We start from the raw sequence: 55,919 nt of genomic DNA on the forward strand, positions 1-55,919 counted from the left end.
TGACCGGCGCTCTCCACTTCTTCACGACACCCTCCCCTACCCGGCATTTACCTTCCCCGCCGCACCCTAGTAGGAAAATTTCCTCTACGTTGCTGCCCGGTGCCCGCCGTGAAGTGACCCGGACCACCCCCTGTCGTAAAGGAAATTTTCCTACTAGGGTGCGGCGGGGAAGGTAAATGCCGGGTAGGGGAGGGTGTCGTGAAGAAGTGGAGAGCGCCGGTCACCGCCGTGGTGGCCTCGGCCGCGATGCTGCTCACCGCGTGTGGCGGCGGTGACGAGGCGGCCGACACCAGCAAGCTCACGGTCTGGATGATGGGCGAGGGCAGCGAGACGCAGACCGCGTTCCTCGCCGAGGTCGAGGCGGAGTTCCAGCGCAAGCACCCCGACACCGACGTGGTGGTGCAGTACATCCCGTGGCTGGAGGCGCCGAAGAAGTTCCAGGCCGCGCTCGCCGGCGGTGAGGGCCCGGACGTCACCGAACTCGGCAACACCGAGACGCAGGGCTGGGCGGCGCAGGAGGCGCTGGCCGACATCAGCGACCGGATGGCCGGCTGGACCGAGGGCAAGGACATCCTGCCCGACCTGGTGAAGAACGCCCAGCTCGACGGCAAGCAGTACGGCGTGCCGTGGTACGCCGGCGTCCGCGGCATCTACTACCGCACCGACTGGTTCGCCGAGGCCGGTGTCACCAAGCCGCCGACGACCTGGGAGGAGTTGATCGCCGCCGGCAAGGCGGTGCAGGCCAAGCGGCCCGACGCCTACGGCATCGCCCTGCCCGGCAATTCCGAGTTGCCCTTCTACTCGTTCCTGTGGGCCGCCGGCGGCGAGATCGCCACCGGCAGCGGCACCAACTGGAAGTCCGGCTACACCAGCCCGCAGGCGCAGTCCGCGGTGAAGTTCTGGACCGAGATGGTCACCGTCCACAAGATCGCCCCACCGGCCGCCGCCGGGTGGAACGAGGTCGACGCCCGTACCCAGTTCGCCACCGGGAAGGCGGCGATGGCGTTCGCCGGCAGTTGGCAGCAGGGTGCGATCAAGAAGGACAACCCCGACATCGAGAAGGTGTGGGGCACCTTCCCGATCCCCGGCCCGAACGGCCAGCCGGCACCGGCCTTCGCCGGCGGCTCGGACGTCGCGATCTGGGAGGACAGCAAGGTCAAGGACCTGGCCTGGGACTACACCACCATCCTGCTCAACAAGACCAACGCCCAGAAGTTCGCCGACAGCGTGGGCTTCTTCCCGGTCTACCAGGACCTCGTGGGCAGCGAGAAGTATGCCGGTGACAAGATCATGGCCGCCTTCGCGACCACGATGAAGAGCACCAAGCTGACCCCGATGACGCCCAAGTGGGTCGAGGTCAGCCGGAACCGGACGGTCACCCAGGCCATGAACAGCTCGATCATGAAGGGGCAGAAGACGGTCGAACAGGCCACCGCCGATGCCGCCGCCGAGATGGAAAGCATCCTCAACGCGCAGTGACGACGCTGACCAAGGCACCCGAGAGCGCCGCCGGGCGGGCGACCCCCGCCCGGCGGCGCCGCCGGCTGGACCACGTGCCGTACCTGCTGCTGCTGCCCTGCGCGCTGGTCATCGGCGTACTGCTGCTCTGGCCGCTCGGCCAGGTCGTGGTGATGTCGCTGTACGACCTGGACAGCGTCCGCCAGGTGCGCGGCGAGCGCGAGTGGCCGTGGGCCGGCCTGGGCAACTACGCCGAGATCCTCGGCGACCCGTTCTTCCGTACGGTGCTGCGCAACACCGTGCTCTTCGCGGCCGCGAACGTGGTCCTCACGATGATCCTGGGGACCCTGGTCGGCCTGCTGCTCAACCGGCTCGGCCGGCGGATGGCGACCTTCGTCGGCAGTTGCGTGATGCTGGCCTGGGCCACCCCGGCGCTGACCGGCGCGATCGTCTGGAAGTGGATCTTCGACGACACCAGTGGCCTGGTCACCTGGTTCTTCAACGCACTGCCCGACGGGCTGTCCGAGGCGCTCTTCGGCCGCGCCAACTGGACCGGTTACGGCTGGTTCAACGATCCGCTGCTCTTCTTCGCCATCCTGACCCTGGTCGTGGTCTGGCACTCGTTCCCGTTCATCGCGGTGAGCGTGCTGGCCGGCCTGAAGAGCGTGCCGAGTGAACTGCACGAGGCGGCCCGGGTCGACGGCGCCGGCCCCTGGAAGGTCTTCTGGTCGATCACCTTCCCGCTGCTGCGGCCGGTCTTCGGCATCCTGGTGGTGCTGTCGACCATCTGGGACTTCAAGGTCTTCACCCAGCAGTACGCGCTGGCCGGCGGCACCCAGGACCGGTCGACGTACATGCTGAGCATCTACTCGTACGCCACGGCCTTCTCGCCCCCGCCCAAGTACGGCCTGGGGTCGGCGGCCGCCGTCATCCTCACGCTGATCCTGCTGGTCGTCACCGGGTTCTACATCCGGGCCCTGCTCAAGCAGGAGGAGCTGTGAAGCGCGCCGCCCTGAACGCGACCGGTCTGCTGGTCGCGCTGTTCGCGGTCTTCCCGGTCTTCTGGATGATCTCGACGTCGTTCAAGCCCAACCGGGAGATCTTCTCGTCGACGCCGCAGCCGGTGCCGCGCGAGCCGACGCTGCAGCACTACCGGGAGATCCTCACCGGCAACCTGATCCCGGGCGTCACGTTCACCGACTTCTTCGTCAACAGCCTGCTGGTCGCGGTCGCGACCGTGCTCGTCAGCGGGCTGATCGCCCTGCTGGCCGCGACGGCGGTGGCGCGCTTCCGGTTCCGGCTCCGCACCTCGTTCCTGATCATGCTGCTGGTGGTGCAGATGATCCCGCTGGAGGCGCTGGTCATCCCGCTGTTCTTCATGATCCAGCGGCTCGGGCTCTACAACACCCTGCCGAGCCTGATCCTGACGTACATCGGGTTCTCGCTGCCGTTCGCGGTGTGGATGCTGCGCGGGTTCGTGGCCGCCGTACCGAAGGAACTGGAGGAGGCCGCCGCCATCGACGGGGCCAACCGGGCGCAGACGTTCTGGCGCATCCTGCTGCCGCTGGTCGCCCCCGGCCTGGTCGCGACCAGCATCTTCTCGTTCATCGTCGCGTGGAACGAGCTGATCTTCGCGTTGACCTTCATCAACGACCAGAACCGTTACACCCTGCCGGTGGCGATGACGTTCTTCTTCGGCCGCGACGACACCGCCTGGGGATCGGTCATGGCCGCCTCCACGCTGCTCACCCTGCCGGTGATGATCTTCTTCATCGCGGTGCAGCGGCGGATGGTCTCCGGCCTGGTGGCCGGCGCCGTCAAGGGCTGACCCGGCCGGGTCCGCCAAGGGCCGACCGGCCGGGGCCGCGCCCGCCCGAACGGCCGGTCGGGTCCGCGCCGGCCCTCACGGGACGAGCCGGGTGTCGACGCCGGCACGGGCGACGATCTCCTGCAGGGCCGCCACGTGCCCGGCGAAGGCGGCCCGTCCGGCCGGGGTGAGCCGTACGGTGGTCTGCGCCCGCTTGCCGACGAAGGCCTTGCGGATCTGCACGTAGCCCGCCTCCTCCAGGGTGGTCAGCTGCTTGGACAGCGCCGAGTCGGACAGGCCGACGCTGTCGCGGACGTATCTGAACTCGGCCCACTCGGTGGCGCCGAGCAGGCTGACGATGGACAGCCGGGTGGGGGCGTGGATCAGTTCGTCGAAGCGGGGCGCGGTCACCGCAGCCCGCCGACCGGCCGTGAACTCATCACCCGCCGCAGGTAGCGCATCAGCAGCGGACCGCCGATGACCATGGCCAGGGCGACGGCCGCCGCGCCGACCGTCCCCGGTAGCGGCACGCCCAGTGCGTGCACGCCGAACGCGACCCCGAGCCCGACGGCCACCAGGCCGAGCGTCAGGCCGGTGATGGCCAGTCCGCCGCGGGCGCCGATCAGGTTGTTGCGGATCTGGGGGCCGCCGCGCCGCAGGAGCGCGAAGATCAGCGTGGCGAGACCGACGGCGTAGACCACCGAGCCGGTGGCGACCAGCCAGGGGATCTCGCTCTCGATGCTGCCGATGAAGGCGACCAGCAGGACGCCGAGGGTGGCCCAGAACCAGTCGGGGACGACTTGGGTGCCCGCCACCTGGTCGCGTCGGTGGCGGACCTCCTGGAGGGCGCGGGCGGCCTCGCCGGCCGGGATCGGGTCGGGTTTCATGGCGGTCTCCCACTTCACCGTCGGGCTAGTGCTTTCCTGATAGGAAAGTAGCAGTCCACTTTCCCGGCGGGCAAGTCCTTTCCTCGGTGGCCGGGTACGCGGAGAGGCCCCCGCCGCGAACGCGGCGGGGGCCTCTCGACGTCGTACGGATCAGCGCAGCCAGGGGATGCTGCGGTCGAGCAGACCGCGCTCCTTCAGCTCCTTGCGCAGCGGGATCTCGTCGTCGACGTACCCGTTCCAGTTGATGCCCCAGTAGTTGGCGGTGTGGGTGCCCTCGCCGAGCAGCTGCCGCTGGACCGGGGTGCGGTTCTGGTACCACTCGCCGGCCAGGTCGGGGTGCAGTTCGTCGAGCGGCCGGATCCACCGGTAGGTGTAGCCGACGAAGAGCATCTTGCGGGTGATGTTCGACAGGTTCGTCGACCGCGAGTGCCACTGGCGGCGGTCGAAGATGAACGCGTCACCCGGGTTGGCGGTGATCTCCACGGTCCCCTCGGGGTCCGGGTTGTGCACCGTCAGGTCGGTCGGCCGGGGCAGCGAGTTCCACAGGTGGCTGCCCGGGATGACCTTGGTGGCGCCCCGGCCGTTCTCCGACAGGTCGGAGAGGACGTAGGCGACCTTGAGCGAGAACATGGGCCGCGGCAGGTTCGGGTCCATGGTCTCGGGGTCCGAGTTCTGCCGGTAGCCGTCCTGGTGCCAGCCCCAGTACGGCTTCTCCGGCTCCAGCGCCGGCGGCGTCACGTCGAGGTGGTTGTGGTGGGTGTAGATGTTCCACCCGGCCAGGCCCCACATGTACGGGAAGGCGATCGGGTGGGTGAGGAGCTGGCCGAAGAGTTCGTCGCGCTCCAGGAAGCCCAGCAGGTGCAGCGTGCCGTCCTTGGTGGTGTTGCCGGCCGCCTTCTCCTCCGCGTAGACACGGTCGACAGCCGCCTCGAGCGCGGCGCGGTGATCCTCCGTCAGCACGTTGCGCAGGAGCAGGAAACCCTGCTCGTGGAATTCCTTGCGGTCGACGTCACTGATCGGTTCGTAACCGGTCCGGCCACCGTAATCGAACACGGCGTTCATTCCCTCCGCCTAGCGAAGCCTTTCGGCACAGGCTGCCGATCGTAACCCCAGGGCCGAGCGCCGACATCGGGCCGAATGGCACTGTTTCGCCGACTCGGGCCAATCCCTTACGTGAAGAGAGCGTGCGATTACTTAGTGTCGCTGAGTGCTGTTGATGGTTCGGGATAAAGGACCATTTGCCGGATTGTGCGGTGACTGTAGGTCAGTAAGGCTCGCCTGTTTTGACCGGTCAGGAGTCGCCGAAGACCCTGGCGACGATTTTCGACCGGTCAGGAGTCGCCGAAGACCTCGGCGACGACCTCGCCCGCCCCGGTCGTTCCGTCGATGCGTGACCACTCGCCCTCGTTGGCCGTCCACTCCCGGTCACCGAAGCGCACCCGCTTCACCCCGTGGTCGCCCGCGTGCGACACCAGCCAGTGCGCGTAACGCCAACCGACCCGGCTGTCGGCGGCCGACACCGTCAACCCGAGAAGCTCCGCCGGGCTCGCCGTCTGCACCTCGCCCCAGTCCAGCACCAGGCCGTTGACCAGGCCCGCCGCCGCCGCGTTGCCGCGAACCACCGGCTCCCGGGCGACCGAGCAGGCCACCGCGCCCACGGTGTTGCCCACCAGGGCACTGGCCAGCAACTGCGACTCGTCCTTCCACTGCTCGTACAACTCCGGGAAGGCCGAACGCTGGACCGCCTGAGCGGCCTCGGTGACCCGCATCTCCTCCCAGCCGCGCACCTTCTTCAGCCCGGCGTAGAACTTCGTCGCCGCGTAACGAGGGTCACGGATCTGTTCCGGAGTGCCCCAACCCTGGCTCGGCCGCTGCTGGAACAGCCCGATGGAGTCGCGGTCGCCGCCGGCCAGGTTCTCCAGCTTCGACTCCTGGAACGCGGTCGCCAGCGCCACCACGACCGCCTCCTCCGACATGCCCATCGTCACGCCGACCGCCGAAATCGTGGCCGCGTTGGCCATCTGCTCCGGGTTGAGGGTCAGGTCGGTCGCCGCGCCGGCGGGCAACTGGTCGGCCGGCGCGGCGACGGTGCAACTGCGGGCCGGCCGGGGCAGCGGTATGTCGATACCGAAGTCGGTCCTGCCGAGGTACACGCCAAGCCCGGCGACCGCCGCCAGTGCCACGAAACCGCCCACCGCTGCCCGAGTACGCACCGTCACCCCCTGTTGAGTCGTCGCCAAGCGTACGTCCGGTTGTGCGATATACCGCGTTCGGTGAGCGGTATGGCGCTATCCGGGGAGTCCCGCCGAGCGGCCGGCTGGTGCCGCGCAACCCATTCAGGTCTGTGGAAGCCAGGAAGGCGGACGCTTTTCCCGGAAGGCGGCCACCCCCTCGCGCCCCTCTTCGGACAGGAAATAGCCGGTCGACAGTGCGGAAAGTTCCGCAACCTCATTACGGACGGTAGTCGCCTCGCGGCGCCGGAGCAGCTCTTTCGCACCGGCGAGGGCCCGGGGCGCACCGCGGACCAGGGCCGCGCAGTACTCGCCGACCACCTCGTCGAGGGTGTCCGCCGGCACCGCCGCGGTCACCAGCCCCACCTCGGCGGCCCGTCGCCCGTCGAAGGTCTCACCGGTCAGGTACAGCTCGGCGGCCGCGCGCGGCGCCAGCCGGGGCAGCACGGTCGCCGAGATCACCGCCGGGACCACCCCGATCCGCACCTCGGTGAACGCGAACGTCGCCGTGTCCGCGCAGACCGCGATGTCGGCCGCCGCCACCAGCCCCAGGCCGCCCGCCCGTGCCGCGCCGCCGACCCGGGCCACCACCGGCTTCGGGCACTCCCACAGCGCCGCCAGCACGTCACCCAGCATCCCGGCCGGGACCGTGCCGCTGGCGTACGCGGCGGCGGTCTCCTTCAGGTCGGCGCCGGAACAGAAGACCGGGCCGGTGTGCGAGAGCACCACCACCCGGACCGTGTCGTCGGCCACGGCCGCGTCGAGCGCCCGGAGCAGTTCGGTCATCAGCGGGGTGGACAGCGCGTTGCGGTTGGGCGGGCTGTCCAGCGTCAGCATCGTCACCCCGGCCCGGGTGGTGACCCGGACGAGGGCGTCGTCGGCAGTAGGCATGCGGGCACACTAGTCGCATGCCAGGCGAACTTCCCGATGGACAACCCGTGCCCGCCGACGGGTCGCTGCCGCCCGCCGCCCTCGCCGCGGTCGGCCGCCAGCGGTTCGGCGTGTACGTGCACGTCCCCTTCTGCGCCAGCCGGTGCGGCTACTGCGACTTCAACACGTACACGGCGCAGGAACTGGGCGGCGGGGTGCGCCGGGAGACGTACGCCGACAGCGTGCTGGCCGAGCTGGACCTCGCCGCCCGGGTGCTCGGCGACAACCCGCCGCCCCGGATCGACACCGTCTTCGTCGGCGGCGGCACCCCCACCCTGCTGCCCGCCGACGACCTGGCCCGGATCCTGGAGCGGATCGACGCCACCTGGGGCCTCGCGCCGGACGCCGAGGTCACCACCGAGGCCAACCCGGAGTCGGTGACCCCGGAGTCGCTCAAGACACTGCGGGCCGCCGGCTACACCCGGATCTCGCTGGGCATGCAGTCGGCCGCCCCCGGCGTGCTCGCGGTGCTCGACCGTCGGCACACCGCCGGCCGGGCCACCGCCGCCGCCGCCGAGGCCCGCGACGCCGGCTTCGACCACGTCAACCTCGACCTGATCTACGGCACGCCGGGGGAGAGCGCCGACGACTTCGCCGCGTCGCTGGCGGCCGTGGTGGCCGCCGGGGTCGACCACGTGAGCGCGTACGCGCTGATCGTGGAGGACGGCACCCGGCTGGCCGCCCGGATGGGGCGCGGCGAACTGCCGTACCCGTCGGACGACGTGGCGGCCGACCGCTACCTGGCCGCCGAGGCCGCCCTCGGCGCGGCCGGCTTCTCCTGGTACGAGGTGTCGAACTGGGCGACGTCGCCGGACGCCCGCTGCCGGCACAACCTGCTCTACTGGACCGGCGGCGACTGGTGGGGGCTCGGGCCGGGGGCGCACAGCCACGTCGGCGGGGTGCGCTGGTGGAACGTCAAGCACCCGTCGGCGTACGCGGCCCGGCTGGCCGACGGTGCCTCGCCCGGCCAGGGGCGCGAGATGCTCTCCGGCACCGACCGGCACACCGAGGACGTGATGCTGCGGCTCCGGCTGGCGACCGGCCTGCCGCTGCCGGTGCTCGACGACGCCGGGCGGGTCGCGGCGCGGCGGGCGCTCGCCGACGGGCTGCTCGACGGGGCCGCGTACGACGCCGGCCGGGCGGTGCTGACCCTGCGCGGCCGGTTGCTGGCCGACGCGGTCGTACGCGACCTTCTGCCCTGAGGGCGGCCGGTCCTGCCCTGAGGGCGGCCGGCCACCGGGCGGACGCGGAGGCCGACGGACCCGACCCGACCCGGGCCGGCCCGTCACCTTGCCGGTACGGCGGCGGGCCGGCACGACGACGGGCCCGGCACACGCGTGCCGGGCCCGTCGTGGGAGTGCGGGGTTACTTGATCCAGTTCGGCGACATCGGGTACTTGTAGAGCTGTCCCTCGTTGGCCTTCATGCCGCCCAGGATCCCGAAGATGATCTGGATCGCGAAGACGATCAGGCTCGGGATGAAGAGCAGGCACCAGCTCACGAAGAGCAGCAGGAAGGCGATCCCCGACCAGAGCACCTGGAAGTTGAGCGCGGCCAGCGCGTGCGCGCGCACCGTCGGCGACTGCTGGCCCTTGGCCAGGTAGGAGATCAGCGGGCCGACGAAGCCCAGCGGGCCCACGCTGATCAGCGCGCCGACCGCGCCGCCGAAGTGGGCGATCAGCGCCCACGTCTTCTCGTCGCTGTTGGCGTAGCCGGCCGGGGCCGGGCCGCCGCCGTAGTAGCCACCACCCTGCGGGGGGTAGCCGCCACCCTGGGGCGGATAGCCCCCGCCCTGGGGCGGGTAACCGCCACCGGGCGGCGGGTAGCCCTGGCCGGGGGGCGGGTAGCCGCCCGCACCGGAACTGGGCGGCGGGTAGCCGCCCGCGCCGGACGAGGGCGGCGGGTAGCCACCGGCTCCGGAACCCGGCGGCGGGTAGGCGCCGCCGCCGGAGGCGGGAGCGTCGTGCTGCGGGTTGTTCTGCTTCGAGAGGTCGGGCGCGCCGTACTGCTGGCCGCCGGCCGGCGGGAAGCCGGGGGAGGGCGCCTCGCCCGGCACTGAGTAGGACCCGGGCGTCAGAGGAGCCGTGGGGTCCGGCGGAACCGATCCGGGATTTCCGTCTCCCGGAGGGCGAGGTGGTTCAGTCATGAGGCCACGGTAGGGGGCGGCATCAACCAACGCCACACGACACCCGGGCCACTTCCCGCGGGCCGGGCGCCACTTTCCGGACCGGCTCGCCGTTGAGCTGTCGTCACGGCGTGGTGACCGGGTGGTGGACGGGCCGGCCGTCGAGCTGTGTCACGGCGTGATGACCGTGGTGGAATTCCGGCTGACTGTCTGGAATACGGCTTTCGTACCTGATATCGATCATCGCCTGGCCAGGGTTGGCGTCGTAGACTGGCACTCATCCCGGTCGAGTGCCAGCATGTCGAGGGTCGGCATGGCGGATGTCATGCGCGCGGCACGGCCCGGCGGTCACCCGCCACGCACCGGGGGCCGGCGCGATCGGGGGCAGGGAGGTGGAGATGGGACTCGACGACCGCAAGCTCGACGTCCTGCGGGCGATAGTCGAGGACTACGTCGCCACGCAGGAGCCGGTCGGCAGCAAGGCGCTGGTCGAGCGGCACCAGCTCGGCGTCTCGCCGGCGACCGTACGCAACGACATGGCGGTGCTGGAGGAAGAGGGCTACATCCGCCAGCCGCACACCAGTGCCGGCCGGGTCCCGACCGACCGGGGCTACCGGCTCTTCGTCGACCGCCTGTCCCGCGTGAAGCCACTGACCCCGGCCGAGCGGCGGGCCATCGAGCGGTTCCTGGTCGGCGCGGTCGACCTCGACGACGTCGTGCACCGGACCGTACGGCTGCTCGCCCAGCTCACCCGGCAGGTCGCCGTCGTGCAGTACCCGAGCCTGGCCCGTTCGTCGGTGCGCCACCTGGAACTGGTGCCGATCTCGACCACCCGGCTGATGCTGGTCATGATCGCCGACACCGGCCGGGTCGAGCAGCGGCTGGTCGAGCTGCCCGGGCCGGTGGCCGCCGACGACGTCACCGACCTGCGCCGCCGGGTCAACGAGAAGCTCTGCGGTGAGAAGCTCGCCGACACCCCGCCGCTGGTGCAGGCCCTGGTCGAAGAGGTGCCGCAGACCGTACGTCCGGCGATGACGACGCTGTCGACGGTGCTGCTGGAGACCCTGGTCGAGCGGCACGAGGAGCGCATCGCGCTCGCCGGCACCGCCAACCTGACGCGCGGCGGGCTGCTCGACTTCCAGGGGTCGCTGCGGCCGATCCTCGAGGCGCTTGAAGAGGAGGTCATCCTTCTCAAGCTCATCGGCGAGGTCGAACCCAGCACCCTGCGGGTCCGGATCGGCGACGAGAACGAGATCGACAACCTGCGGGCCGCCTCCGTGGTCAGCACCGGCTACGGCCCGGGAGCCACCATCGTCGGTGGGCTGGGCGTGCTCGGGCCGACCCGGATGGACTACCCCGGCACCATCGCCACGGTGCGCGCCGTGGCACGCTACGTAGGCGACCTGTTGGCGCAGAACTGAGACCGACGCACGGCGGCGGCGCAGACTCGGGCGGCGCGGCAGCACCAGCGATCAGGCCGGCAAACGCGAGACCGATATGAGGACACCAGACGCAGTGGCCAAGGACTACTACGGGATTCTCGGCGTCAGCCGGGAAGCCTCTGACGACGAGATCAAGCGGGCCTACCGGAAATTGGCCCGCCAATACCATCCGGACGTCAACCCGGACCCCGAAGCGCACGAGAAGTTCAAGGACATCAACGCGGCGTACGAGGTCCTCTCCGACGACCGGAAGCGGCAGATCGTCGACCTCGGTGGCGACCCGCTCGCCCCGGGCGGAGGCGGGGCTGGCGGTGGCGCCGGGGCCGGCCCGTTCGTGGGCTTCCAGGACATCATGGACGCCTTCTTCGGCGCGGCCGGCGGCACCCGCGGCCCGCGGCCGCGCACCCGGCCGGGTGCCGACGCCATCCTGCGGCTCGAACTCGACCTGGTGGAGACCGCCTTCGGCGTCGAGGCGCCGATCACCGTCGACACCGCCGTGCTCTGCACCACGTGCAGCGGCGCCGGCACGGCCGCCGGCACCCACCTCGCCACCTGCGAGGCGTGCGGCGGCCGGGGCGAGGTGCAGTCGGTGCAGCGGACCTTCCTCGGCCAGGTCGTCTCGGCCCGGCCCTGCACGGCCTGCCAGGGCTACGGCACCGTCATCCCGCACCCGTGCGGCACGTGTGCCGGCGAGGGCCGGGTCCGCACCCGCCGGTCGCTCACCGTCAAGATCCCGGCCGGGGTCGAGGACGGCATGCGGATCCGGCTGGCCCAGCAGGGCGAGGTCGGCCCCGGTGGCGGCACGCCCGGCGACCTCTACGTCGAGATCCACGAGCGGGTCCACGACGTCTACTCCCGCAAGGGCGACGACCTGCACTGCCGGGTCACCGTCCCGATGACGGCGGCGGCGCTGGGCACCCGGCTGACCATCAAGACGCTGGACAGCGAGGAGCCGGTCGACGTCAAGGCCGGCACCCAACCCGGTTCGACGATGCGGCTGCGGGCGCGGGGCGTACCGCACCTGCGGGGCACCGGTCGCGGCGATCTCTACGTGCATCTCGACGTACGAACCCCGACCAAGCTCGACGTCGAGCAGGAGCGGATGCTGCGCGACTTCGCCAAGACCCGGGGCGAGGAGGTGGCCGAACTCAGCAAGCAGGGCGGCTTCTTCTCCCGGATGCGCGACGCCTTCAACGGGCACGGCTGACGGTCGCCGGCCGGCCCGGTCCGGCTAGCCTGTCCCCGTGTCCGCGCCGCTGTTCCTCGTCGAGGCCCTGCCCACCACCGACCGGCACACCCTCGGCGGCCCCGAGGGGCACCACGCGGCGACCGTCCAGCGCCTGCGGGTCGGCGAGCCGCTGCTGCTCGCCGACGGCCGGGGCGGCACCGCGTCCGCCGAGGTCGTCGCCGTCGGCCGGGGCACCCTGGACGTGCGGGTCACCGACCGGAGCCACGTCGACCGCCCCGACCCCCGGCTCACCGTCGTGCAGGGCATCGCGAAGGGCGACCGGGGCGAACTCGCCGTACAGGCGATGACCGAGGTCGGCGTCGACACGATCGTGCCCTGGGCGGCGGCCCGCTCGGTGGTCCGGTGGCGCGACGGGCGTGGCGCCCGGGCCCGGGACCGCTGGGCCGCGACCGCCCGCGAGGCGGCCAAGCAGGCCCGCCGCCCGTGGTTGCCGGCGGTCGCCGGCGATCCCGACGAGTCCACCGCGGTGGTGGCCCGGCGGCTCGCGGCCGGCGCGGCGGCGTACGTGCTGCACGAGGAGGCCACCGAGCGCCTGTCGACCGTCGACCTGCCGGCAACGGGGGAGATCACGCTGGTGGTCGGCCCCGAGGGGGGTATCGACCGGGCCGAGGTCGACACGTTCACCGCCGCCGGGGCGGTGCCGGTACGCCTCGGCGAGGCGGTGCTGCGTACGTCGACGGCCGGTGTCGCCGCCCTCGCGGTCCTGGCCACCCGCCTCGGCCGCTGGTGACGCCGGCCTTTCGCGCGGTGGTGACGGCCGCGGCGCCCCGCGCTCCGGTGGCCGGCGATGCCGGGGTCAGAGCCGGGGAAACACGTGCACCGGCTGGTCGTCGGGGCGTAGGTCGAGCCCGGCCGGGCCGACGATCAGCGGGTCGGGGATGCCGACCGCTTCGGGGTCCTTGTCGGTGTAGTCGAACCGGGCCAGCACGTGCCGCATCGCCTCGAGCCGGGCGCGTTTCTTGTCGTTGCTCTTGACCACGGTCCACGGCGCGTCGGCGGTGTCGGTCCAGAAGAACATCGCCTCCTTCGCCTCGGTGTAGTCGTCCCACCTGTCCAGCGAGGCGAGGTCCATCGGCGACAGCTTCCACTGGCGGACCGGGTCGACCTGGCGGATCGCGAACCGGGTCCGCTGCTCGTTCTGCGACACCGAGAACCAGAACTTGACCAGCCGGAGGCCGGAGCGTACGAGCATCCGCTCGAACTCGGGCGCCTGCCGCAGGAACTCCAGGTATTCGCGGCGGGTGCAGAAGCCCATCACCCGCTCGACGCCGGCCCGGTTGTACCAGGAGCGGTCGAACAGCACGATCTCGCCGGCCGCCGGCAGGTGCCGGATCCAGCGTTGCAGGTACCACTGGCTGCTTTCCCGCTCGTTCGGCTTGTTGAGCGCGACGACCTGTGCCCCGCGGGGGTTGAGGTGTTCCATGAAGCGTTTGATCGTGCCGCCCTTGCCGGCCGCGTCCCGCCCCTCGAAGAGGATCACCAGTCGTTCGCCCGACTCCTTGATCCACTCCTGGAGTTTGAGCAGTTCGATCTGGAGCCGGCGTTTCGCCTGGTCGTACTCCTCCCGGCCGAGCCGGTGGTCGTACGGGTAGTCCTCGCGCCAGGTGTCGACCGGACGCCCGTCGGCCCGCAGCAGGACCGGGTCGTCGTCGTGGTCCTCCTCGACCCGGTAGTCGGCCAGCACGTCGAGCAGTTCGCCCGTCTCGTCACCCATGGGCTACGGATACCCATTGGCGGGCCGCCCCATCCGTGCCACGGGGCGCCAGTCGGTGCCCGGCGGCCGGGCGGCCGCGACGGCACCGCCGCGGCCGCCGGACCCGACCGGGCCCGAGGATCAGAAGTTGCTCAGCACCGAGATGAACACCTTATCGATGGTGTCCGGATCACGGGCGTCGTACGCGGCCGCGCGGGACGCCTTCGAGATCTTCTCCAGCACCCCGAGGTCGGACTTGTCGCCGAACGCGATCGAGAAGATCCGTACCGACTGCTCCCGGCCGGTCGCGTCGAGGTCGCGCAGCAACTGGTCGAGGTCGTTGTCGCGCGGGTATTCGTTGCGGCCGTCGGTGAGCACCACCACCGCGTTGATCCGGTCGGGGCTGAACCGCTCCAGCATGTGGTCGTGCGCGTCCCGGATGGTGCTGTAGAGCCCGGTGCCGCCCTCCGGGCGCAGCGCGCCGATCGCCGTGGTCAGCTTCGCCTTGCTGTCGCCGATGCGGGACAACGGCACCCGTTCGGTGTAGGGCTTCGTCGCGCCGCGCGCCGGTGTCGAGAACGTCCAGAGGGCGACCTCGTCCTCCGGATGCAGCAGGTCCAGCGCCTGGGTCGCGGCCTGCTTCGCCGCCTCCATCTTGGTCTTGCCGGAACCGGTGTGCTCCTCCATCGAGCCGGAGACGTCGAGCACCAGCATGACCTGCGCCTTCTTGCGCAGGGTGTCCCAGCCGTCGAGGATCTTCGCCAGGATCTCCGGCCCGGGGGAGCTGATCGTCGACGGGGCGGTGCCGGCGGGCGCGCCCACCGACCGGGCCCGGGCCTCGTCGAGGTGGCCGTCCTGGTCCCGGAAGCCCAGCTCGACGAAGCGGCGCTGCTGGTTCTCGTGCTGCAGGTACGACAGGAAGTCGGCGGCCGCCGCCCGCTGGTCGTCGCTGGCCGACGGCAGCGTCACGTACGGGTGGTCGAGCATCAGCATGCCGTCGGCGGGGTGCACCGCGACCAGCGGCACCTGCGGCTTGCGCCCCTTGCCGAACAGGGCCCGGTCGCCCAGCGGGTTGCCCTCGTTGTAGAGGTGGACCAGCTGCTCCTGGAGCACCACGGCGCTGACGTACGACATCGCCCGTCCCTGCGCGTCGACCTCGGCGAGGTTGGCGAGGAACTTCATCGACTCGTCGGCGTAGTGCAGCACGCCGCCCTCGACGCTGCGGACGAAGTCCATCACCTTCGGGTCGGTGATGTCGGCGGCGACCAGGTCGCTCGACCGTCCGGTGGCGGCGTAGTAGGTGGTGACGGTGGCGGCCAGGCCGGAGGTGGACAGGTGCGGGTTGTCCTTGCCGAAGGCGAACCGGCCCCACTCGGGGCGCCCCCGGGAACCCCATCCGTCCGGGTCGGAGGACAGGGCGAGGACGTCGGACCAGCCGATCTTCGCGTTGGGCCAGCCGAGCGCCTCGGCCATCGGCTTCGGCATCGCCAGCACCACCGGGCTCTGTGCCACCGGCGGCCGGTCGCCGTCGATGCGTACCGGGTTGTCGGTGGCCGCGCCACGCTGTTCGAGCAGGTCGAGCCAGAGCGACGAACTCGGGCTCCAGACCTGGGGGACCGGGGCGCCGTCGCGCTCCGGGTCCCAGCCGCTCGCGATCGCGTCCATCGCCGCGCCCGACGTGGTCTTGTGGACGCTGACGACCGCGCAGCGGCCGTCGAAGGTGCGCCCGGTGTCGTTGTAGCTGTCGGCCAACTCGGCCATCAGGTCGCCCTTTTCGAGCGACGCGTTGACCTCGATCGGGACGCAGTCCCCACGGGCCGCCCGGTCGCCGCCGGTGCCGGAGCCCTCCGTCCCGTCGGGGCGTAACACCAGGTAGGTGCCGACGACCGCGACCAGACCGACGACGATGGCGACGATCAGTGGAAGCCGGCGGTTGCCGCCGGCGGCGGGGTAGGTCATGGGTGGACCTCCAGGGGCAGGCGGCTGGTCCGGGAGCTGGTCGTGCGCGGCGCCCGGACGACCGATACGTGTTGCCGCCCGAGCTTATTAGGATCGTTCAACAATCCGGGTTCCAGGATATCGGCGACAGGCAATTGCTGGCCCCGGGAGGTGGCGTGGCGAAGCTGGTCGGGACACCGGCGACCGTCCGTATCGGAAGGGCGGACCGTACCGAATCCGAGCGTGCGGGCGCATCCGCGCGGGCTGCCGGCCGGCTGCGCGAGATGATCCGGGCCGGCCGGATACGCCCCGGCGATCGGTTGTCCGAAGAGGAGTGGGCGGGCGCACTGGAGGTCTCCCGCAACACGCTGCGCGAGGCGTTCCGCCTGCTCGGCCACGAGAAGCTGGTCGTGCACGAGTTGAACCGCGGGGTCTCGGTACGTCGCCTCGGGGTGGACGACGTGATCGACATCTACCGGGTGCGGCGGCTGGTCGAGTGCGCCGCCGTCGGTCGGGTGGCCACCGCCACCCCGGCCGACCTGGGGCGGCTGCGCGCCGCGGTGGCCGAGGGCGACCGCGCGGCGGCGTGCGGGGAGTGGCTCGACGTCGGCACCGCCAACATCCACTTCCATCAGGCGATCGCGGCCCTGCTCGGCAGCCCACGGGTCGACGAGACGATGGGGCAGATCCTCGCCGAGCTGCGGCTGGCCTTCCACGCCATGCCCGACGAGCGGGCGTTCCACCTGCCGTACGTCGGGTGGAACCGGCGGCTGTTCACCCTCATCGTCGACGGCGGGGCCGACGCGGCCGGGGCCGAGCTGGAGATCTACCTGGCGGCGGCGGAGCGCCAGCTCGTCGGCGCGTACCCGGCCGGCCGCTAGCGGTCACACGTTCTCGACGGCCCGGTAGCCGAAGCCGTCGCCGGGGGCGAGTCCGATGAGCCGGTCGAGGGTGGCCTGGGTCTTGGTCCCCCACATCTTCGACAGCACCCAGGTGCGGTCGCCGTCGTGCAGCGGATGGTCGAGGAACCAGCGCAGCGGTCGGTCCTCGGCGCCGGGATAGTGGGCGACGAACGCGTCGAGGAGTTCCGGCCCGGACATGGTGCCGGGCAGGTCCACGAAGCGGCCGCGGGGCAGGACGCCGGAGAGGGTGGCCCCGCTCACCCCGGCCCGATGCAGGCCGGTGACCATGGCCAGCAGCGCCCAGCGCTTCAGCAGCGGTTCGCTGGAGCCGGCCGGGGTCGTGACGACGTAGGAAGTCCGCTCCCGGCCGTCGGCCCGCGCGGCACGTGCCTCGGTCTGCCGGCGACGCAGTTGGACGGTCAGTTCGCCGGCCTCCGGCAGCGGGATGACGTGCTGCACGTCCAGCAGCAGGCGGTCGCCGACCCGGTACGGGGTCAACCGCACGCAGCGGATGTCGAGGCCGTACACGTCGGTGAGCCAGAGCACGGTCGTGGTGATCTCCCGGTCGAACCCGGCGGAGACCAGGACGACCCGGACCTCCCGGCTGAGGGTGGGCTCCTCACTGTCGTGGAGCCAGTCCGTCAACCGGTTGCGGGCGTCGTCGACCGCGTCGGGCTCGACCCGGCCGAGGTAGTGCTCGTAGTGCTCCACCAGGTCGCGGAAGGTCATGGCCGAGACCATGGCGGCGTATCGCAGGGCCTGCAGTTCCAGGTGTCCGCCGTCGGTGGTGCGCTTGAGTTCGATCACCACGAGCCGGCCCTCGCGGTCGATCCCCAACAGATCGATACGACGTTTGGCCTCGGTGAACGCGCCGAACTCCTCGGCGACGACCAGGATGTCGTCGGCGATCACCGCGATCTGGGCCCGCAGCAGCCGCTGCAGGTCACCACGCTCCAGCACCTGCTCGACCGCGAAGGTCGTCTTCGGTACGGCGACGATCGTGTCCGGCCGCATCTCGAACAACGGCACTCGGCTGTCCTCTCGGCTGGTCCGTTCCCACCCGGTCGACGGCCGGCGGCGGTCAGGCTGTGCGCCGCCCCGACGAGGTGGTCGCCGGGATCGTACGCCAGCCGCCGCCGCACACCTGGAACGTAAGTTCGGGCCGCGGCACGCCGCTCGCCCGGGGCGGCCCGGACCGTGGCGAAGCCAGCGGCCGGTCGCCGGACGGCTGCGCGGGCTCGACGTACACCTGCACCATCCCGCGGCCCGGCCCTCCGGCCGGGAAACCTGGTGGGCAGGACCTCGTCGGCCCTTCCCGCGTGACAGCGCCGCCCCGTCCGCGTTGGCGGGCGGGGCGGCGCCGGTGGGCGGCGACGCGGCCGGTCGTCGGCTGCGGGGGTCGACCGGCTATATGCTGGCCGCCGCCGAGGCGATCTGCGCCGCGAAGGTGCTGACCTCGGTGTAGACGCCGGGGTAGTTCGGGCGGGCGCAGCCCCGGCCGTAGCTGACGATGCCGACCTGGATCCAGGCGCCGGCCGCGTCCGGGCGGAACATCGGGCCGCCGGAGTCGCCCTGGCAGGTGTCGATGCCGCCGCCGGTGTAGCCGGCGCAGATCTCCTCGGCCAGGACCATGCTCGGGTACGACGTCCGGCACGTGCTGTCCGGCACGAACGGCACCTGGGCCTTCAGCAGGTAGCGCTGCTGCGGGCCACCCTCGTAGGGCGCGCCCCAGCCGGCGACGGTGAAGGTGCCGTTGTTGTAGGCGGTGGTGGTCGCGATCGGCAGCGTCGCCAGGCCGGTGACCGGGCTCTGCAGCTTGATCAGCGCCCAGTCCTTGCCGACGCCGTTGTAGCCGGGGGCCCGGTAGACGTACGACGACCGCCGGGTGATCCGGCTGGTCGACTGCAGGTCGACGACGCCGAGGGTGGCGGTGATGCTGGTGTTGGCCCCGGTCCGCCCCACACAGTGGGCGGCGGTCAGGACGATCTGCGGGGTGTAGAGCGACCCGCCGCAGCCCATCGACAGCCGCACCATGAAGGGGAACTCGCCCTGGGCGGCGCGGGTGCCGCCGACGACGAACGGGGTGACGTCACCGGCGGTGGCCGGTGCGGCGGAGGCGGGGACCGCGCCGGCGAAGGTGAACGCGGTCAGGGCGGCGGCGACGGCGCCGACGAGTCTGTGCCAACGAACCATGGAAGTCCTCCCGGCCATGGTGGCGGTGTGCCGGCGGCACCCCGCGGATCAGGTAACCGGGAGCCTACGAATACATATTGACGTTAAGCAATGCGTTGGTTCATCCCGGCTGACTCATAACGCCGGTGTGCCGTCACCCGCTCAGCTACGTAGGTAGGACGCGCCGTTGAGGTCGACGATCGTGCCCGACGCCCACTCCGCGCCCGGGGAGGCCAGCCAGAACACCGCCTCGGCGATCTCCTCCGGCCGGGCCACCCGGCCGAACGGGCTCTGCGCGCGGATCTCGTCGCCGCGCGGCGGCTTCAGGTGCTCGTTGGTCATGTCGGTCGCCACGAACCCGGGCGCCACCGTGGCGACCGCTATGCCGTACGGGGCGAGGGCCACCGCGAGCGACTGGCCGAGCGCGTTCAGCCCCGCCTTGCTGGCGCCGTACGCCGGCTGCCCCGGCTCGCCGCGGAACGCCCCGCGCGAGGAGACGTTGACGATCCGCCCGCCGCGTTCGCGCATGTGCCGCGCCGCGCACCAGATCGCGTTGGCGGCGCCGACCAGGTTGGTGTCCAGGGTCCGCCGCCACTCGTGCTGCCACTGCTCGTAGCTGGTGTCGAAGATGCCGTGTGGGGTGTAGACACCGGCGTTGTTGACCAGCACGTCGAGCCCGCCGAACTGTTCCGCCGCACCGTCGACGGCGGCGCGCACCTGCTCGGGGTCGGCCAGGTCGGCGCGTACGACGATGTGGCCGGCGCCGGGCAGCGACGCGACCAGCTCCCCGGCGAGGTCCGCGGAATCGCGGTGGTGCACGGCGACCCGGTCGCCGTGCTGCGCGAACAGCGCCGCGACCGCCCGTCCGATGCCCCTGGAAGCCCCGGTGACCAGCACCGCCCGTCCCGTCATGCCGAGCATCATGCCGTACGCCGTGCCGCGGCGGCGGGGGCGGCCCGGCGCGCCTACCATGCGGAACGTGAACAACGACTGCCTCTTCTGCCGCATCGTCGCTGGCGACATCCCCGCCACGGTCGTCCGCGAGACCGAACACACCCTCGCCTTCCGCGACATCAACCCGCAGGCGCCGGTACACGTGCTGGTGATCCCCAAGGAGCACTACAGCGACGTGGTCGCCCTCGCCGAGGGCGACCCCACCCTCGCCGCCGAGGTGCTGGCCACGGCCGCCGTCGTGGCCGAGACCGAGGGCCTGCTCACCGGCGGGTTCCGCACCATCTTCAACACCGGCGGGTACGGCGGCCAGGAGGTCTTCCACGTTCACGCGCACCTGCTCGGCGGCACACCGCTGGGCCCGATGGTGGCCCGGTAGGCGCGGGGTGGCGGGCGTGAACCAGCGGCTGGAACGGCTGGTCCGGCGTACCCAGGCGCAGGCGCGGGTGCCGGCGCTCTCGGTGGCGCTGCACCGTGCCGACCGTCCGTTGTGGACCTGCACGGTCGGTGGCACGGGCAACGAGAACCCGCTCGGCCCGGACACCGTCTTCCGGATCGGCTCGGTCACCAAGACGCTGACGGCGGTGCTGGTCATGCAGTGCCGCGACGACGGGCTGCTCGACCTCGACGACCCGATCGGCCGGCACCTCGACGTGCCCGCGCACGGCACGGCGACCGTACGCCGGCTGCTGTCGCACACCGCCGGCCTGCAACGCGAGCCGTACGGCGACATCTGGGACACGCTGCGCTCGCCCGACGTACCCGAGCTGCTGGCCGACCTGGCGCGGATCGACCGGGCGCTGCCCCCGGCCCGCCGGTTCCACTACTCCAACCTCGGCCTGGCGCTGCTCGGGCACGCCGTCGCCCGGCTGCGTGGCGGCACCTGGGCCGAGGTGCTCGCCGACCGGGTGCTGCGGCCGCTGGAGCTGTCGTCGACCACGGTGTATCCCGGCCCGGGGGCGGCGACCGGGTTCCTGGTCGACGCCTATTCCGACCACGCCCGACCGGAACCGCGCCTCGACCTCGGCGCGCTCGGCCCGGCCGCGCAGTTGTGGAGCACCGCGACGGACATGGCCCGCTGGGCGGCGTTCCTCGCCGACCCGGCCGTGGTCGACCCGTCCGGTGCGGTGTTGGCCCCGGCCACCCTCGACGAGATGCGCTGGCCGCTGACCACCACCGACGAGGCGTCCTGGCAGGCCGGCTTCGGACTCGGGCTGATCCTGCTTCCGCAGCGGCCGGCGGAGCCGGTGGCCGGCGAGCGGATCGTGCACGTCGGGCACGACGGGGCGATGCCCGGCTTCCTGTCGTCGGTCTACGGGCGGCGGGGCGGCGGCGCGACGCCGAAGGCGATGGGCTGCGCGGTGCTCGCCTCCTCGGGCACCTCCGACGAGATCAACGAACTGTCGCACCGGCTGCTGGCCGCGGCGGTCGAGGACGACCCCGCCGAGGTGACCGCCTGGGTGCCGGGGGAGGCGCCGCCGCCGGCCTACCGGTCGGTGCTGGGGCACTGGTGGGGCGAGGGGTTCCCGTTCGTGTTCTTCTGGCGCGACGGCGCGCTGCGGGCCCGGGCCGCCGACGCGCCGGCCGGTGCGCCGCCGGCGGTGTTCGCGCCGCTGCCGGACCGGCCGGACGTGCTGCGTACGGTGTCCGGGCGGGAGACCGGCGAGCTGTTGCGGCTGACCCGGGACGCGGCCGGGCGGGTGGTCCGGATGCACTGGGCGACCTACCGGTTCACCCGGACGCAGGAGACGTTCGACGGGGTCACGACGTACGAGCTCTGAGTGTTTCGTACTGTTTCGTCCGGTGGTGGTGGGTGACCGCCCACCACCACCGGCGGGTCGGCGGTACGGGCGAAAATGGCCCGGGTCATCCCGCCGCGGAACCGATACGATGGCAGGACGGTTCGTAAACACCGCAGGTGCGGTGCGGTAAGAACCAGCGCGCCGCACCCGCGGCGCGAGCGACGACAGTGCGCCGCCCGTGCGGCGCCGAGCAACGACAGCGCCGCCCACGCGGCGCGAGCAACGAGAACGCGCCGCCCACGCGGCGTGAGGAACGACAGTGCGCCGCCCGCGCGGCGCCGAGACCGAGAGCAGGTGGCGCAGGGCCCGCGGCCCGACCTATGTCCGGCACCCCATCACCCGGGCCGGCCCGGGTGCAGACCAGGATCACGGTTCCTGACTCGCAGATTATGGTCAACCTGCTGGGTGCAGGTGACGAGATCCTGCGCCTCATCGAACGGTCCGTCGCGAGCGACGTCCACGTGCGCGGCAACGAGATCACCATCACCGGCGCCGTCGCGGACAACGCGGTCGCCGAGCGGCTCTTCGCCGAACTGCTCGAGCTGATCCAGAAGGGCGAGACACTGACCACCGACGCCGTCCGCCGCACCGTGGGCATGCTCGAGCAGGGTGGTGAGGAGCGTCCCGCCGACGTCCTCACGCTCAACATCCTCTCCCGGCGCGGGCGCACCATCCGCCCCAAGACGCTCGGCCAGAAGCGCTACGTCGACTCGATCGACGGGCACACCATCGTCTTCGGCATCGGGCCCGCCGGCACCGGCAAGACCTACCTGGCGATGGCCAAGGCGGTCCAGGCGTTGCAGGCCAAGCAGGTCAACCGGATCATCCTGACCCGGCCGGCGGTCGAGGCCGGTGAGCGGCTGGGCTTCCTGCCCGGCACCCTCTTCGAGAAGATCGACCCCTACCTGCGTCCGCTCTACGACGCGCTGCACGACATGCTCGACCCCGACTCGATCCCGAAGCTGATGGCGGCGGGCACGATCGAGGTCGCCCCGCTGGCCTACATGCGCGGCCGCACCCTCAACGACGCGTTCATCATCCTCGACGAGGCGCAGAACACCACGCCCGAGCAGATGAAGATGTTCCTCACCCGGCTCGGGTTCGGCTCGAAGATCGTCGTCACCGGCGACATCACCCAGGTCGACCTGCCCGGCGGCACGACCAGCGGCCTGCGGGTCGTGCGGGACATCCTCCAGGGCGTCGAAGACGTGCACTTCGCCCAGCTCAGCAGCACCGACGTGGTGCGGCACCGGCTGGTCAGCGACATCGTCGACGCGTACGCCCGCTACGACGCCGACCGCGAGGCCCAGCAGCAGGGCCAGGGTGTCCACGCCGTACCCGGTCGCGCCGCGCGTGCCGGCCGGCGCCGCTAGCCGTCAACCAGGGGAAACAGTGTCCATCGAAATAGCCAACGAGTCCGGTGTCGGGGTCGACACCGACGCCGTGCTCGCCGTCGCCCGCCACGCCCTCGAGGAGATGGGGGTCAACCCGCTCGCCGAGCTGTCGGTCCTGCTGGTCGACATCGACTACATGACCGAGCTCAACCACCGCTGGATGGACGGCGACGGACCCACCGACGTGCTCGCGTTCCCCATGGACGAGGGCAGCGTCGACCACGGCCCGGGCGAGGTCGCCGGCGGTGAGCCGGCGCTGCTCGGCGACATCGTGCTCTGCCCGGAGGTGGCGGCGAAGCAGGCCGTCACCGCCGGCCACTCCGCCGCCGACGAGCTGCACCTGCTCACCGTGCACGGCGTCCTGCACCTGCTCGGCTACGACCACGCCGAGCCGGAGGAGGAGCGGGAGATGTTCGAGCTGCAGGCCCGCCTCCTGTCGAGCTGGCGGGCGACCCGGGCCCAGTGATGCCGCCCCTCCTAGCCGCCACCGGCTCCGCGGCCAACCTCCCCGACCTGCAACTGCTGGTCTTCGCCGCGGGGCTGGTGATCCTGGCCGGGCTGTTTGCGATGACCGAGGCCGCGCTGGCCGCGATCTCGCCGGCCCGGGCGGCCGAACTGGCCCGGGAGGGGGTACGCGGCGCGCAGACGCTGCACGTCGTCGCCACCGGCGTCGTACGGCACCTCAACCTGTTGCTGCTGCTGCGGCTGCTGTGCGAGCTGACCGCGACCACCCTGGTCGCACTGGTCGCCGTCGACACGTTCGGCGCCGGCTGGACCGCCGCGCTGGTCACCGCCGGCGCGATGACCGTGGTGAGCTTCGTCGTCGTCGGGGTCGGACCGCGCACCCTGGGCCGCCAGCACGCGTACGCCGTCGGCCGGGCCACCGCCCCGCTGGTGCGCTGGCTCGGCCGGGCCCTCAACCCGCTCGCGTCGCTGCTGATCGTCATCGGCAACGCGGTCACCCCGGGCCGCGGCTTCCGTGACGGCCCGTTCGCCACCCAGGTCGAGCTGCGCGAACTGCTCGACCTGGCGGAGCAGCGCGGCGTCGTCGAGCACGGCGAACGACAGATGATCCGGTCGGTGATCGCGCTCGGCGACACCATCGCCCGCGAGGTCATGGTGCCCCGCACCGAGATGGTCTGGATCGAGTCGACCAAGACGTCCCGCCAGGCGCTGATGCTGTTCCTGCGCTCCGGCTTCTCCCGGATCCCGGTGATCGGAGAGAGCGTCGACGACGTGCTCGGCCTGCTCTACCTCAAGGACGTGGTCCGGGCGCAGGGCGGCGGCGACCCGCGCAGCCAGCAGGTGCCGGTCGCCGAGCTGATGCGTTCGGCGACCTTCGTGCCGGAGTCGAAGCCGGTCGACGACCTGCTCTCGGAGATGCAGGCGGCCCGTAACCACCTGGTGATCGTCGTGGACGAGTACGGCGGCACCGGCGGCCTGGTCACCATCGAGGACATCCTCGAGGAGATCGTCGGCGAGATCACCGACGAGTACGACGTCGAACGCCCGCCGGTCGAGCGCCTCGACGGCGGCTCCGTACGGGTCACCGCCCGGCTCCCGGTCGAGGACCTCGGGGAGCTGTTCGGCGTCGACCTGCCCGCCGACGAGGTCGAGACGGTCGGTGGCCTGCTCGCCCAGGCGCTCGGCCGGGTGCCGATCCCCGGAGCGCGGGCACGGATCGGCGGGCTGGTGCTGGTCGCCGAGGGCACCACCGGCCGCCGCAACCGCATCGAGACGGTGCTCGTCTCGCCCGACGAGGCCGAGTCGCGACCCGCCGAGGGCGGCGCGACCCCGAAGTCGCGTGGATCCCACGACACACCCCAGGAGAGGCAACCCGCAGATGCCTGAGTCACCCACCGCCGCCGCCATTCCCGGCGGTCAGAGCGGCGCCGTCGAGTTGGGCGCCGAGGACGCCAAGCTGGTCACCCTCGCCCGTAGCGCGCGGGCCCGGACCGGCGGGCTCGAAGGCGCCGCGGTACGCGACCAGGACGGCCGGACGTACGCGGCCACCAACGTCTCGCTGCCCTCGCTGACGCTGACCGCTCTCCAGCTGGCCGTCGCGTCCGCCGCCTCGGCCGGCGCCAGCCGGCTGGAGGCCGCCGCCGTGGTGACCGAGGCGTCCACCCTGGACGGTTCCGGGCACGCGGCAGTGCGTGACCTGGCCGCCGACGCCCCGATCCACGTCGCCGCACCGGACGGCACCCTGCTCGGCACGGTGGTCGAGTGAGCGGTCGCACCAGCGGTCCGGCCCGGCCCGCCGACCGGGGCGGCCAGGCCGGCCGGGGCCGGTCCGGCGAGATCCGGGGCCGGCGTCCCGAGGACACCTACCGGGCCGGGTTCGCCTGCTTCGTCGGGCGCCCCAACGCCGGCAAGTCCACCCTGACGAACGCGATCATCGGCCAGAAGATCGCCATCACCTCCAGCAAGCCGCAGACCACCCGGCACGTCATCCGGGGCGTGCTGCACCGGCCCGACGCGCAGCTCGTCCTCGTCGACACCCCCGGCCTGCACCGGCCGCGCACCCTGCTCGGCGAGCGGCTCAACGACCTGGTCCGGCAGACCTGGAGCGAGGTCGACGTGATCGGCCTCTGCGTGCCGGCCGACGAGCCGGTGGGCCGGGGCGACCGGTTCATCACCGGCGAGATCGCCGAGCTCAAGGCGACCGTGATCGCCGTGGTCACCAAGACCGACCTGGTCGACCGCAAGCGGCTCGCCGAGCAGCTGGTCGCGGTCAGCGAGATGGGCGACTTCGCCGAGGTGGTGCCGGTCAGCGCCGTCTCCGGCCACCAGGTCGACACGCTGGTCGACGTGATGACCAACTACCTGCCGCCGTCACCGCAGCTCTATCCCGACGACATGCTCACCGACGAGCCGGAGCAGGTGCTGATCGCGGAGCTGGTCCGCGAGGCCGCGCTGGAGGGTGTACGCGACGAACTGCCGCACTCGATCGCCGTCGTCGTCGAGGAGATGATCGAAGAGGGCCCGGTCCTCAAGATCTACGCCGATGTCTACGTCGAGCGGCCCAGCCAGAAGGCGATCGTGATCGGGGCCCGGGCCAGCCGGCTCAAGGACGTCGGCACCCGGGCGCGGGCCGAGATCGAGGCGCTGCTCGGCCGCCGGGTCTACCTCGACCTGCACGTCCGGGTCGCCAAGGACTGGCAGCGCGACCCGAAGCAGTTGCGCCGGCTGGGGTTCTGAGCCCGGTGCGGCGGATCCTCGTCACCGGCGCGGGCGGCCGGATCGGCAACTACCTGCGCGAGCGGCTGCCCCGCCCGGATCGGGCACTGCGCCTGCTCGACGTCGGTCCGCAGGCCCCGCCGGCCCCCGGTGAGCCGGTCGAGGTGCTGCGCGCCGACCTGACCGACGCAGGCGCGGTCGCCGCCGCGTGCGCCGGGGTCGACGCGGTCGTCCATCTCGCCGCGCTGCGCGGCGAGGACACCTGGGAGAACATCCTGCGGGTCAACGTCGACGGCACCCGTACCCTGCTCGAGGCCGCCCGGATCGCCGGGGTGCCGCGGGTCGTGCTGGCCTCGTCGATCCACGCCGCGGGGTTCTACCGCCGTGCCGGCGCCGCGCCCGAGCCGTCCGGGGTGCCGGCTCCGGCCGGGCCGGACGGCGTCCCGTCGGGGTCGGTGCCGCGCCCGGACAGCTACTACGGCTGGAGCAAGGCGGCCGCCGAGTCGCTGGGCAGCCTCTACGCCGACCGGTTCGGGATGACCGTCTTCGCGCTGCGGATCGGCGCCTGCACCACGACGCCGGCGGCCTGGAACCGCGACGCGTGGCTGTCGCCCGACGACTGCGCCCGGCTCGTCGACGTCTGCCTGACCACCGACGCCACCGGCTTCCGGGTGCTGTGGGGGGTCAGCCGCAACCGGGACCGCTGGTGGTCGCTCGCCGAGGGCGCCGCGATCGGATACGACCCGGTCGACGACGCGGAGGCGTACACCGCCGGTATGACGCCGATGGACGACGCGCACGCGCCGACCGTCGGCCTGCTCGGTGGCACCTTCTGCACGCTGCCGCTCGGCAAGCCACGCTGACCGGGCGGACCCGGTCAAACCGGGCTCAACGTGCATCGGTAGGGTTGGATGGGTTCCGGGGTGGGTAGGTAGCCCACCGCCCCGCCACCCACGCCGAGATTCGAGCTGATGCGAAACCGGTACCTCGACTTCCTGCGTTTCCTGGCCATCGTCCGCGTCGTCGTCTACCACAGCACGGGGTGGGCGTTTCTCACCGTGGTCTTTCCCGCGATGTCGGTGATGTTCGCGCTCGCCGGCTCGCTGATGGCCGCCTCGCTCGACCGCTCGGGTACGGCCGCCGTCGGCCGCCGGCTGCGCCGGCTGCTGCCGTCCCTGTGGCTGCTCGCCGCCCTCTTCGTGCCGGCGATGCTGCTGACCGGGTTGGCGGTCGACTGGCGGCTGATCCTGTGGGCCGCGCCGCTGTCCGACCCGCCGAGCAACGGATGGGGAGCCCAGGCGCTCAGCGCCGTCTGGTACCTGCGCGACCTGCTCTGGTTCGTCATCGTCTCGCCGCTGGCACTGCGGCTCTTCCGCCGCTTCCCGCTACCCACCCTGCTCGCGCCGTACGTCCTGCTCGTCGTCGACACGTTCGGGCTGCTGCCGCCGGACAACCTGGTGCTGCGGGACTTCGGGCTCTACTTCGGGGCGTGGCTGCTCGGGTTCGCCCACCACGACGGCCTGCTGCGCCGGCTGTCCCGCCGGCTGCTCGTCGGGCTGTCGACCGTACTCGTCTCGACCGGTCTGGTCTGGGCCCTGACGCACCCGGGGCCGCGCGGCATCGACCTCAACGACATCCGGCTCGCCAACGGGCTCGTCTCGGCCGGGTTCATCCTCGTGGTGCTCGGCCTGGCGCCCGCCGCGGCGGCCTGGGTCGACCGGTTCAGGCCGGTGAGCCGGGCGGTGACCGTGCTCAACCGCCGGGCGCTGACCATCTACCTGTGGCACCTGCCGGTGATCATCGGCCTCAACGGGGTCGCCGCCGTCACCGGCTGGCAGATCCTGCGCTCCGGCGGCGGGGCCGGGGGAGTGGCGTTCCGCGTCGCCCTGGTCGCCGCCCTGACGGGGGTCGCCGTGGCGCTCTTCGGCTGGGTGGAGGACATCGCCGCCCGGCGCCGGCCGGTGCTGCTGCCGGACGGGCGCCCACCCGCCGAGCCGCGACCGGCGGCGGACGTCGGCCCGGTCGCCGACGTCGTCGCGGGGGCCACCACACGCGTCGTCACCGAATCCATCGCGACCCGCCGGTGAGAAGGGCGGGGGTGACCGTGCCCGGCACGGCCGCCCCCGCCGAGGGTCAGGCCGGCTTGACGGTGATGTCGCCGCTGCCGGTCTTCAGGTCGAAGTGGGTGGCGGCCTGCGGGTCGTTGACGACCTCGATGGTGGCCTTGCCCGAGCCGGTGTCGGTGGTCACCCGGTACGAGCCGGCCGGGGTGGTCACCGTCACGTTCGCGCTCTGGGCGTGCGCGCGTACGCCGACCTGCTGGACCAGGGTCAGCGCGACGTCGCCGGAGTTGCCCTCGACCGACACCGGACCGGCGCCCAGCCCGGTGCCGGTGACCGAGCCGGAACCGGCCTTCGCGGTGAACGCCGCGCCGGGGTCGCTCACCTTGATGTCGCCGGAACCGGTCTCGACCTTGACCGAACCGGTCGCCCCGGTGACGGTGATCGACCCCGACCCCACCTTGAGGTCGACCTCGGCCACCCCGGTCAGGTCGACGTTGCCCGAGCCGTTCTCGCCCCGCACGGACACCCCTTCCGGCGCGTCGATCTCGTACGAGGCGCTGCACCACTGCCCGCAGCCGGTCTCGATCCGCAGGGTGGTGCCCTCGATCCGGTAGGTCCGGTCGGGTTCGCTGCCCCGGTACTGCACCGTCCGGTCGATCTCCACGTCGGAGCGTGCGGAGGTGCGTACGGTCACGTTGCCGGAGCCGGACACCACGACGATCTCGGTGACCCGTACCTCCTCGGTGTTGGTGAAGTCGAGCCGGCGCTCCGACACGCTTCCACAGCCGGCGATGGCGAAGAGGGCCACCGCGCCGGCGACAGCCACTACGTTGCGGGAGAGACGCATGCCTGCACGGTAGGGGAAGAGATCCACCGGCGTCGTCCGGTCCCCCCTCCGCCGCGTCCGGGTGTCGCGAAGTCGCCACGGGCGACCCGGCACCCCGGCGGCGGCCGGCCCACCGGCCGGCGGCGACAATGGGCGGGTGGCCGGCTATCGCAGACAGCTCTACCGCGACGACGCGGTGGTGCTGCGCGTGCAGAAACTCGGCGAGTCCGACCGCATCATCACCCTGCTGACCCGCCGGCACGGCCGGCTGCGCGCGGTCGCCCGGGGCGTACGCCGCACCACGTCCCGCTTCGGCGCCCGGCTGGAGCCGTTCGGCCACGTCGACCTGCAACTCGCCGGCAACCCCGACGGCCAGGGCAGCGGGCTGCACACCATCAGCCAGGTCGAGGGGATCGACCTGTTCGGGAAGCGGTTCCTCACCGACTACCCGCGCTACACCACGGCCAGCGCCATCGCCGAGACCGCCGAACGGCTCACCCCGGTCGAGCGCGAACCCGCGCTGCGACTCTTCCTGCTCACCCTCGGGGCGGTACGGGCGCTCGCCGACGGTACGCACGACAGCACCCTCGTCCTCGACGCCTACCTGCTGCGCGGCATGGCGCTCGCCGGCTGGGCGCCGGCCCTGCGCGCCTGCGCGGTCTGCGGCACCCCCGGACAGCACCGGGCGTTCTCCGTACCGGCCGGGGGTGCGGTCTGCCCGGACTGCCGGCCGCCCGGCTCGGCGCATCCGGCGCCGGCCACCTTCGACCTGATGTCGGCCCTGGCCACCGGCGACTGGCGGGTCGCCGACGCCACCGAGACCGCCGTACGGCGGGAGTGCAGCGGCCTCGTCGCGGCGCACCTGCAGTGGCATCTGGAGCGCGGGTTACGCTCGCTGCCGCTGGTTGATCGGGACTCAGGGGTCGGGCGGGCGCGGCTCACGCGGCCACCGTCGGAAGCGGGGAGTGATGGTTAGGACGTCCAGTCGCCGGGGGCCGGCCAAGGCACCCACCCCGCACGTCTCCGGTGCCCGGCCGCCGGTGCTGCCGAAGGAGGCGCTGCCCCGGCACGTCGCGGTCGTCATGGACGGCAACGGCCGCTGGGCCAAGGAACGCGGCCTGCCCCGCACCAAGGGCCACGAGCAGGGCGAGTACTCGCTGTTCGACACCGTCGAGGGCGCCATCGAGCTGGGCATCCCCTACCTGTCGGCGTACGCGTTCTCGACCGAGAACTGGCGGCGCTCACCCGACGAGGTGCGCTTCCTGATGGGCTTCAACCGCGATGTGATCCGCCGCCGCCGCGACCAGCTCGTCGACCTCGGCGTCCGGGTGGTCTGGTCGGGGCGGGCCGGGCGGCTGTGGAAGAGCGTGATCTCCGAGCTGCGCACCGCCGAGGAGATGTCGCAGCACAACTCGACGCTGACGCTCCAGTTCTGCGTCAACTACGGCGGGCAGGCCGAGATCGCCGACGCGGCCGCCGCCATCGCCCGGGACGTGGCCGACGGCCGGCTCGACCCGGCGAAGGTCACCGAGAAGACGGTGGCCCGCTACCTCTACCACCCCGAGATTCCCGAGGTCGACCTCTTCCTGCGGCCGTCCGGCGAGCAGCGGACGTCGAACTTCATGCTCTGGCAGTCGGCGTACGCCGAACTGGTCTTCCTCGACACGCTCTGGCCCGACTTCGACCGGCGCCACTTCTGGTACGCCTGCGAGCTGTACGCCCGGCGGGACCGCCGGTTCGGCGGCGCGCTGCCCAACCCGGTCGCGCCCGGCAGCACCGCCTAGCCGGCAGCCGGCTAGGCGGTCCCGGCCGGTTCGGCGCTGCCGGATGGTGCGGGCCGGCGCGGTGACGGCGGTGACGCGGGCGGGAGGTCGCCGGCCAGTCGGGCCACCACCGCGTCGACGTCGCCTAGATCGGTGAAGACCAGGTGCGCGCCGGCCGCCGCCAGCTCGTCGGTGCCGGTGTCGCCGGTCGCCACCCCGATCGCGGTCACCCCGACCGCCAGCGCCGCCTCGACGTCGTGCACCGTGTCACCGACGACGACGATGTCCGACGGCGCGAAGGGGCCGTACTTCGCCTCGGCCAGCCGGCGGCTGCGGGCGACCAGTTCGGCGCGTACCGGATCGTCCATGCCGTAGCCGCCGACCGCCACGTCGAACGGGCCGTCCAGCCCGAACGCGGCGACCTTGGCCAGGGCCACCGCCGGGATGTTCCCGGTGACCAGCGTCTGCGTCACGTGCGTCCGGTCGGCGAGCGCGGCGAGCACCTCGCGTACCCCGGGCAGCACCCGGCCCGAGGCGGCGATCAGGTGCCGGCGGGCGGCGAACTCCTCGGTGTACCGGGCGAAGAACGTCGCCCGCAGTTCGGCGGTGTCGGCCACCCCGTACCCGGTGAGGATCTCGGCGGTCACCGCCCGGTCCGTACGGCCGGCGAAGACCGTCGCCTCCCGCCAGGCGAGGCCGGTGACGGCGGTGAACGCCGTGGCGTACGCCTGGACGGCGATCCGGCCCGCGTGGATCAGGGTGCGGTCGATGTCCCACATGATCAGCCGGGGTGGTCGCGGATGCATGCGGCCGATCGTGCCATCCGGGCCGGTCCGCCGGCACGCCCGTACGCCGTTTCCGGTCTTGTGAGAAGGCCGGCGGGAAAAGGCGGTGCGGCCCGGGCCGGGGGCGGGTATCGTCGCGCTCATGCGTATCTGACGCCCTCTTCGAGACCGCGCCGGCCGGCGGCCACCACTGCCACGGCCCGGCCGCTCGGGCGTCCATCTTCTCGCGCAGCCCTCCTGTCGCCGGATGTCCGGGCCTCCCTCTTCGCTCGCACCGCTGTCGCGGTGATCACAGTCAAAGGAGGCACCGTATGGCTGCCAAGCGATCCACCAGGAAGTCCGGTTCCCACCGTCGTGCCCGGCCCGCGGGTGCGGCGGTCGTCGCGGCACCGCCCGACCTGCCGGCTCTCGACGCGCTGAACGCGGTGGACGGCCGGCTTCCCCTGCCGTCCGACGACCGGCCGGTGGCCGGTGAGGCGTTCGCCGTACCCGTCGACCGGGAGCGGATCGGGGCGGCGGAACTCGCCGCCACCGTCGAGGCCGCCGCCTTCGCCGCCGAACCGGTGGAGGCGGACCAGCCGGCCGCGCGGCCGGTCGGGCCGAGGTCCGGCCCGCCGCCGCGGAACGGGAACCCGTTCGCCGGGGGCGGCGGTGGCCGGGGCGCGGTGTCGGCCCGCCGCTACGCCTTCCGCCGCAGTTAGAGGTTTCAGGATCCGGGTGATCGGGGACTAGCCCACGCGTGTCGGGGAACATGCTCGCCGATCGCCCGGATCGTCATCGTTTTCGCAGCTCAGACCGTACGGCGGGAGAGTCTGGGATTCCCAGCTCGATCCCAGCCTCGCCTGCTAGCATCGGCAGCCTTATGGATGATCTTCCTTATCACAGTCCGTGGCCCCTCGTCGTCCCGGTCGCCCACACGGCGGCCACCGAACGAGAGGGGCTGATCGATGAATGAGTGGGTCCTGCTGGGGATCGGGCTGATCCTCACCATTGGGACCGGAATGTTCGTGGCGTCCGAGTTCGCGCTGGTCAACCTCGACCGCGGGGAACTCGAAGCACGCCAGTCCCGGGGTGAGAAGCGGCTCGGTCCGACGATCGCCGCCCTGAAGATCACCTCGACGCACCTGTCGAGCGCGCAGCTCGGAATCTCGCTGACCACCCTGCTCACCGGTTACACCTTCGAGCCGGCGGTCAGCCGGCTGCTCGCCGGGCCGCTGACCGCGGCCGGCGTGCCGGAGGCGGTGGTCCCCGGCGTCGGCGCCGTCGCCGGAATCCTGCTGGCGACGCTGTTCTCGATGATCATCGGCGAGCTGATGCCGAAGAACTTCGCCCTCGCCGTACCGCTCGCCACCGCGAAGTTCGTGGTGCCCTTCCAGGCCCTGTTCACCACCGTCTTCAAGCCGCTGATCCTGCTGTTCAACAACACCGCCAACGCGGTGATCCGCGGCTTCGGCATCGAGCCGAAGGAAGAACTCTCCGGTGCCCGCAGCGCCGAGGAGCTGAGCGCGCTGCTGCGCCACTCGGCGCGGGCCGGCGTGCTCGACCCGGAACACGCGACGCTGCTGGACCGTACCCTGCGGTTCTCCGACCGTGACGCCTCCGACGTCATGACCCCCCGGGTACGCATGACGGCGGTCGACGCCACCGCCACCGCCACCGACATCATCGGGCTGGCCACCTCCACCGGCCTGTCCCGGTTCCCGGTCATCGGCCGGGACGTCGACGACATCATCGGCGTGCTGCACGTCAAGCACGCCTTCGCCATCCCGCTGGAGGAGCGTTCCAACGTGCGAGCGGCCGACATCATGGTCGAACCGCTCCAGGTTCCCGAGACGATGGGCCTCGACACGCTGCTGACCGCGCTGCGCGGTCAGGGGCTGCAGTTCGCGGTCGTCTACGACGAGCACGGCGGCACCGGCGGCATCGTCACCCTCGAAGACCTGGTCGAGGAGATCGTGGGCGACCTGGAGGACGAGCACGACCGGGCCCGCACCATGGTCGTACGCCGGGGGCGGACGATCCTGTTCGACGCCTCGCTGCGCCCCGACGAGCTGCTCGAACGGACCAAGATCGCCGTTCCCGAGGACGACGACTACGACACCGTCGCCGGGTTCGTCACCGCCCGCCTGGACCGGTTCCCCGAGATCGGCGACGAGGTCGCCATCGAGGGCGGCCTCCTGCGGGTCGAACACCTCAACGGCGTACAGGTCGACCGGCTGCGGTTCGTGCCCGCGGACGGCTCCAGCGCCTCCGGCCTCGACCGGACGGCCGGCGACCGCACGGAGGCGAAGGCCCGATGAGCGAATACCTGCCAGGCATCATCTGGCTCTTCGTCCTGCTGGTCGTCAACGCCTTCTTCGTCGGCGCCGAGTTCGCGGTCATCTCCGCGCGGCGCTCCCAGATCGAACCGAAGGTCGCCTCCGGCAGCCGGGCCGCCCAGACGACGCTCTGGGCGATGGAGCACGCGACGCTGATGCTGGCCACCAGCCAGCTCGGCATCACCGTCTGCTCCCTGCTCATCCTGAACGTCTCCGAACCGGCGATCCACCACCTGCTGGAGATCCCGCTCGCCAACACCCCGCTGTCGCCCAGCGCGGTGACCGTGCTCGCGTTCGTCGTCGCGCTGGGGCTCGTGACGTTCCTGCACGTGGTGTTCGGCGAGATGGTGCCGAAGAACATCTCGTTCTCCGTACCGACCCGGGCGGCGCTGATCCTGGCCCCGCCGCTGGTCTTCGTGGCCCGGGTGTTCAAGCCGATCATCTGGAGCCTGAACTGGGTCGCCAACGGCATCCTGCGGCTGTTCAAGGTGACCCCGAAGGACGAGGCGACCAGCACCTACACCCTCGACGAGGTGGCGACCATCGTCGCGCAGTCCACCCGTGAGGGGGTGCTCGTCGACGGCTCGGGAACGCTCACCGCGGCGTTCGAGTTCACCACGAAGACCGTCGGGGACGTCGAGGTGCCCCTCGGTGACCTGGTCATGCTCCCGGCGGCCGTGACTCCGGCCCAGCTCCAGCAGGCGGTGGCCGCGCGCGGCTACTCCCGCTACCTGCTCACCGACAACGGGCAGCCGAGCGGATACCTGCACCTGAAGGACGTCATGGACCTGACCGGGGACGCCTACACCACCGCCGTCCCGGGCAAGCGGGTGCGCAAGCTCGCCGCCGTACGCCGGGACAGCGAACTCGAGGACGCCCTGGCCACGATGCGGCGGGGCGGGGCGCACATCGCCCGGGTCCTCGACGACGAGGGACGTACGACGGGTGTGCTCTTCCTGGAGGACATCATCGAGGTGCTGGTCGGCGAGGTCCAGGACGCCACCACCACCCGCTGACGCCCCGAGATCCCCGTGATCAGGGAGCCCGCACGCGCGGGACGCACTCCCTGATCACGGGGATCAGGAGATCACGGGGCGGAACGTACCGAGCAGGAGGCTGGTCGCCAGCGCGGCGGCGGCCAGCGTCGCCGCGCCGGCCACGAGGGCGGCGTCGGCCGCCGTGAACCGCTGGCGGCGGGCGGTCGTACGCGGGGTCGTCGAGTCGAAGCCCCGGGCGTCCATCGCGGTCGCCAGCCGGGTGCCCCGCCGGATCGCGCCGACCAGCAGCGCGAACGCCGTCGACGCGAACAGCCGCAGCCGGGCCACCGGGTTGCGGCCGGCGTCGACGCCGCGCGCCCGGCGGGCCATCGACAACATCTGCCACTCCTGCGCCAGCAGCGGCATCAGCCGGAACGCGGCCAGCGCGCCGATCGCGAACCGGGCCGGCGCCTTCGCGTTCTGCACCAGGGCGTCGGCGAGGTCGGTCGGGTCGGTGGTGGCGAAGACGAACACGCCGGGCAGCGCGACGGCGACCATCCGCAGGGACAGGCCGAGCGCGGTGGCGAGGACGCCGGTGGTGATCACCACCGGCCCGGCCGCGAAGAGCAGGGTGCCGGTGCGCTCGGCGGCGAAGACGGTCAGCGTCGCCGTGATGCCCAGCGCGCCGACCAGCAACGGCCAGGCCCGGCGCAGCAGCAGGCCGTAGCGGACGCCGAAGAGCGGCAGCACGGCCAGTTCGACGGCGATGGCGACGGCCGGGGCGACCGGGTCGAGGGTCGCGATCAGCGGCACCGAGAAGACCAGTGCGGCGGCGAGCTTGGCGACCGGGTTGCGCCGGGCCAGCGGCGCGTCCGACCGGGCGACCGGCCCGCCGGGCACCGTCACCGCCGCACCGCCGGGGCCACCTGGACGGTCCGGTCGGCGAGCGCGGCGACGAAGTCGGCGTCGTGGGTGACCGCGACGACGCCGTGCCCCGCGTCGCGCAGGCCGGCGAGCAGATCGACCAGTTCGATCCAGGTACGCCGGTCCTGGCCGAACGTCGGCTCGTCGAGCACCAGCAGGCGTGGTGCGGTGGCCAGCGCGGTCGCCACGCTCAGCCGCCGCGCCTCGCCACCGGAGAGCGTGTACGGGTTGGCGCCGGCGAGCCGGTCCAGCCGCAGCCGGGCCAGCAGAGTGTCCACGGTGGACTTGACGGTGGCGGGAGCGGCGCCGGTGCGGCGCGGGCCGAGCGCCAGTTCGTCGAAGACCGTGCCGGTGACGAACTGGTGCTCCGGGTCCTGGAAGACCGACCCGATCCGGCGGGTCAGCGCCGGTGCCCGCCAGCGGTGCGGCGGCCGGCGGTGGTCGGCACCGGCCAGGGCCGGCGTCGCCACCACCTGCCCGGTGCCCGGCCGGAGCAGCCCGCCGAGCAGCAGCGCCAGCGTCGACTTGCCGGCCCCGTTCGGCCCGAGTACGGCGACCGCCTCGCCGGCGCGTACGGCCAGGTCGGTCGGTGCCAGGCGCGGCGGCAGGCCGGCCGCCTCGGCGGTGAGCAGCACGTCGCCCGGTGCCGTCGTGGCCCGGCGGGCCGGGACCTGCCGGCCGGGCACCCACACGCCGCCGTCGGCCAGCGTGTCGCCGTGGCTGGCGAAGATCTGATCCGGTGCGCCGTCGGCGGTCACGCCGCCGGCCGGCGCCAGCACCACCACCCGGTCGACCAGCGGCAGCGCGTCGGCCACCCGGTGCTCGACCAGGACCATCGTGGTGTCCCGGCCGACCGCCCGATCGAGCGCGTCGCGCACCAGCGCCGCGCCGGCCGGGTCGAGGTTGGCCGTCGGTTCGTCGAGCAGCAGCAGGTCGGGGCGCAGGGCGAGGACGCCGGCCAGGGCGAGCCGCTGCTGTTCGCCGCCGGACAGCGCGGCGGTCGGCCGGTCCCGGTCGTAGGGGAAGCCGACCCGGTGCAGCGCCTCGTCGACCCGGGGCCAGATCTCGCCGGCCGGCACCCCCCGGTTCTCCAGCCCGAACGCCACGTCGTCACCGGAGCGCGCCATCACGAGCTGGCTCTCCGGGTCCTGGAAGACGATGCCGACCCGCTCCCGCGACTTGCGCGGGTCGAGCCCGTCGATCTCGACGGTGCCCTCCTGCTCGCCGGAGTCCTCGGCGAGCAGCCCGGCGAGCGCGGCGAGCAGGGTGCTCTTGCCGGCCCCGGACGGGCCGAGCAACAGCACCCGCTCGCCGTGCTCGACGCGCAGGTCGAGGCCGCGGACCGCCCACGCCTTACGGCCGGCGTGCCGCCACCCGAAGCCGCGCAGCTCGACGGCGCTCACCGGCGCCCCGCCGGGCCGTTGCCGGTCCAGGCCGAGTCCGGGTACGCGGGCGCCGCCGCGTACCCGGTCCTTGATCGGTGCATCCGGTTCAGACGGCGGTCCGCTCGCGGCCGGCCGGGAAGCGATCCAGGGCCCCGGTCCGGGCCAGCGCCCGGGTCAGCGCCCAGCCGCCGGCACCGGCGATCACGGCGGCGCTGATCACGGTGAAGACGAACATCGGGATCCGGTACGAGACGAGGTCGTAGCCGGCGTAGTAGCGGATCTGGTCGAAGACCGCGGCGGCCAGGCCGGCGAGCGCGCCGGAGACCACGGCCACCGGCAGCTTGAAGGAGCGGTAACGCAACGCGAGGAACGCGGCCTCCGCACCGAGGCCCTGGAAGGCGCCCTGCACGATGGCCAGGGCACCCCACTGGCTGCCGAGGATCACCGAGATGAACGCGGCGAGGAACTCGCAGTAGAACGCCGCCCCCGGCTTGCGGATCACCAGCCCGCCGATCACGCCGGGCAGCAGCCAGATGCCGTAGATGATGCCCTGGGCCCCCGGGAAGAAGGCGAAGGCGGGGTCGGTGGCGCTCCACACGAGGTTCCAGGCCCAGAAGATGACGCCGAACGCGACGGCGATCACCGACGCGACGACGATGTCGACCGTACGCCAGCGGCTGGCGGTGGGTTGTGTCATGGCTGTGCCTCCCAGTTCTTCGAGCGAACCAGGCAAGACGCACGCCACGACCGGACGGTCGTGGCGCGGCTGGAGAATCGACCGAACTCCCTGCGCTGGCATTACCCAGATCAGGTTCGAGGGTCTGCGGTGGTGTCCCGCACTCTCAGCGCTGTGCGCTCCCCTGTCGGATATGAAGTTGTGGCGCCGACGCTAGCACCGACGGTGATTTCGCGACAGCGCCGAGGTCGGATGTGGCCCCCGACACCTGGTCGCGCGGTAGGGTGGTCTGCCCCCACCGCGACCGTCCGTAGTGAAGGGACCAGCCTTCAGTGACCACGGCCAATGCCGCCCCCGACACCACGGGGGCCGGCCCCGCCAGCGGCACCGGACCGGCGGGCGGCGGCCCACCCGACCCCGGACCACCACCGCGCCGCCCGCTCCTCGGCGACCGGATCGGCTCGGTCGAGGTGCTCGCCGCGCTGCTGCTCCTGCTGGTGGTCTTCCGGGGGCCGCTCTCGACCGCGATCTCCAGCCCGCGCCTGCAGACCTGGACGACCGTGTTCGTCTCGGTCATGGTGCAGGCGGTGCCGTTCCTGGTCTTCGGCGTCGTGCTCTCGGCCGTGATCGCGGTCTTCGTGCCCCGCTCGTTCTGGGCCCGGGCGCTGCCGCGACACCCGGCCCTGGCCGTACCGGTGGCCAGCGCCGCCGGCGTGGTCCTGCCCGGCTGCGAGTGCGGCGCGGTGCCGATCGCCGGCTCGCTGATCCGGCGCGGGGTCACCCCCGCCGCCGCCCTGGCGTTCCTGCTCGCCGCGCCGGCGATCAACCCGATCGTGCTCGCCTCGACCGCCGTCGCCTTTCCCGGCAACCCGGAGATGGTGGTCGCCCGCGGCCTGGCCAGCATCGTCGTCGCGATGATCATGGGTTGGTTGTGGCTGCGGCTGGGCCGCGCCGACTGGATCCGGCTGCCGCACCGCCCCGAACTCGACGGCATGTCCAAGGGCCGGGCGTTCTGGGCGGCCGTACGCCACGACGTGGTGCACGCCGGCGGCTTCCTGGTGCTCGGCGCGATGGCGGCGGCCTGCATCAACGTGCTGGTGCCGGAGCGCTGGCTGCAACTGGTCGCCGACAACCCGGTGCTGTCGGTGCTGGTGCTGGCCGTGCTCGCCGTGCTGCTGTCGATCTGCTCGGAGGCCGACGCCTTCGTCGCCGCGTCGCTGTCGCAGTTCTCGCTGACCTCCCGGCTGGTCTTCCTGGTCGTCGGCCCGATGGTCGACCTCAAGCTGGTGTCGATGCAGGCCGGCGTCTTCGGCCGGCGGTTCGCGTTCCGGTTCGCCCCGGCCACCTTCGTGGTGGCCGTACTGGTGGCCGTCGGGGTCGGTGTGGTGCTGCTGTGAGCGGAGGACGGCGATGAACCGGCGGGCCCAGGCCGTGGTGCTGCTGCTGCTCGGCGGCTCGGTACTCAAGGCCAGCTTCACCGACATGTACCTGCGCTACGTCAAGGAGGGGCTGCGGCCGTTCCTGATCGCCTCCGGTGTCCTGCTGGTCGCGGTCGCGGTGATGACGCTGCTGCACGACCTGCGCCCCCGGCCGGGCACCACCGGCGCCGGGCACGACCACGAGCACGACGACCACGGCCACGAGCACGGGGGCAAGGGACACCACGAGCCACGCGTCGGCTGGCTGCTGATCGCACCGGTGCTCGGCCTGCTGCTGGTCGCCCCGCCGGCGCTCGGCTCGTTCGCGGCCGGCCAGGCCGGCACCGCGCTCTCCAGCCAGCGGGCCGACAGCTACCCGCCGCTGCCCGAGGGCGACCCGGCGAAGATCAGCGTGCTCGACTACGCGTCCCGGGCGATCTTCGACGGTGGCGCCTCGCTGACCGGCCGGACCGTGCAGCTCACCGGCTTCCTCGCCGAGGGGCCGGGCGGCGAACCGATCCTGGCCCGGATGATCCTGTCCTGCTGCGCCGCCGACGGGCGGCCGATCAAACTCGGGATGAGCGGCAACGTTCCGGTCGGGCTGCCCGCCGACAGTTGGGTCGAGGTGGTCGGCGGCTACACCGACCGTGTCATGACCGACCCGGTCAACGGCGAGGACATCCCCTACCTCCAGGTCGAGTCCTGGCGACAGGTGGACCCGCCGAAACAGCAGTACGGGTAGCCGACGTACCGTGGCGGGAGTGGAGATCACCCAGGCGGCCCCGCTCACCCGCGCCATGCTCGCCGCGGACCTCGTCCGGCTCGGCGTACGGCCCGGATCGGTGCTCGTCGTACACGCCTCGATGCGCCCGCTCGGCTGGGTGTGCGGCGGCCCGCAGATCGTCGTACTGGCCCTGCGGGACGTGCTCGGCCCGGACGGCACCCTGGTCGTGCCGACCCACACCCCGGACAACTCCGACCCGGCGAACTGGCGCAACCCGCCCGTACCGGAGCACTGGTGGGCGACCATCCGCGACGAGATGCCGGGCTTCGACCCGGCCGTGACGCCGAGCCGCTGGATGGGGGCGCTCGCCGAGCTGGTGCGTACGTCGCCGGGAGCCCGGCGCAGCGACCACCCGCAGGTGTCGTTCGCGGCCCTCGGCGCCCGGGCCGGCGACATCGTCGCCGACCACCCGCGGGCCGGGATGCTCGGCGACGCCTCGCCGCTGGGCCGGCTCTACGACCTCGACGCCGACGTGCTGCTGCTCGGCGTCGGCCACGACTCCAACACCTCGCTGCACCTGGCCGAATACCGGCAGCCGGACCCGCCCCGGGACCGCCTCGGCGCCGCCGTGCTGACCGGCGACGGCGGCCGGGAATGGAGCTGGTGGGACGACGTCGACCTCGACGAGGGCGACTTCGAACTGCTCGGCGCCGACCTGGACGGGACCGGCGCGGTCCGGTTCGGCGAGGTCGGTGCCGCCCGGTGCCGGCTGATGCGCCAGCGGGCCGCCGTCGACTTCGCCGTGGACTGGATCGCCGCCAACCGATGAACCCGGAGGACCGATGACCCTCAGCGCCGATGCCTACCTGTCCGTCGTCCGGTCGACGATCGACCGGGTCTCCGCCGGCCAGCGCGAAGCTGTCGAAGGAGCCGCCGACCTGATCGCCGCGGCGCTGGCCGCCGACGGGGTGGTGCACGCCTTCGGCACCGGCCACTCCGAGGCGCTCGCCATGGAGATCGCCGGCCGGGCCGGGGGACTGGTCCCCACCAACCGGGTGGCGCTGCGCGACGTGGTGATCCACGGCGGTGAGTCGCCGAGCGTGCTCGGGCCGACCCTCGAACGCGACCCGGCCGTCGCCCACCGCCTGCTCGACCTGCTGCCGGTAAGCCCCGCCGACGTCTTCGTCGTCGCCTCCAACTCCGGGGTCAACGGGGCGATCGTGGAGTTCACCCAGCTCGTCAAGGAGCGCGGCCACGGCCTGATCGCGATCACCTCGCGGGAGCACTCGGCCGGCGTCGAGTCGCGGCACCCGTCCGGGCGCAAGCTCGCCGACCTCGCCGACGTGGTCCTCGACAACGGTGCCCCGTACGGGGACGCGACCCTGGAACTGCCCGGCGGCGGCGCGGTCGGCGCGGTCTCGTCGATCACCGCCGCCCTGCTGGCGCAGCAGATCGTGGTCGAGGTCGTGCGCCGGCTGGTCGACGCCGGGCAGACCCCGCCGGTCTACCTGTCGGCGAACATCCCGGCCGGCGACGCGCACAACGAGGAGTTGGAGCGGCGGTACGCCGGCCGGATCAGGCGCGGTAGCTGAGGTTGTTTCGTCACCCCTCCGCCGGGGCATTCACGGGCGTTGTCATCGGCGGGGTGCCATAGGAGGCGTCAGGTGGCCAAGGAGACCGAGAAGCAGCGTTGGCAACGCAACTTCGCCGACCTGCTCCAGGAGTTGCGGGTCGCGCAGACCGGCGTACAGATTCTCTTCGCCTTCCTGCTCACGCTGCCGTTCAGCAGCGGCTTCCCGGACACCACAGCGTTCCAGCGGGACGTCTACGTGGTGGCGCTGCTGTCCGCGGCCGGCGCCACCGCGCTGATCATCTCGCCGGTCGCGTTCCACCGGGCCCTGTTCCGGCAGGGCCGCAAGCCGGAACTGGTCCGGTACGCCCACGCCGTCGCCAGCGGCGGCCTGGGATTCATGCTGATCGCGATGGTCAGTTCGGTACTGCTGATCACCGACTTCATCCTGCCCCGGCCGGTCGCCTTCATCCTCAGTGGCATCACCGCGATCTTCTTCCTCGTCTACTGGGCCGGCCTGCCGTTCCTGCGGCGCAACTGGGGCGACGGGGACGAGGACGACCTCGACGACGAGGAGGCACCCACGTCGACCCGGTGAATCGGCCACGCCAGTTTTCGCCGGCGTCGGATTGGTGATCGTCTGCTGTTGAGGCAGTCGACACGCCGGCCGCCGACGCCTGAGCAGCAGACGATCACTGGATGGCTGTGCGTGCCCGTGTCTGGGCTGCCCCGATCTTGCTTGTTCAGATGCTGAATCAACAGACCCTGTCCTGGGTATTACCGGTCAGTAGCGTGATGGGAAGCAGCACGCTGAGCCGTACCCGGAGGAGGGGGTTGCCGTGACGACGACGCAGGACGAACGCCCGGCGGCGGGCGGGATCGACGGCGGTGCCGGGCCACTGCCGATGGAGGCCGGCCAGGTCTCGGAGAAGGAGGCCCGGCAGGTCGCCGAGGCAGCCCGGGAAACCGAGTGGGGCAAGCCCAGCTTCGGCAAGGAACTCTTCCTCGGCCGGCTCCGGCTCGACCTGATCGACCCGTGGCCGCAACCGGACCCGGAGCGGGTGACCAAGGCCGACGACTTCCTCGCCCGGCTCGGCGAGTACGTCCGCACCGAGGTCGACGGCGCACAGATCGAACGCGACGCCCGCATCCCCGACGAGGTCTTCCGCGGCCTCGGCCGGCTCGGCGCCTTCGGCATGAAGATCGACGAGGAGTACGGCGGCCTCGGCCTGTCCAACCTGCACTACTGCCGGGCGCTGATGCTGGCCGGCTCGGTCAGCCCGGCGATCGGCGCGCTGCTGTCGGCACACCAGTCGATCGGCGTACCGCAGCCGCTGAAGATGTTCGGCAGCGCCGAGCAGAAGAAGCGCTTCCTGCCGCGACTCGCCGCCGGTGAGGTGTCCGCGTTCCTGCTCACCGAGCCCGACGTCGGCTCCGACCCGGCCCGGCTCGGCGCGACCGCCGAACCCGTCGAGGGCGGCTTCAAGCTCAACGGCGTCAAGCTGTGGGCCACCAACGGCACCGTCGCCACCCTGCTGGTGGTGATGGCCCGAGTGCCGGCGACCGACGGGCAGCGGGGCGGCATCACCGCCTTCGTCGTCGAGGGCGACTCGCCGGGCATCACCGTCGAACGGCGCAACGAGTTCCTCGGCCTGCGCGGCCTGGAGAACAGCGTGACCCGTTTCCATGACGTGTTCGTACCGGCCGACCAGGTCATCGGCGGCGTCGGCAAGGGACTCAAGATCGCCCTGACCACGCTGAACACCGGCCGGCTGTCGCTGCCCGCGATGTGCGTCGGCGCCGGCAAGTGGTCGCTGAACGTGGCCCGCGAATGGGCCGCCGAACGGGTCCAGTGGGGCCGCCCGGTCGGCGAGCACGAGGCGGTCGCCAAGAAACTGTCCTTCATCGCCGCCAGCACGTACGGCATGGAGACGATGCTCGACCTGTGCTGCATGCTCGCCGACGACGACCGTAACGACATCCGGATCGAGGCGGCCCTGGTCAAGCTCTACGCCAGCGAACTCGCCTGGCAGGTCGCCGACGAACTCGTCCAGATCCGCGGCGGCCGCGGCTACGAGACCGCCGACTCGCTCGCGGCCCGCGGCGAGCGGCCGGCCGCCGTCGAACAGATCCTGCGCGACCTGCGGATCAACCGGATCTTCGAGGGCTCCACCGAGATCATGCACCTGCTGATCGCCCGCGAGGCCGTCGACGCCCACCTGTCGGTCGCCGGCGACATCATCGACCCGGACGCCGACCTGACCCGCAAGGCCCGGGCCGGCGCCCGGGCCGGTGCCTTCTACGCCCGCTGGCTGCCGACCCTCGCGGTCGGCCGCGGCCAGACACCGACCGGCTACGCCGAGTACGGCCCGCTCGCCGGCCACCTGCGATACGCCGAGCGGACGTCGCGCAAACTCGCCCGCTCCACGTTCTACGCGATGTCGCGCTGGCAGGGCCGGATGGAGCGTAAGCAGGCGTTCCTGGCCCGGATCGTCGACATCGGCGCGGAACTGTTCGCGATGGCGGCGACCTGTGTGCGGGCCAGGGCCGAGCGGGAGACCCGGCCGGAGGGAATGGAACTGGCCGACCTGTTCTGCCGGCAGGCCCGGCTGCGCGCCGAACGGCTCTTCGCCGAGTTGTGGGACAACACCGACTCGATCGATGTGAAGGCGGCGAAGCGGATCCTCGGCGGCCGGTACACGTTCCTGGAGGACGGGGTGGTGACCCCGGCCACCGATGTCGACCAGGTGGCCGCCTGGGAGCCGGGACCGGCCACGGTGCGCGACGTCCGCCGCCGCATCCCGCCGGCCGACTGACTGGTGGCGCCGCGCGTCCGGTGAACGGCCGATACCGGGCGCGCGGCGCCGATATCGTCACCGCATGGTGGGCGGCATCGGCAAAGGATCGACCTGGTGGGCACGGGCGTCGGGCTCGCGCTGGGGCGAGGCGTTCACGATTCTCGGCCTGACGGGAGCGGTGCTGCTCCTCGCCCGGCATCTGCGGCCACTGACCTGGGAGTTGGGCGGCTGGCTCAGGTTCGGCACCGACATGTCCGCCCCCGATCCGACCCCGGCGATCTGGCTGTGCCTGGTGGTGTGGGCCGCGGTCGTCGCGGCGATCCTTGCGAACCGGCCGCTGGTGGCAGCGGCGGCGGCGTGGTTCGGGGTGTCGGCCGACGCGCTGCGCCTGGTCCTGATGTCCCGCTGGGCGGGCGAGTTGGCCTGGTGGTCGATCCTTCTGGCGCTGCTGCTGGCCGGGGTGCTGAGCGTGGCCGCCCTGAGCCGTCCTACCGGCTCCGCACTGCTGGGCCGCGGGCGTACGGCCCTGGTCGTCGGCGCCGGAGTGGTCGCCGCGTCCGCGCCGATGGCGGAATCGCTGCTCTGGGTGCGGGACGGCGGTCTGCTCACCCTGGACCTACGCCGGAGTGCCATGTTGGCGGGGGCGACTTACCTGGTGATCGCCGTACTGCTCCTGCCCGCCGTCGCCGGTGGCCGGCCACCCGTACGGCGACGGGTGTTCGCGCTCCTGCTGCCGATCGTCACCCTGCTCGTTGTCGCGCAACTCTCCTTCGATCAGGCGTTCTCGGGGCTGATCCCCGCGGCCGGACCGCTGCCGTCCGGTATCGCGGGACTGGTCACCGCGCCTGCGCTGGCCCTGCTTGTCCTGGTCACTGGGGTGGCCGTGGTCCGGTTCGTCGAACGGGCCCACCCGGCCGACGTCGCCGTACCACGGCCCTGAGGTCCACCGCTGGCGGCCGGTCAGCGCTTGCCGGGGCGCAGGCCGAGGCCGCGTAGCTCCAGGGCGGCCAGCGCCTCCACTGTGGCGTCGTCGCCGCGCCGCCACGCCTCCGCCACGTCCGGGTCGATCCGGGTGAGCTGACCGAGCGGCTGGGAGACCAGCGCCCGCAGGGCGAGCAGGTCCCGGCCGGCCGGCGCCGACCGCAGCGCCCGCGCCGCGGTCGCCCGCCGGATCCACCGCACCCGCAGCGGCAGCCAGCCGAAGAGCACCAGCCCCAGCGGGAAGATCAGCACCGCGACGGCCAGCGCGAGCGCCAGGTCGCCGACCAGATCCTGCTGCTCGCGGCCGGCGTCGGCCATCGAGCGGGCCGCCTCGGCCGCCCGCTCGAACGGCGCGGTCAGCTCGTCGCCGACGATCGGCACCCGGCCGACCTTGCCGCCGGCGTCGGCCAGGTTGTCGGCCAGGCCGCCGCCGGCCCCCGCCAGCTTCTGCCCGGGTACGGCGAGCTTCTGGACCAGGTCGTGGAGCCACATGGCCGCCCGGATGGCGGCGTAGACCCAGACGACGACGAGTACGTCGGTGACGAACTGCCGCAGGGCGGTCGGGAAGCGGTCAGCGTAGATCTTCACGCCGCACAGCGTGCCGCAACCGGTGCCGTTTCGCAGCACTGCCGTGTGGCGGTGCCGGGGCAGCCCTGATCGCTTGCGGTTCAGGCGTTGTCCGCCCGGCGTGTCGTCGGTCTGTGCAGCAGACGATCATCGCAGTGCCGGTGCGGCGGCGCGGGTCAGCGGCGGCACTCCGGGCAGGTACCGAAGATCTCCAGGGTGTGGCTCACGTCGGCGTATCCGTGCTGGGCGGCGACCCGCTCCGCCCACGTCTCGACGGCCGGTCCCTCCACCTCGACCGTACGGCCGCACGACCGGCAGACCAGGTGGTGGTGATGGCCCTCGCTGCACCGGCGGTAGAGGTGCTCGCCGCCGGGCGGGCGCATCACGTCGACCTCGCCGGCGTCAGCGAGCCCCTGGAGCGTGCGGTAGACGGTGGTCAGGCCGACCCGCTCGCCCCGGTCGCGGAGCATGCCGTGCAGTTCCTGGGCGCTGTGGAAGCCCTCGACCTCGGCGAGCAGGGCGCTGACCGCGCTGCGCTGCCGGGTGTTGCGGGTCGCGGTGGCGTCACCGGTCATGTTGACATCTCCTCGCTCCGACCGGTCCCGTGGCGGCGGTGACGGGTGGGGGTGCCGACGCCCGACGGTAGCGCGTTCACCGCGCTTCCCGAGCATGGCTGACCGCGTCGGCGACGATGTGGGCGACATGTTCGTCGACGAGAGCGTAGGCGATTTCCCGGCCGCGCCGCGAGCCGCGTACGACGCCGGCCCCGCGCAGCACCCGCAGGTGCTGGGAGACCAGGGGTTGCGGGGCGCCCAGCGTCTCGACGAGTTCGTGGACGCAGCGCTCGCCGCCGGCCAGTTCGGTCACGATGGCGACCCGGATCGGAGCGGACAGGGCGCGCAGGAGTTCGCCGGCGCCCTCGTACGCCTCGTAGCCGTTCCCGGTCGTCATGCCGTAACGGTAACCAATGTCGTCGGGCCGCGGCCCGGCACCGTCGGCCAGCCCGACCGGGATGGCCGCCGGGTCAGTGCTTCAGTACGACTTCCGGCGGCTCGACCTCGGCGACCGGCGCGGCGGCGGGGGCCGTACGGCGGCGCAGCGACCGCCACACCGCCGACCCGACGGCGATGCCGAGGAACGCGGCGATCGCCAGGACCACGATCGTCGCGCCGAGCGCGGTGTTGGCCTGCGCGGCCAGCCAGACGCCGGAGCCGGCGCTGAGCAGGCCGAGCGCCATCGCGAGGGCCATGGTGGCCTTGAAGCCCCGGGTGACCTGCTGTGCCGCCGCCACGGGTACGACCATCATGGCGCTGATCAGCAGCAGCCCGACGGTACGCATCGCGATCGTCACGGTCACCGCCGTGGTCACCGCGATCAGCAGGTTCAGTGCCCGGACCGGCAGCCCCGACACCCGGGCGTACTCCTCGTCGTGGCAGATGGCGAACAGCGCCGGACGCAGCAGCACCATCGCCACCAGGACCGCCGCCGCCAGCCCGACGATCACCCACAGGTCCTGGGCGCTGGTGGTGGTGAGCGAGCCGAACAGGTATGCCATCAGGTTGGCGTTGCTGCGGTCGGCGGACAGGCCGACGAGCATCACGCCGCCGGCGATGCCGCCGTAGAAGAGCAGGGCGAGGGCCATGTCGCCGGAGGTACGGCCGCGCTCGCGGAGCAGTTCGATGGCGATCGCCCCGGCGGCCGCGACCAGCACCGCGGTGAGCACGGGGGAGCGGTCGAGCAGCAGGCCGACGCCGACCCCGGTCAGCGCCACGTGGCCGACCCCGTCGCCGATCAGCGACATCCGGCGCTGCACGAGGTAGATGCCGAGGGCGGGGGCGGCCAGCCCGATGACGAGCGCCCCGACCAGGGCACGGATCATGAAGTCGTACTGGAAGAGGCTCATCGTCCCCACGTCCCGGCCGTCGGCGGTTCCTCGTCGGCGTGCGGATGCACGTGGTCGTGGCCGGGTGCCGCGTGGTGGCCGGCCGGCGCCGGCACCGGCCCGTCGTGCGCGATCCCACCGTCGTGTACGACGACCGCCCGGCCGACCAGTGGGTGCAGCGGCCCCAACTCGTGGGCGACCAGCAGCACGGTCCCGCCACCGGCGTTGAAGCCGCGCAGTGCCTCGGCGAACGCCTCCTGGCTGGCCGCGTCGACCCCGGCGGTCGGCTCGTCGAGGACCAGTGCCTCGGGCTCGCCGGCCAGCGCGCGGGCGATCAGGGTGCGCTGCTGCTGCCCGCCGGAGAGGGTGGCGACCGGGTCACCGGCCCGCTCGGCGAGCCCGACGGCGGTCAGCGCCGCCGTCACCGCCCGGCGGTCGGCGGCCCCGGCCGGCCGCAGTACGCCCCGGCGGGCCAGCCGGCCGGAGGCGACGACCTCGCCGACCGTGGCCGGTACGCCACTGCCCGCCCCGATCCGCTGCGGCACGTAGCCGATCCGCCGCCACTGCCGGAACCGGCGCAGCGGCGTACCGAAGAGGTCGACCGTGCCGCCCGCCAGCGGTACCAGGCCGAGGATGGCGCGGACCAGGGTGGACTTGCCCGACCCGTTGGCGCCGAGGATGGCGACCACCTCGCCGGGGGTCACCGTCAGGGAGACGTCCCGCAGCACGGGGCGGCCGTCGTAGGCGACCACCCCGTGCCGGACGTCGACAACCGCCGTGCTCACCGCACCACCGTACGGTGCGTCCGGCCGTACCCGGTGGCGCGGGTCGAGGGTGGGCGGGCTGGTCGGTCCAGGTGTCACGAGCAGCCGAGGGCGGGCTTGAGGGTGGCCAGGTTGGTGCGCATCACCGACAGGTAGTCGCCGGTGCTGCCGGCCTGGAGGCCTTCGAGCGGGTCGAGCACCGCCGTCCGCGCCCCGACCTCGCGGGCGATCGTCTCGGCGACCTTGGGGCTGACCAGCGTCTCGAAGAAGATCGTGGTGGCGCCGTGGAGCTTGGCCTCCTCGGTCACCTCGGCCAGCCGCTGCGGCGACGGCTCGTCCTCCGGGGTGAGGCCGGTGATGCCGATCTGCTCCAGCTTGTAACGGTCGGCGAGGTAGCCGAACGCGCTGTGACTGGTCACCAGTTCCCGGCGCTGGCAGGTCGCCAGGCCCTGCTCGTACTCCTGGTCCAGGGCGGTCAACTCGGTGCGCAGCGCCTGGGCGCGGGCGGTGTAGTCGGCGGCCCGGTCGGCGTCGGTCTCGCCGAGCCGCTTGGCGAACTCGTCGGCGACGGTGGCCAGCCGGCTCGGGTCGAGCCAGAAGTGCAGGTCCTTGCCTCCGCTGTCGTGGTCGTGCCCGTCCTCCTCGGCGGCCGTCGGCTCGGGGCTCGCCTCGTCCCCGTGGCCGTGGTCGTCGTGCCCGTCCTCGCCCTCGTGGTCGTGGTCGTGACCGCCGGCGGCGGCGTCGAGCAGCGGTACGGCGGTCGCGACGTCGAAGGCCCGGTCGCCCGCCTGCTGGGTCACCGCCTCGTCGACGGCGGGCTGGAAGCCCTTGAGATAGATCACCAGCTTGGCGTCGGTGAGCTGACCGACCTGCTGCGGGTTGAGTTCGAGGTCGTGCGACTCGGCGCCGGGCTTGACGAGGTTGGTGACGGCGACGGCGTCGCCGCCGACCCGCTCGGCGACGAACTGGAGCGGATAGAAGGCGGCGACGACGTCGATCCGGTTGCCGTCGGCACCGGCCGACGAGTCGTCGCCGCACGCGGCAGCCCCGCCCAGCACGAGCAGGGCGGCGGCGCAGGTGGCGGCGATACGGGGGGTGGAGCGTTCAAACATGCCCCAACTCTCACGACAATGAGAATGATTGTCAAAAACGCATGGGTGCATACGGCCGCCCGGCCCGCCCTTGATCGTCGTGATCAGGGAGTTCGACGGCCGGCGCGCCGGCGACACGCGCGACTCAGTCCCTGATCACGCGGATCACCAGGGTCAGAGGATCTTCAGGAGGGCGGCGGCCAGGAGCAGGGTGACGACGGCCAGGCGGAGGACCCGGGTGGGGGCGGGCTGGATCGGCCAGGTCAGGACCAGCAGCGCCACCAGGGCGGCGGCCAGCACGAGCAGGATGCCGCCGCCGATGATGCCCGGTGAGAGAAGCCCGACCAGCATGAGCGCCAGCGCCGCCAGGAAGGCCCCCGTCGGATTGATCCGGGCGAGTCGGGCGGGCACGCCACGGTGCGTAGGCTGCATCCGACACATGCTACGAGGAGGCTGACATCTTGCTGGTGCTGAACCGCTTCGTCGTCGACGAGGACGGCGCCGGGACGTTCGCCGACCGGGCCCACGCCGCCCTGGCCGCCCTCGCCCGCCGGCCCGGATACCGGCGCGGCGAACTCGTCCGCGCCCTCGACGACCCCACGTACTGGAGCCTGCTCACCGAATGGGAGTCGGTCGGGGCGTACCGTCGCGCCCTCGGCGACTTCGACGTCAAGATCACCGCGATTCCGCTGCTGGCCGAGTCGGTCGACGAGCCGTCGGCGTACGAGTCGCTGGCCACCGCCGCCCCGGGCGGCGAGGTCGTGGTCGGCACGAGCGACCGGGCCGCGAACCCCGGCCGCTGAAGCGGGTCGGTGGCACCGGCCGTGCCACACCGGGCGCGCGCACGGGCATTACCCTTGCTGTCATGACCACTCCCGGACCGGCGGGCCCGCCGCTGCCGTACGCCGTACCCGCTGGTCAGGGTGGATCGACCGTGCCTCCCGGCGGGGCGGCACCGGCGGGTCCCGGCGTCGCGCCGCCGTTCGCCGCGCCACCGACCGAGGGGCGGACCGCCCGGCTGTGGTGGGGCCTCGGTGCCGCCGCGCTCGCCGTGGCACTGTGCTGCGGCGGCGGCGCGGTGGCGTTCGTGGGACTGGCGGTCAGCGGCACGCAGGCGCTCAACGAGCAGGCCGGCGCCGTCGTCGGCGACTACTTCGACGCGGTCACCGACGGGGACTACGACCGGGCCTACTCGCTGCTGTGCCGGCGGGAGCAGCAGCGCGAGCCCATCCTGCGGTTCCGCACCCGGCTGGCCACCGAACCCAGGCTGACCAACTACCAGGTCGGCGACCTGGAGATCACCGACGAACTCGAGGTGCCGGTCGACGTCACCTATGCCGAGGGCGGCAGCGGCCGGGTGTGGGTGTCGCTGGCGCAGAACACCGGTACGGGCGAATTCGAGGTCTGCGGCATCGGCCAGTAATCTCGGTGGGCCGCGCCGATAACCGCGGCACCGGCAGATCCGTTGTCCAACGGAACCGTCGCCCGAACAGAACCGTCCCGCACCTAGTCGTGCCACGTCCCCGCCGGCCGCCAGCCGGCGTAGGAGGAACCATGCCAGCCGACCGTATCGACGCCATTGTCAGCCTCGCCAAGCGCCGGGGTTTCGTCTTTCCCTCCAGCGAGATCTACGGAGGCACCCGATCGGCGTGGGACTACGGCCCGCTCGGTGTCGAACTCAAGGAGAACGTCCGCCGGCAGTGGTGGAAGACGATGGTGCAGCAGCGTGACGACATCGTCGGGCTCGACTCCGCGGTGATCCTGTCCCGCGACGTGTGGGCCGCCTCCGGGCACCTCGACGCGTTCGTCGACCCGCTGACCGAGTGCCAGTCGTGCCACAAGCGGTTCCGCGCCGACCACCTCGAAGAGGCGTACGAGGCCAAGCAGGGCCGGCCGCCGGCCGGGCTCGCCGAACTGAACTGCCCGAACTGCGGCAACAAGGGCACCTTCACCGAGCCGCGGATGTTCAACGGGCTGATGAAGACCTACCTCGGTCCGGTGGAGAGCGAAGAGGGCCTGCACTACCTGCGGCCGGAGACGGCACAGGGCATCTTCGTCAACTACAACAACGTCGCCACCGCGGCCCGCAAGAAGCCGCCGTTCGGTATCGCCCAGGTCGGCAAGTCGTTCCGCAACGAGATCACGCCGGGCAACTTCATCTTCCGCACCCGCGAATTCGAGCAGATGGAGATGGAGTTCTTCGTCGAGCCTGGATCCGACGAGCAGTGGCACGAATACTGGCTCCAGGAGCGTTGGAACTGGTATCTCGACCTCGGGTTGAGCGAGTCGAACCTGCGGTTCTACGAGCACCCCAAGGAGAAGCTGTCGCACTATTCGAAGCGGACCGTCGACATCGAATACCGCTTCCTCTTCGGCGGCACCGAGTTCTCCGAACTGGAGGGCATCGCCAACCGGACCGACTTCGACCTCACCACGCACAGCAAGCACTCCGGCGTCGACCTGTCGTACTTCGACCAGGAGAAGCAGGAGCGCTGGGTGCCGTACGTCATCGAGCCGGCCGCCGGCCTCACCCGGGCCGTGCTGGCGTTCCTGCTCGAGGCGTACGACGAGGACGAGGCGCCGAACACCAAGGGCGGCGTCGACAAGCGGACCGTGATGCGCTTCGACCCCCGGCTGGCGCCGGTCAAGGTCGCCGTACTGCCGTTGTCGCGCAACCCCGACCTGTCGCCGAAGGCCCGCGACCTGAGCACGACGCTGCGCAAGCGCTGGGTGGTGGAGTTCGACGACTCGCAGGCGATCGGCCGCCGCTACCGCCGGCAGGACGAGATCGGCACCCCGTTCTGCGTCACCGTCGACTTCGAGACCCTCGACGACAACGCCGTCACCGTCCGCGACCGCGACACGATGACCCAGGAGCGGGTGTCGCTGGACCAGGTCGAGCGCTACCTGCTCGACCGCCTTCCCGGCTGCTGACCCGCGCCGGCCGGGCTGACGGCGGTCCGTGCCGCCGGCCGGCTGACGGTGCTTCGTGCCGCCGGCCGGCGGCGCTGCCGGCGAGGGAGTGATGGTCGTGCGGCCCACAGCGAATTCAGTGTGAAAACAGCGAATTCGCTGTGGGCCACGACAGTGACCCGGCCTCGGCCGCCGGGCGGGCGGTGGGACCACCCCCGCCGGGCGGCGGGAACACCCTGGCCGGCGGGCACCGGCGGACCAGTTCGGCCGGGGCGGCCCGGTTCGTCGTCGGGCACGCGACGTGGAATCCTCGTACGGTGACCACGACCGCCCCCGCCGCCGTCCGCCCGCTGACCCTCGGGCCACACCAGGTGTGGCCGCCGGTCGTGCTGGCGCCGATGGCCGGCATCACCAACGTGGCGTTCCGCCGCCTCTGCCGTGAGCAGGGCGGCGGGATCTACGTCTGCGAAATGATCACCACCCGGGCGCTGGTCGAGAAGAACCCGAAGACGCTGCGGATGATCGCGTTCGGCTCCGACGAGCGCCCGCGCAGCCTGCAGCTCTACGGCACCGACCCGGAGATCACCGCCGCGGCCGTGCGGATGGTGGTCGAACGCGACCTCGCCGACCACGTCGACCTCAACTTCGGCTGCCCGGTACCCAAGGTCACCCGCCGGGGCGGCGGTGCGGCGCTGCCGTGGCGGCACCGGCTCTTCGCCCGGATCGTGCGCGGGGCGGTGGAGGCGGCGGCACCGGCCGGAATCCCGGTCACCGTCAAGATGCGCAAGGGCATCGACGACGACCACCTGACGTACGTCGAGGCCGGGCTCGCCGCCCAGGACGCCGGGGTGGCCGCGGTCGCCCTGCACGGCCGGACCGCCGCGCAGCGCTACTCGGGCACGGCCGACTGGGACGCGATCGGCACCCTGAAGCAGGCGCTGGACGTGCCGGTGCTCGGCAACGGCGACATCTGGGAGGCCGACGACGCGCTGCGGATGGTCGCGCACACCGGCGCCGACGGTGTGGTCGTCGGCCGGGGCTGCCTGGGCCGGCCGTGGCTCTTCGCCGACCTGGAGGCGGCGTTCGACGCCCGGCGCGCGGCCGGGGAGGCGCCCGGCGGCATCCCGGCGACGAAGCCCGTGCTGCCCGATCTCGGCCAGGTGGCGGCGATCATGCGCCGGCACGCCGAACTCCTGGTCGAGTGGTTCGGCGGCCGGTGGGAGCCGGAGCGCGACGGCTGCACCGACTTCCGCAAGCACGTGGCCTGGTATCTCAAGGGGTTCTCGGTCGGTTCGGAGCTGCGCCGTTCGCTGGCGATGATCTCCAGCCTGGCCGAACTCGACGACCTCCTCGCCCGGCTCGACCCGACCGAGCCGTTCCCGACCGCGGTCCTCGGCCAGCCGCGCGGGCGGACCAACTCGCCGGGCAAGGTGCACCTGCCGGACGGCTGGCTCGCCGACCGGGACAGCGCCGCCGTCCCGGCCGGCGCCGAACTCGACGACTCCGGCGGCTGAGCCTCTAGTGCGCCCTGCGGGCTGAGCCTCTGGGTGGCCCTGCGGGCTGAGCCTCTGGGTGGCCCTGCGGGCTGAGCCTCTGGACGACCTACCGCTGAGCCGGCGCCTGGGCGGCCGAGGGAACGTCGCCGGCCGCCGGCCAGGGGATCTGCGGTGAGCGGTGGAAGGTGATGCCGGCGGCGGTCCAGCGTGGTGCCTGTGCGGCCAGCCGGCGGGCGAACCCGGTCCAGTCCCGGCTGCCGGCCGGTGACCAGCCCAGTTCGGCGACCGCCGCCAGGCGGGGGAAGAGCATCAGCTCGACCTCGGCCATCGTGGTGACCGACTCGGTCCACAGCGGGGCCTCGACGCCGAGTACGGCCGACTCCGGCACCCCCGTGAGGAAGCTGCCCGGGTCCCAGTCGTACGCGTCGCGTACCTCCAGCAGCCCGGCCCAGTCGTGGCCGACCGGGGTGTCGGTGGCGTACTTCATGTCGAGGTAGACGCGGTTGGCGGGGGAGAGCACCACCCGGGCACCCCGCCGGACGGCGTCGGTGACGGTGTCGTCGCTGTCCGACGTACCCCAGAACTGGACGACCCGGCCCGGGCTGTGCGTGGTGACGGCGAGCTGGTGCCAGCCCATCACGGTCTTGCCGGTCGCGACGACCAGCGGCTGGGTCTTGGCCATGAAGGTGGCGTAGTCGTCGGCCGGCACCTTGAACGCCTCGTCGCCGCCGATGTGCAGGTAGGGGCCGGGGGTGAGGGCGGCGATCTCGGTGAACACGTCGTGCAGGAAGTCGTAGGTGGTCTCGCTGTGCACGGCGAGCGCGCTGAAGCCGACCTCGGTGCCGGTGTAGCGCGGCGGGGAGGTCCGGTCCGGGCTCAGTTCGGCGTACGCGGCCAGCGCGGCGTTCGTGTGCCCCGGTACGTCGATCTCGGGGACGACGGTGATGGCACGGGTGGCGGCGTACTCGACGATCCGCCGGTAGTCGGCCTTGCTGTAGTGGCCGCCGGGCCCGTCGCCGACCTCGCCGGCGCCGCCGTACTCGCCGAGCAGGGGCCAGTTGTCGATCGCGATCCGCCAGCCCTGGTCGTCGGTGAGGTGCAGGTGCAGGTGGTTGATCTTGTAGAGGGCGATCAGGTCGATGAACCGGAGCACGTCGGCGACCGGCCGGAAGTGCCGGGCGACGTCGAGCATCGCCCCCCGGTAGGCGAACCGGGGGTGGTCGACGACCCGCCCGGCGGGCACCGTCCACGGGCCGGGGCCGGCGGCACCGCCCTCCACCTGCGCGGGCAGCAGTTGCCGCAGGGTCTGGGTGCCGTGGAACAGGCCGGCGGCCGTACGGGCGGCGACGGTGACGCCGTCGGCGGTCACGTCGAGGCGGTAGCCCTCGCCGTGCTCGGGCACCTCGTCGCGGGCGAAGCGCAGCCGGATCGGGCCGGGGCCGTCGTCGGCCACGACCGGCACCGGGTGCCCGGTCGCCCGGCGCAGCACGGCGGCGAGGTGCTCGGCGACCGCGACGGCGACCGGGGCCGGGTGGGTGTGGACGGCCGTGTCGGCGGTCAGGGTCCAGTGCTCCCCGGCGACCGGCTCCACGCTGACCGGTGCGGGCACCAGATCGGCGTAGGTCGGTAGCTCATTCGAGGGAACGGGACGGGGACGGGGGGCAACGGGCGACACGGGTGTTCTCCCTGCGTTATGTGGTCGTGCGTGCGCGGTCGTGCGTGTGGGAACGCTTCCAGGAACCGCGGCAATCGCGGTTAGTGCCGACCAGTGTGCCAATTGTCACCGAATGCTGCCACGTCACCCCGGCGTCGCTTAGCCTTCGCCCACCAATGGCCAT

57 protein-coding genes and 1 riboswitch are annotated in these 55,919 nt (G+C 72.4%); of the genes, 33 read left to right on the forward strand and 24 right to left on the reverse strand.

The features are described 5' to 3' along the window. Nucleotides 1-198: 198 nt before the first annotated feature. The 3 genes from AB0I42_RS30400 to AB0I42_RS30410 are packed head-to-tail and all read left to right on the forward strand — an operon-like array spanning nt 199 to nt 3,286. On the forward strand, nt 199-1,479 hold the full coding sequence (locus tag AB0I42_RS30400) for a sugar ABC transporter substrate-binding protein (protein WP_357542662.1): 1,281 nt from the start codon (nt 199-201) through the stop codon (nt 1,477-1,479). Then, complete coding sequence (locus AB0I42_RS30405; protein ID WP_357542664.1) at nt 1,476-2,459, forward strand: sugar ABC transporter permease; 984 nt, start codon at nt 1,476-1,478, stop codon at nt 2,457-2,459. The genes AB0I42_RS30400 and AB0I42_RS30405 overlap by 4 nt, the downstream gene beginning before the upstream one ends. After that, the gene (locus AB0I42_RS30410; RefSeq protein ID WP_357542666.1) at nt 2,456-3,286 is read left to right on the forward strand and encodes a carbohydrate ABC transporter permease; all 831 of its coding nucleotides are present in this window, start codon (nt 2,456-2,458) and stop codon (nt 3,284-3,286) included. Before AB0I42_RS30405 ends, AB0I42_RS30410 begins: the two co-directional genes overlap by 4 nt. A 75-nt stretch (nt 3,287-3,361) precedes the next feature. Here AB0I42_RS30410 and AB0I42_RS30415 read toward each other — a convergent pair whose 3' ends face one another. The 5 genes from AB0I42_RS30415 to AB0I42_RS30435 all read right to left on the reverse strand — a co-directional run bounded on the left by AB0I42_RS30415 (nt 3,362) and on the right by AB0I42_RS30435 (nt 7,274). Beyond that, entirely contained in the window at nt 3,362-3,676 is a 315-nt protein-coding gene (locus AB0I42_RS30415; RefSeq protein ID WP_357542668.1) for a transcriptional regulator, read from the reverse strand. Continuing rightward, on the reverse strand, nt 3,673-4,152 hold the full coding sequence (locus tag AB0I42_RS30420) for a hypothetical protein (protein WP_357542670.1): 480 nt from the start codon (nt 4,150-4,152) through the stop codon (nt 3,673-3,675). Before AB0I42_RS30420 ends, AB0I42_RS30415 begins: the two co-directional genes overlap by 4 nt. A 150-nt stretch (nt 4,153-4,302) precedes the next feature. Continuing rightward, nucleotides 4,303-5,214, reverse strand: coding sequence for a phytanoyl-CoA dioxygenase family protein (locus tag AB0I42_RS30425; protein WP_212821770.1), 912 nt, complete (start codon nt 5,212-5,214; stop codon nt 4,303-4,305). A 269-nt stretch (nt 5,215-5,483) separates the two neighbouring features. Further along, nucleotides 5,484-6,371: a hypothetical protein gene (locus AB0I42_RS30430; RefSeq protein WP_357542672.1), complete on the reverse strand. Its 888-nt coding sequence runs from the start codon at nt 6,369-6,371 to the stop codon at nt 5,484-5,486. 117 nt (nt 6,372-6,488) lie between these two features. After that, nucleotides 6,489-7,274, reverse strand: coding sequence for an enoyl-CoA hydratase-related protein (locus AB0I42_RS30435; RefSeq protein WP_357542674.1), 786 nt, complete (start codon nt 7,272-7,274; stop codon nt 6,489-6,491). A gap of 17 nt (nt 7,275-7,291) precedes the next feature. Between AB0I42_RS30435 and hemW the strand changes: the two genes are divergently transcribed. Next, nucleotides 7,292-8,515 carry a radical SAM family heme chaperone HemW gene (gene hemW, locus AB0I42_RS30440; RefSeq protein ID WP_357542676.1) on the forward strand — a complete coding sequence of 408 codons (1,224 nt, stop codon included), beginning with the start codon at nt 7,292-7,294 and terminating at the stop codon, nt 8,513-8,515. 163 nt (nt 8,516-8,678) lie between these two features. Here hemW and AB0I42_RS30445 read toward each other — a convergent pair whose 3' ends face one another. After that, complete coding sequence (locus tag AB0I42_RS30445; RefSeq protein ID WP_357542678.1) at nt 8,679-9,368, reverse strand: DUF4870 domain-containing protein; 690 nt, start codon at nt 9,366-9,368, stop codon at nt 8,679-8,681. Between the two features lie 467 nt (nt 9,369-9,835). On the opposite strand from AB0I42_RS30445, the gene hrcA reads away from it, so the two are divergent. The 3 genes from hrcA to AB0I42_RS30460 all read left to right on the forward strand — a co-directional run bounded on the left by hrcA (nt 9,836) and on the right by AB0I42_RS30460 (nt 12,858). Next, nucleotides 9,836-10,858, forward strand: coding sequence for a heat-inducible transcriptional repressor HrcA (gene hrcA / locus AB0I42_RS30450; protein ID WP_357542680.1), 1,023 nt, complete (start codon nt 9,836-9,838; stop codon nt 10,856-10,858). 94 nt (nt 10,859-10,952) lie between these two features. Further along, complete coding sequence (dnaJ, locus tag AB0I42_RS30455) at nt 10,953-12,086, forward strand: molecular chaperone DnaJ (RefSeq protein WP_357542794.1); 1,134 nt, start codon at nt 10,953-10,955, stop codon at nt 12,084-12,086. A gap of 37 nt (nt 12,087-12,123) precedes the next feature. Beyond that, nucleotides 12,124-12,858, forward strand: coding sequence for a 16S rRNA (uracil(1498)-N(3))-methyltransferase (locus tag AB0I42_RS30460; RefSeq protein ID WP_357542682.1), 735 nt, complete (start codon nt 12,124-12,126; stop codon nt 12,856-12,858). 66 nt (nt 12,859-12,924) lie between these two features. On the opposite strand, the gene ppk2 is transcribed toward AB0I42_RS30460, so the two are convergent. Together ppk2 and AB0I42_RS30470 are read right to left on the reverse strand one after the other, a co-directional pair. Then, nucleotides 12,925-13,842, reverse strand: coding sequence for a polyphosphate kinase 2 (ppk2, locus tag AB0I42_RS30465; RefSeq protein WP_357542684.1), 918 nt, complete (start codon nt 13,840-13,842; stop codon nt 12,925-12,927). A 120-nt stretch (nt 13,843-13,962) separates the two neighbouring features. Beyond that, nucleotides 13,963-15,780 (reverse strand): substrate-binding and VWA domain-containing protein, encoded by a 1,818-nt coding sequence (locus AB0I42_RS30470; RefSeq protein ID WP_357542686.1) that lies wholly within the window; start codon nt 15,778-15,780, stop codon nt 13,963-13,965. A gap of 155 nt (nt 15,781-15,935) precedes the next feature. Between AB0I42_RS30470 and AB0I42_RS30475 the strand changes: the two genes are divergently transcribed. Then, nucleotides 15,936-16,640 carry a GntR family transcriptional regulator gene (locus AB0I42_RS30475; RefSeq protein WP_357542688.1) on the forward strand — a complete coding sequence of 235 codons (705 nt, stop codon included), beginning with the start codon at nt 15,936-15,938 and terminating at the stop codon, nt 16,638-16,640. Between the two features lie 3 nt (nt 16,641-16,643). Here the strand turns inward: AB0I42_RS30475 and AB0I42_RS30480 are convergent, their stop codons facing one another. The 3 genes from AB0I42_RS30480 to AB0I42_RS30490 all read right to left on the reverse strand — a co-directional run bounded on the left by AB0I42_RS30480 (nt 16,644) and on the right by AB0I42_RS30490 (nt 19,745). Further along, nucleotides 16,644-17,690 carry a hypothetical protein gene (locus AB0I42_RS30480; RefSeq protein ID WP_357542690.1) on the reverse strand — a complete coding sequence of 349 codons (1,047 nt, stop codon included), beginning with the start codon at nt 17,688-17,690 and terminating at the stop codon, nt 16,644-16,646. A 378-nt stretch (nt 17,691-18,068) separates the two neighbouring features. Further along, on the reverse strand, nt 18,069-18,854 hold the full coding sequence (locus AB0I42_RS30485; RefSeq protein WP_357542692.1) for a serine protease: 786 nt from the start codon (nt 18,852-18,854) through the stop codon (nt 18,069-18,071). 141 nt (nt 18,855-18,995) lie between these two features. Next, on the reverse strand, nt 18,996-19,745 hold the full coding sequence (locus AB0I42_RS30490; RefSeq protein ID WP_357542694.1) for an SDR family oxidoreductase: 750 nt from the start codon (nt 19,743-19,745) through the stop codon (nt 18,996-18,998). Between the two features lie 67 nt (nt 19,746-19,812). Between AB0I42_RS30490 and AB0I42_RS30495 the strand changes: the two genes are divergently transcribed. The 9 genes from AB0I42_RS30495 (at nt 19,813) to AB0I42_RS30535 (ending at nt 28,247) form a co-directional block, all read left to right on the forward strand. Then, on the forward strand, nt 19,813-20,163 hold the full coding sequence (locus AB0I42_RS30495) for a histidine triad nucleotide-binding protein (protein ID WP_357542696.1): 351 nt from the start codon (nt 19,813-19,815) through the stop codon (nt 20,161-20,163). Between the two features lie 7 nt (nt 20,164-20,170). Continuing rightward, nucleotides 20,171-21,565, forward strand: a complete 1,395-nt coding sequence (locus AB0I42_RS30500) for a serine hydrolase domain-containing protein (protein WP_357542698.1) — start codon at nt 20,171-20,173, stop codon at nt 21,563-21,565. 341 nt (nt 21,566-21,906) lie between these two features. Beyond that, the gene (locus tag AB0I42_RS30505) at nt 21,907-22,959 is read left to right on the forward strand and encodes a PhoH family protein (RefSeq protein ID WP_357542700.1); all 1,053 of its coding nucleotides are present in this window, start codon (nt 21,907-21,909) and stop codon (nt 22,957-22,959) included. Between the two features lie 19 nt (nt 22,960-22,978). After that, entirely contained in the window at nt 22,979-23,446 is a 468-nt protein-coding gene (ybeY, locus tag AB0I42_RS30510; protein ID WP_357542702.1) for an rRNA maturation RNase YbeY, read from the forward strand. Continuing rightward, nucleotides 23,422-24,831, forward strand: a complete 1,410-nt coding sequence (locus AB0I42_RS30515) for a hemolysin family protein (RefSeq protein ID WP_357542796.1) — start codon at nt 23,422-23,424, stop codon at nt 24,829-24,831. Before ybeY ends, AB0I42_RS30515 begins: the two co-directional genes overlap by 25 nt. Beyond that, nucleotides 24,824-25,210, forward strand: coding sequence for a cytidine deaminase (locus AB0I42_RS30520; RefSeq protein WP_357542704.1), 387 nt, complete (start codon nt 24,824-24,826; stop codon nt 25,208-25,210). The genes AB0I42_RS30515 and AB0I42_RS30520 overlap by 8 nt, the downstream gene beginning before the upstream one ends. Before the next feature lie 71 nt (nt 25,211-25,281). Continuing rightward, nucleotides 25,282-26,181 (forward strand): GTPase Era, encoded by a 900-nt coding sequence (gene era, locus AB0I42_RS30525; RefSeq protein ID WP_357542798.1) that lies wholly within the window; start codon nt 25,282-25,284, stop codon nt 26,179-26,181. A 5-nt stretch (nt 26,182-26,186) separates the two neighbouring features. After that, nucleotides 26,187-27,023: an NAD(P)-dependent oxidoreductase gene (locus tag AB0I42_RS30530; protein ID WP_357542706.1), complete on the forward strand. Its 837-nt coding sequence runs from the start codon at nt 26,187-26,189 to the stop codon at nt 27,021-27,023. A 108-nt stretch (nt 27,024-27,131) separates the two neighbouring features. Continuing rightward, the gene (locus AB0I42_RS30535) at nt 27,132-28,247 is read left to right on the forward strand and encodes an acyltransferase (protein ID WP_357542708.1); all 1,116 of its coding nucleotides are present in this window, start codon (nt 27,132-27,134) and stop codon (nt 28,245-28,247) included. A 46-nt stretch (nt 28,248-28,293) separates the two neighbouring features. On the opposite strand, the gene AB0I42_RS30540 is transcribed toward AB0I42_RS30535, so the two are convergent. Further along, nucleotides 28,294-29,070, reverse strand: a complete 777-nt coding sequence (locus AB0I42_RS30540) for a DUF4097 family beta strand repeat-containing protein (RefSeq protein WP_357542710.1) — start codon at nt 29,068-29,070, stop codon at nt 28,294-28,296. 136 nt (nt 29,071-29,206) lie between these two features. Between AB0I42_RS30540 and recO the strand changes: the two genes are divergently transcribed. Beyond that, nucleotides 29,207-30,025, forward strand: coding sequence for a DNA repair protein RecO (gene recO, locus AB0I42_RS30545; protein ID WP_357542712.1), 819 nt, complete (start codon nt 29,207-29,209; stop codon nt 30,023-30,025). Next, nucleotides 30,018-30,833, forward strand: coding sequence for an isoprenyl transferase (locus AB0I42_RS30550; protein ID WP_357542714.1), 816 nt, complete (start codon nt 30,018-30,020; stop codon nt 30,831-30,833). Before recO ends, AB0I42_RS30550 begins: the two co-directional genes overlap by 8 nt. An 11-nt stretch (nt 30,834-30,844) precedes the next feature. On the opposite strand, the gene AB0I42_RS30555 is transcribed toward AB0I42_RS30550, so the two are convergent. Beyond that, a complete protein-coding gene (locus tag AB0I42_RS30555) occupies nt 30,845-31,618 on the reverse strand; it encodes a haloacid dehalogenase-like hydrolase (RefSeq protein WP_357542716.1) in 774 nt (257 codons plus the stop codon). A 290-nt stretch (nt 31,619-31,908) separates the two neighbouring features. Between AB0I42_RS30555 and AB0I42_RS30560 the strand changes: the two genes are divergently transcribed. From AB0I42_RS30560 to AB0I42_RS30570, 3 genes are all read left to right on the forward strand, one after another. Continuing rightward, nucleotides 31,909-32,298, forward strand: coding sequence for a hypothetical protein (locus tag AB0I42_RS30560; RefSeq protein WP_357542718.1), 390 nt, complete (start codon nt 31,909-31,911; stop codon nt 32,296-32,298). A 246-nt stretch (nt 32,299-32,544) separates the two neighbouring features. Then, entirely contained in the window at nt 32,545-33,897 is a 1,353-nt protein-coding gene (locus tag AB0I42_RS30565; RefSeq protein WP_357542720.1) for a hemolysin family protein, read from the forward strand. Further along, complete coding sequence (locus AB0I42_RS30570; RefSeq protein ID WP_357542722.1) at nt 33,894-34,931, forward strand: hemolysin family protein; 1,038 nt, start codon at nt 33,894-33,896, stop codon at nt 34,929-34,931. Before AB0I42_RS30565 ends, AB0I42_RS30570 begins: the two co-directional genes overlap by 4 nt. Nucleotides 34,932-34,994: 63 nt before the next feature. Here AB0I42_RS30570 and AB0I42_RS30575 read toward each other — a convergent pair whose 3' ends face one another. From AB0I42_RS30575 to AB0I42_RS30585, 3 genes are all read right to left on the reverse strand, one after another. Then, on the reverse strand, nt 34,995-35,792 hold the full coding sequence (locus AB0I42_RS30575; protein ID WP_357542800.1) for an energy-coupling factor transporter transmembrane component T: 798 nt from the start codon (nt 35,790-35,792) through the stop codon (nt 34,995-34,997). A gap of 2 nt (nt 35,793-35,794) precedes the next feature. Continuing rightward, the gene (locus AB0I42_RS30580; RefSeq protein ID WP_357542724.1) at nt 35,795-37,219 is read right to left on the reverse strand and encodes an ABC transporter ATP-binding protein; all 1,425 of its coding nucleotides are present in this window, start codon (nt 37,217-37,219) and stop codon (nt 35,795-35,797) included. A gap of 88 nt (nt 37,220-37,307) precedes the next feature. Then, nucleotides 37,308-37,898: an ECF transporter S component gene (locus AB0I42_RS30585; RefSeq protein ID WP_357542726.1), complete on the reverse strand. Its 591-nt coding sequence runs from the start codon at nt 37,896-37,898 to the stop codon at nt 37,308-37,310. Nucleotides 37,899-37,967: 69 nt separating this feature from the next. After that, nucleotides 37,968-38,073, reverse strand: a riboswitch (TPP riboswitch). Between the two features lie 259 nt (nt 38,074-38,332). Here AB0I42_RS30585 and AB0I42_RS30590 point away from each other — a divergent pair. From AB0I42_RS30590 to AB0I42_RS30620, 7 genes are all read left to right on the forward strand, one after another. Continuing rightward, the gene (locus AB0I42_RS30590; protein ID WP_357542802.1) at nt 38,333-39,274 is read left to right on the forward strand and encodes a permease; all 942 of its coding nucleotides are present in this window, start codon (nt 38,333-38,335) and stop codon (nt 39,272-39,274) included. A gap of 13 nt (nt 39,275-39,287) precedes the next feature. Further along, nucleotides 39,288-40,037: a TIGR03943 family protein gene (locus AB0I42_RS30595; protein ID WP_357542728.1), complete on the forward strand. Its 750-nt coding sequence runs from the start codon at nt 39,288-39,290 to the stop codon at nt 40,035-40,037. A gap of 19 nt (nt 40,038-40,056) precedes the next feature. After that, nucleotides 40,057-40,848 carry an AAC(3) family N-acetyltransferase gene (locus AB0I42_RS30600; RefSeq protein WP_357542730.1) on the forward strand — a complete coding sequence of 264 codons (792 nt, stop codon included), beginning with the start codon at nt 40,057-40,059 and terminating at the stop codon, nt 40,846-40,848. A gap of 13 nt (nt 40,849-40,861) precedes the next feature. Continuing rightward, nucleotides 40,862-41,611 (forward strand): SIS domain-containing protein, encoded by a 750-nt coding sequence (locus AB0I42_RS30605; protein ID WP_357542732.1) that lies wholly within the window; start codon nt 40,862-40,864, stop codon nt 41,609-41,611. A gap of 72 nt (nt 41,612-41,683) precedes the next feature. Next, nucleotides 41,684-42,187 carry a DUF6328 family protein gene (locus AB0I42_RS30610; RefSeq protein ID WP_357542734.1) on the forward strand — a complete coding sequence of 168 codons (504 nt, stop codon included), beginning with the start codon at nt 41,684-41,686 and terminating at the stop codon, nt 42,185-42,187. A gap of 307 nt (nt 42,188-42,494) precedes the next feature. After that, nucleotides 42,495-44,405, forward strand: coding sequence for an acyl-CoA dehydrogenase family protein (locus AB0I42_RS30615; RefSeq protein ID WP_357542804.1), 1,911 nt, complete (start codon nt 42,495-42,497; stop codon nt 44,403-44,405). A 64-nt stretch (nt 44,406-44,469) separates the two neighbouring features. After that, nucleotides 44,470-45,327 (forward strand): hypothetical protein, encoded by an 858-nt coding sequence (locus AB0I42_RS30620; RefSeq protein WP_357542736.1) that lies wholly within the window; start codon nt 44,470-44,472, stop codon nt 45,325-45,327. 20 nt (nt 45,328-45,347) lie between these two features. Here AB0I42_RS30620 and AB0I42_RS30625 read toward each other — a convergent pair whose 3' ends face one another. The 7 genes from AB0I42_RS30625 to AB0I42_RS30655 form a co-directional block, all read right to left on the reverse strand. Further along, on the reverse strand, nt 45,348-45,956 hold the full coding sequence (locus AB0I42_RS30625) for a hypothetical protein (protein WP_357542738.1): 609 nt from the start codon (nt 45,954-45,956) through the stop codon (nt 45,348-45,350). Between the two features lie 155 nt (nt 45,957-46,111). Continuing rightward, nucleotides 46,112-46,510 carry a Fur family transcriptional regulator gene (locus tag AB0I42_RS30630; protein WP_357542740.1) on the reverse strand — a complete coding sequence of 133 codons (399 nt, stop codon included), beginning with the start codon at nt 46,508-46,510 and terminating at the stop codon, nt 46,112-46,114. A 76-nt stretch (nt 46,511-46,586) separates the two neighbouring features. Continuing rightward, nucleotides 46,587-46,886: a metalloregulator ArsR/SmtB family transcription factor gene (locus tag AB0I42_RS30635; protein ID WP_357542742.1), complete on the reverse strand. Its 300-nt coding sequence runs from the start codon at nt 46,884-46,886 to the stop codon at nt 46,587-46,589. Nucleotides 46,887-46,959: 73 nt separating this feature from the next. After that, a complete protein-coding gene (locus AB0I42_RS30640; RefSeq protein WP_357542744.1) occupies nt 46,960-47,838 on the reverse strand; it encodes a metal ABC transporter permease in 879 nt (292 codons plus the stop codon). After that, nucleotides 47,835-48,602: an ABC transporter ATP-binding protein gene (locus AB0I42_RS30645; protein ID WP_357542746.1), complete on the reverse strand. Its 768-nt coding sequence runs from the start codon at nt 48,600-48,602 to the stop codon at nt 47,835-47,837. Before AB0I42_RS30645 ends, AB0I42_RS30640 begins: the two co-directional genes overlap by 4 nt. A gap of 74 nt (nt 48,603-48,676) precedes the next feature. Next, a complete protein-coding gene (locus tag AB0I42_RS30650) occupies nt 48,677-49,693 on the reverse strand; it encodes a metal ABC transporter substrate-binding protein (RefSeq protein WP_357542748.1) in 1,017 nt (338 codons plus the stop codon). Between the two features lie 153 nt (nt 49,694-49,846). Then, nucleotides 49,847-50,104, reverse strand: coding sequence for a DUF6703 family protein (locus tag AB0I42_RS30655; protein WP_357542750.1), 258 nt, complete (start codon nt 50,102-50,104; stop codon nt 49,847-49,849). A 29-nt stretch (nt 50,105-50,133) separates the two neighbouring features. Here AB0I42_RS30655 and AB0I42_RS30660 point away from each other — a divergent pair, with 29 nt between their 5' ends. From AB0I42_RS30660 to dusB, 4 genes are all read left to right on the forward strand, one after another. Then, nucleotides 50,134-50,475, forward strand: a complete 342-nt coding sequence (locus AB0I42_RS30660; protein WP_357542752.1) for an antibiotic biosynthesis monooxygenase — start codon at nt 50,134-50,136, stop codon at nt 50,473-50,475. A 62-nt stretch (nt 50,476-50,537) separates the two neighbouring features. Then, entirely contained in the window at nt 50,538-51,095 is a 558-nt protein-coding gene (locus AB0I42_RS30665; protein ID WP_357542754.1) for a hypothetical protein, read from the forward strand. A 131-nt stretch (nt 51,096-51,226) separates the two neighbouring features. Next, nucleotides 51,227-52,606, forward strand: a complete 1,380-nt coding sequence (locus AB0I42_RS30670; RefSeq protein ID WP_357542756.1) for a glycine--tRNA ligase — start codon at nt 51,227-51,229, stop codon at nt 52,604-52,606. Between the two features lie 296 nt (nt 52,607-52,902). After that, nucleotides 52,903-54,099, forward strand: a complete 1,197-nt coding sequence (dusB, locus tag AB0I42_RS30675) for a tRNA dihydrouridine synthase DusB (RefSeq protein WP_357542806.1) — start codon at nt 52,903-52,905, stop codon at nt 54,097-54,099. A gap of 88 nt (nt 54,100-54,187) precedes the next feature. Here the strand turns inward: dusB and AB0I42_RS30680 are convergent, their stop codons facing one another. Further along, a complete protein-coding gene (locus AB0I42_RS30680) occupies nt 54,188-55,690 on the reverse strand; it encodes a beta-N-acetylhexosaminidase (protein WP_357542758.1) in 1,503 nt (500 codons plus the stop codon). Nucleotides 55,691-55,919 lie beyond the last annotated feature (229 nt).

The sequence above is a fragment of the Polymorphospora sp. NPDC050346 genome, assembly GCF_040655695.1.
GTDB lineage: Bacteria > Actinomycetota > Actinomycetes > Mycobacteriales > Micromonosporaceae > Polymorphospora > Polymorphospora lycopeni.

What these genes read in the sequence shown, in the direction of transcription:
- AB0I42_RS30615 (WP_357542804.1), top strand. Translation starts at nt 42,495, where the DNA reads ATGGAGGCCGGCCAGGTCTCGGAGAAGGAGGCCCGGCAGGTCGCCGAG.
- AB0I42_RS30640 (WP_357542744.1), bottom strand. Translation starts at nt 47,838, where the DNA reads ATGAGCCTCTTCCAGTACGACTTCATGATCCGTGCCCTGGTCGGGGCG.
- AB0I42_RS30490 (WP_357542694.1), bottom strand. Translation starts at nt 19,745, where the DNA reads ATGACGGGACGGGCGGTGCTGGTCACCGGGGCTTCCAGGGGCATCGGA.
- AB0I42_RS30550 (WP_357542714.1), top strand. Translation starts at nt 30,018, where the DNA reads ATGGTTAGGACGTCCAGTCGCCGGGGGCCGGCCAAGGCACCCACCCCG.
- AB0I42_RS30435 (WP_357542674.1), bottom strand. Translation starts at nt 7,274, where the DNA reads ATGCCTACTGCCGACGACGCCCTCGTCCGGGTCACCACCCGGGCCGGG.
- AB0I42_RS30635 (WP_357542742.1), bottom strand. Translation starts at nt 46,886, where the DNA reads ATGACGACCGGGAACGGCTACGAGGCGTACGAGGGCGCCGGCGAACTC.
- hrcA (WP_357542680.1), top strand. Translation starts at nt 9,836, where the DNA reads ATGGGACTCGACGACCGCAAGCTCGACGTCCTGCGGGCGATAGTCGAG.
- AB0I42_RS30540 (WP_357542710.1), bottom strand. Translation starts at nt 29,070, where the DNA reads ATGCGTCTCTCCCGCAACGTAGTGGCTGTCGCCGGCGCGGTGGCCCTC.
- AB0I42_RS30595 (WP_357542728.1), top strand. Translation starts at nt 39,288, where the DNA reads ATGAACCGGCGGGCCCAGGCCGTGGTGCTGCTGCTGCTCGGCGGCTCG.
- AB0I42_RS30570 (WP_357542722.1), top strand. Translation starts at nt 33,894, where the DNA reads ATGAGCGAATACCTGCCAGGCATCATCTGGCTCTTCGTCCTGCTGGTC.
- AB0I42_RS30620 (WP_357542736.1), top strand. Translation starts at nt 44,470, where the DNA reads ATGGTGGGCGGCATCGGCAAAGGATCGACCTGGTGGGCACGGGCGTCG.
- AB0I42_RS30485 (WP_357542692.1), bottom strand. Translation starts at nt 18,854, where the DNA reads ATGGTTCGTTGGCACAGACTCGTCGGCGCCGTCGCCGCCGCCCTGACC.
- AB0I42_RS30605 (WP_357542732.1), top strand. Translation starts at nt 40,862, where the DNA reads ATGACCCTCAGCGCCGATGCCTACCTGTCCGTCGTCCGGTCGACGATC.
- AB0I42_RS30555 (WP_357542716.1), bottom strand. Translation starts at nt 31,618, where the DNA reads ATGCATCCGCGACCACCCCGGCTGATCATGTGGGACATCGACCGCACC.
- AB0I42_RS30630 (WP_357542740.1), bottom strand. Translation starts at nt 46,510, where the DNA reads ATGACCGGTGACGCCACCGCGACCCGCAACACCCGGCAGCGCAGCGCG.
- hemW (WP_357542676.1), top strand. Translation starts at nt 7,292, where the DNA reads ATGCCAGGCGAACTTCCCGATGGACAACCCGTGCCCGCCGACGGGTCG.
- AB0I42_RS30650 (WP_357542748.1), bottom strand. Translation starts at nt 49,693, where the DNA reads ATGTTTGAACGCTCCACCCCCCGTATCGCCGCCACCTGCGCCGCCGCC.
- AB0I42_RS30560 (WP_357542718.1), top strand. Translation starts at nt 31,909, where the DNA reads ATGGCTGCCAAGCGATCCACCAGGAAGTCCGGTTCCCACCGTCGTGCC.
- AB0I42_RS30505 (WP_357542700.1), top strand. Translation starts at nt 21,907, where the DNA reads ATGTCCGGCACCCCATCACCCGGGCCGGCCCGGGTGCAGACCAGGATC.
- AB0I42_RS30420 (WP_357542670.1), bottom strand. Translation starts at nt 4,152, where the DNA reads ATGAAACCCGACCCGATCCCGGCCGGCGAGGCCGCCCGCGCCCTCCAG.
- AB0I42_RS30670 (WP_357542756.1), top strand. Translation starts at nt 51,227, where the DNA reads ATGCCAGCCGACCGTATCGACGCCATTGTCAGCCTCGCCAAGCGCCGG.
- ppk2 (WP_357542684.1), bottom strand. Translation starts at nt 13,842, where the DNA reads ATGGGTGACGAGACGGGCGAACTGCTCGACGTGCTGGCCGACTACCGG.
- AB0I42_RS30425 (WP_212821770.1), bottom strand. Translation starts at nt 5,214, where the DNA reads ATGAACGCCGTGTTCGATTACGGTGGCCGGACCGGTTACGAACCGATC.
- AB0I42_RS30585 (WP_357542726.1), bottom strand. Translation starts at nt 37,898, where the DNA reads ATGACACAACCCACCGCCAGCCGCTGGCGTACGGTCGACATCGTCGTC.
- AB0I42_RS30565 (WP_357542720.1), top strand. Translation starts at nt 32,545, where the DNA reads ATGAATGAGTGGGTCCTGCTGGGGATCGGGCTGATCCTCACCATTGGG.
- AB0I42_RS30665 (WP_357542754.1), top strand. Translation starts at nt 50,538, where the DNA reads ATGACCACTCCCGGACCGGCGGGCCCGCCGCTGCCGTACGCCGTACCC.
- AB0I42_RS30520 (WP_357542704.1), top strand. Translation starts at nt 24,824, where the DNA reads ATGCCTGAGTCACCCACCGCCGCCGCCATTCCCGGCGGTCAGAGCGGC.
- AB0I42_RS30535 (WP_357542708.1), top strand. Translation starts at nt 27,132, where the DNA reads ATGCGAAACCGGTACCTCGACTTCCTGCGTTTCCTGGCCATCGTCCGC.
- AB0I42_RS30470 (WP_357542686.1), bottom strand. Translation starts at nt 15,780, where the DNA reads ATGACCTACCCCGCCGCCGGCGGCAACCGCCGGCTTCCACTGATCGTC.
- AB0I42_RS30655 (WP_357542750.1), bottom strand. Translation starts at nt 50,104, where the DNA reads ATGCAGCCTACGCACCGTGGCGTGCCCGCCCGACTCGCCCGGATCAAT.